Consider the following 57,671-nt stretch of genomic DNA (forward strand, 5'->3'; position numbering starts at 1 on the left):
CGTCGTATCTGATCCTAAGGTCTGATGGCATAAAGAAGCCTCCCATTTCTCGTGTCCAAGAAATGGGAGGCAGTACACTTATAGCCCGCGGGGTCCTTCTGCGCCGCTCCCTCTGTGTGTCGTTTCGCCACTGCTTTCAGCCGCTACTCTCGCCACTTTCCGCTGAGGCCCATGTACAAGCGCATAACCACCATGGCCAGCCACAACAGTCCTAGCAGACAGACGGTAGTGCGCACGTCCTCGGGGCTGCCGGGCACCAACCCGAAGAATCGCAGCAGGCAGATGATCGCAAATCCCACCACAACGCCCGCCGTGGCCGACCCCACGCCCTTAAGGACGTAGCCCGCCGTTTCATGCTCTTTGAAGAAGTCGTTCATGCTTGCCGCCGTTTCTTGAGTAAGAAGCCGTCGCGTTTGCTCTTTGCTTGGTTGCGCCCCACGCATTCATGCGTTCGGAAAGCACGCCTCGCCTTCGCTCTTAACGCGAAGCTTGAAAGTGGTGATACCCTGCGCAAGGCCCCGGGAAATTTTCTCTGCGAAGAACAACGGTGCACCTTTAAGGCGCAGGTCGAGCGTAATATTGATATGGGGCTGCCGGTTGCGCTTTGCTGAACCATCCATGAAGATTCCTCGTTTCCCCAAGAGTGCGTGCTATTATAAATGATGTGAAATCCCCCGGGCCTCTGCTGTGCATGCAAACTTCGGGGGATATTCTTTTGCCTTGTGAGAATGTGCCGACAGAGTCTTCGCCGTGGTTTCTGGTAGAAGCGTTCCGTAGCATGCGCTCCGTTCGCAACGGCGTTTTTCGCATGTGGCGACAGCTGGTAAAGGCATCGTTCGATGTAAGGCTGTAGCAGACGTTATTTGTGCAAAAGAAAGCTTCCGATATGAGATTTGCGGGGAAGGCTTTCCGCATAATGAAAAAGCCCCCAAACCTGGGGGGCTTTCGAGTTCGTGGTGGTCGGAGGGGGACTTGAACCCTCGGCACGCGGATTTTCAGTCCGCTGCTCTACCAACTGAGCTACCCGACCATTCAGGCACCCGCGCAAGAAGCACGTTTGCGTCCGTATAGGTTATCGGAACCCCCGAAAGCTGTCAAGAGAAAACTATCAGACCGTTGCCCCTTGTCGGGCGGGATGCCCTCCATCGGGCACGTTGGTCGCGTCCCCTCTTCCGCGCCCTGCTCCTTCCTGTCACCGCCGTGCCCGCCCCGCCCCCGCCCCCGCTCCCTCGCCCCTCCCTTCGCCCCCGCCCCGCCCCTGTCCCTCGGCCTGCCTCTCACCCCCTCGGCCTGCGCATGTAACCGATGACATTTATGGCAGCCGAAACCTGCCATAAACGTCGTTCGTTACAGAAAATCGTGCATAACCGTCACTCGTTACAGTGCTTTTTGACATAAACGTCTTTCGTTACATCGGGGTGGGCGCAGGGGTGGGCGAGTGGGCGGGCGAGTGGGACGGGCGCGAGGCGGTCTGCGTTTTCGTTTTGAGGCGCTGCTTAAGTTCAGCAGGTGGGCGCATAGGCCGGCACCGGTGGGCGCGCCGGTCGGCAGGCGGGCGCGTTAGCCGGCACCGGTGGGCGCATAGGTCGGTACCGGTGGGCGCATTGGCCGGCGGCGCTGGGCGCGTTGGCTGCCTGCCGCGTTAGGCGCGGAGGTGCTCCGGGAGCGCCGGTACGTTTCAGGACGAACTTGCCGGCGGGCTCCGGCCTTCAGGGCGCATAGGCCGACACCGCTGGGCGCGTTGGCTGCCTGCCGCGTTGGGCGCGGAGGTGCTCCGGGGGCTTCGAGGTGCTCCGAGTGCGCCGATGTGTTCTATGGCGAGCTCGCTGCGGAGCGTTAGCTCTCGACCACTACGAATTGCCTGTCGCAAAGGTGCGTCTTTCGGTGGAAAAGTACCGCTGCTTGATTGGCAAAGGTGGAGATGCTGTGATTGTTGGACGGCCCTTCGGCCCACAGAACGGGAAACGGTGCGGCTCTGCTTTGCACAACCGCTTCCGAATTCCGCAGACCCTTTCGGAAGCGTTATGAATTTCATCAGCGACGATAGATTCTTGCAACATCTCTGACGGAAACGATGTCCGGTCATGCAAGAAGCTCGCACGATTCGGCAGAGCGTACATGAGGATTGGTGCAACAAACTATAGTATTCCCAGCTCAGACGTACCAATATCCCCATTATTCACCTGTGGTATAGTTCTGACCCCCTTCAAAGGGCAGCAGCTCCCCCAGGCTTGTTTTCGCCAGGAGGAGGGTGTCCGAACCTGCAAGACCGTTGGGTCAAAGCCTTCGGCTCCGAGGCCCTTCGATGTGATTGAGGACAACCGGCGTTTGTCGGTCGGTCCGCGGTGGAGAGGAGGGCCCATGGCTTTGGTGGTTTCGCATCAATCAGCCCTTGAGTTTTGGCGCCGCGCGCCTGAGTCGGTTGTTGCAGCAGCCCTCGCCGAGTTGCGACAATGCGGGACGCCGCAGCTTCGTGTCTGCGACTTGCAGGGCGGAAGCAAGCCGTCACCCGTCGAAGCGCAGGAGGTTGCGGACCTGTTTCCCTGTGTTTTCACGGGCAGCCTGCATGTACTTGTCGGAACGAGCGCTGCGCGTGTCCGTAGGGCGTGCATTGTGCCCCATGTCGGAGCTGCCTCATATCCTCCAGGGTCATTCGTGCGCATCGCAAGTGGCGCTTGGGTCGCATCCCCGGAGCTATGCTTTGTGCAGCTATCTCAGAAGTTGTCGCTTGCTAGGGCTGTCGAGCTGGGAACGGAGCTCTGCGGTCGTTACCGGAAGGATTCGCGCCAGGAGAAAGGAATGGCGGCTGCCTGGCCGCTTGCTACGCCGGAGTCGCTGGCATGCTATGGAGAGCGGGCGAAGGGCGTCTACGGGCGAAAGGTTGCGCTGAAGGCATGCCGCTACACGGTTCCGTCTTCGCGTTCACCCATGGAGACGGCGGCGTACATGCTTTTCGCTCTTCCGCGGACCTACGGCGGTCGGAATACGAGCGTCCCTCAGCTTAACGAACGAATCGATATTCCGGCCGAGGTCCGGCCCGTGACGAACAGCCGCTACTTCGAAGCCGACCTGCTCTGGCCGCAGCAGCGCTTGATCGTGGAATACGACAGCAAGCAGGAGCATGTGGGATCCGAGCGGATTGCCAGAGATGCTATGCGAAAGAACGTTCTGACGTCTATGGGCTATACCGTGCTGACCCTGACAACGCGGCAGCTATTCGACTACGGGGAGTTCTGCCGATTTGCGCGAATGCTCGAATCGCATTTGGGGACGGCTCCGAGTCGTGGAGCGAAGAACTTCGCCCCTGAACAGCGCGCTCTGTGGGAGACGTTGGTTGCACGCAGCTCTCTTTCCACCCAGCGAGAGAGGGCCATGAGATAGGGGCGATCGGGTGTGCGCAGCCGCCCTCTGTGCAACGAAAGAGCCGCTCGTGTAACGAAAGACGTTTGTGGCAAAAATCGGTGTAACGAAGAACGGTTATGTGCGATTTTCTGTAACGGAAGACGGTTATGGCAGGTTTCGATTGCCATAACCGTCTTCCGTTACATGGGGCGAAGCCGGCTTGCCATAAACGTCTTCCGTTACACCGAGGCTGGAAGAGGATGGCGCTGGGACGGCAAGACGGCGGCGGGGGGCGGAGAGGTTGGCATCGAATAGGGAAGAGAGTGGCGGTGGGGCAGGAAGAGGGCGGCGCCCGGAGGGGGAGGAGGATGGCAGTGGGGCAGGAAGAGGGCGGTCTCGAAGCGGGGGAGGGCTTGCTTGCACGCATGCCCTCCCCGTCCAATCGCCGCTGCCCCGCGCGCGACGTTAGGCGATGGTTCTCGGCGACGGCGACTGGAGGATACCAGCCGCCGCCTCGCGCCGCAGGTTTCTCGCACCTGCGGCTCCCCGCGCCTGGGCACCCGGCCGCTTGCGGGCTCTTGCTTGGCGGCCGGGCGGGGGCGGCCCCGGCGCTAGCTTCGGGCCATGGAGCGGCTCATAGCGTAGGTGAGCAGCATGTACAGGCCGTAGACCACAACTACCAGGCCTGCTGCCAGGGCGATGGGCCCGGCAACCGGCAGCCCCAGCGGCTCGAAGAACGTGTGGTTCAGCACGCTCACCGCGCAGGCGGAATGGCATGCCGCCAGCCCCAGCGGCACCAGGAAGTACACCAGCGTCTGCGCCAGCACCGACCGGCTCACCATACGCTGGTCGCATCCCAGCTGCGAAAGCGTGCGGTAGCTCGGCAGCGAGTCGGCCGTGTCGGACAGGCGCTGGATGGCCAGGATGGTGGCCGTAGCCATGAGGAACACGAAGCCGATGTACAGCGCCAGGTAGATGATGGCCATACGCAAACCGTTGTTTGCGGCCACCGTGGTAGACTGGCTGACAAACGAGGTGACCGGCCACCCGTCGTCCGTTTCGGACCCGGAGTTGTTGGCGTCGTGGGAAACCTCCAGGCTGTCGTCGCTGGTCTCGGCCTGGGAGAACGCGTCCATCACCCCGGCGCGCTTGATCATGCTGTCGAATCGCTCGTCGCCGTCCTCCAGGTCCGGCACGTAGTCGGCGTTCATGTAGCAGCGGTTGGGAATAGCACCCTGAGCTTGGAAATCGTCGATTACGAAGTCGGGCACCACGATCCACAGGATGGTGCCGGCCATGGAAGTGTCGAACAGCTGCGCGTCCACCACCGGGCCCGTAGCCGCAAGCGTCGTGTCGCCGAAGATCAGCTCAAGGCCGTTATCGACGATGGCCTGGGCGCAATCCTGGGTGCCGGCGAAGTTGTTCACGATGGCGAAGCTGCCCTCGTCAAGCGCAATCGGGTCCTTCCCCAACAGGGCCAGCACGTCGTTGGTCTGGCTGAGCCCCGAAACCAGTACGTTGGTGTCGCCGCTGGGGAAGCCGTCCATGTTCGCCAAGTCCCCCAGGTCGGGCCGCACGCTCAGCAGCTGGTTGTACAGCTCGCTGTAGGGGGTGCCAACGGCTTCCCACTCGTTGATGTCGGCCGACGCCGCCACTACCTCGTCCCATTCCGCGCCGCAGCGCTCGCGCAGATCGGAGGAGATGTTCCAATCGTGGGCCATGCCCGACTCGTAAGCGGCGGGGTACTGCTCGGCCATGGCCACCGCGCGCTCGTCGTGGGTGGCGGAATGCGGCGACACCAGCTCCTTGTAGCTGGCGTAGTACACGTCGGCGGTGGCGGTTACGCTGAACGGCGCCGAGCGCTCCACGTCGTCGGCGAACACCTGCACCAGCCCCATGCCGCAGGAAAACGTGGTGATGGAGAAGAACAGCAGCACGCACACGGCCCACAGCGACAGAAACGCCGTGTTGATGCGCGAAGCCACCTGGCGCACGGAGAACACCGTAAGTCCCCGCAGGTACACGCCGCGCATCCGCGTGATGACCGCGATGATGAACCCGGCCAGCGACCAGAAGAACAGCAGCGACCCCACCAGCATGAACACCGTCGCCCGCGCGAACTGCGGATCGTCCAGCATCACCAGCCCGTTCTCGGCCAGCTGCTGGTAGGCGTACACCAAACAGCCGATGGAAACCACGAAGGCCAAAAGACACACCACCGGGTTGCGCACGCCGCCGCGCTCGTTGCGCTTCTCGGCATTGAGCAGGTCAATCAGCTTGTAGCGGTTCACCGAGAACGTGTTGAACAGCGCCACGATCGCGAAGATAATGGCGAAGCACCCCAGCGTCAGCAGGCAGGCGTCGGGCGAGAATACGAACTGGTAGTCCGCGATTTGCACCTGAAACAGCAGCGCCGTCACGAAGGAAAGCGCCTGGGACAGCAGGAACCCCAGCAGCAGGCCCAGTGCCAGCGCCCCCACGCCCACCAGCAGCGTCTCCATGAGCACGATGCCCGACACGCCGACAGAGCGCATGCCCAGCAACAGGTAGGTGCCGAACTCCTTCTTCCGCCGTTTGATGAGGAAACGGTTCGCGTAGATGACCAGGAATCCCAGCACGCAGGCGATTACCCCGGAGAACATGCTGATGATCTGCTGACAGAACTCGAACATCTGCTCGTCGGCTGAGGAGTGCAGGTCGAAGATCACCTGCTGGCTTTCGATGGAGTTGAACGCGTAGAAGATAGCCACGCCTATGGTGAGCGTGACGAAGTAGATGGAATAGTCGCGCAACGACCGGCGGATGTTGCGCAGCGCCAGCTTAACCAGCATGGTTCGCCTCCCCACCCAGGAAGGCCACCACTTCCAGAATGCGTGCGAAGAACTGCTCGCGGGTGTCGGTTCCCTTATGCAGCTCGCTGAAGATGCGCCCGTTCTGCAAGAACAGGATGCGATTGGTGAACGAGGCGGCGAAGGCGTCGTGGGTGACCATGAGGATAGTGGCCCCCAGCTGGGAGTTCATCATCTCCATGACCTCCAGCATGACGGCGGCGCTGCGGGAATCCAAGGCGCCGGTGGGCTCGTCGGCCAGCACCAGGCGCGGGTCGGCCACCATGGCGCGAGCGGCGGCGATGCGCTGGCGCTGTCCGCCGGACATCTGGTAGGGGTACTTGCCAAGCACCTCCCCAACCCCCAGCGTGCGGGCCATCTCCTCCACGCGGGCGGGAATCTGGCGCGGCGAGTCGTGCTTGATGGTAAGGGCCAGCGCTATGTTCTCGAAGCCGGTGAGCGTGTTCAGCAGGTTGGAGTCCTGGAAGATGAAGCCCAAATCGTCGCGGCGGAACTTCGCCAAGGCGCGGTTGCTCATGGCGGAGACCTCTTTGCCGCCCACCAGCACCTGGCCGCTGGTGGGCCGGTCGATGGTGGCGATGCAGTTCAGCAGCGTGCTCTTGCCCGACCCCGACGCGCCCATGATGCCCACGAACTCGCCGTCGTCAACGGAGAAGCTCACGCCGTCCAGGGCCTTGGTGGTGAAGTCCTTGCGCCCGTATACCTTGGTGATCTGGCGGACGGAAAGGGCGCAATGGCCGTCGCCGCGCACGCGCCCCAAGTCGGCCGAGCTGGCATGGGCGGCAACGGGGGCGCCGGCGGGCGGGGCGGCATGGACGGGCGACCCGGTAGGCGCAGCGGGTTGCGAGGCAGCTGCGACCGCGGGTTTCGCGCTGTCGGGTGCGGCCGTCTCGTGGGCAGCCGGCTTTTCAACGTGCGCGGCTGCGCATGCTGTCGTATGCACCGCTCGCCCGGTGCCCGCAAGGGGGGCGACGCGGGGTACAGGGGGTATGACCTGGCCTAAATCGAAGGCGTGGAAGGCGAGAGCGTCGGCCATGGTGATCCTTTCGGTTGGGTTTCCGTTACCCAACGCATACTATGGAAGGCAGTGCTGGCCATCCATCGATTCCGCTTACAGTTATCTTACGTAAGTGTCACGCGCTTCGCCACTGCTTCGCCGCCGCGCTGCTTCGCCACCGCGCTCGGCGTGCCACCGCTTCGCACTTGACGCACCGCCGTTTCGCCGCTTCTCGCTCGACGCACCGCCACTTCGCTACCGACGAGCCCGCACAATCGGCATGTTCGTGAGTTTTTCTGCACGAACATGCCGATTGTGCGGGCTTTGCGTGCCGTGGGTCGCGCGTGCCGCGGGCTTTGCGTGCTCGCTATCCCTTATCCGCAGGTTGTCGGTTGCCCTTCTCCTGCAAGCCGTTGCCTTTCGCAGCTTTCGGTCAGCTGAAGTTTCCGCAGGTAAATGCGGCGGTCGTGGGGGAAGGTGAGGGTTGCGCGGGTCCCTTGGCCCTCGGTGCTGAACAGGTCCACCGTAACGCCCAGCTTGTGGGCCAGAAGCGCCACGAAGTACAGCCCCATGCCCGTGGCGGCCGATTGCGACCGGCCGTTCTCGCCTACGAAGGCCCGCTCGAACACGCGGGGCATGTCCTTGGCGGGAATGCCGCGGCCGTTGTCGTCCATGATCAGCAGCGTGCGGCCGCGGGGCGTGTTCGCGTCAAGCTCCTGGCAGGTGAACGCGAGCGTGGTTGCCCCGTACTTCGCTGAGTTGGAGATGAGCTGGCCCAGGATGAACGTCAGCCACGACGCGTCGGCCACCACCATGACGGCCGGGTCGATGTCCACGGTGGGCGCCACGCCGCATTCCATGAGCAGGTTGGCGTTCTTGCGCACCGCGGTTTTCGCCAGGGAGGCCAGCGACACCTCCTTCAGCTCGTAATCGATGGTGGGCGACGTGGCCCGGGCGTAGTAGAGCGACCTCTCCACGGCCGACTCGATGCGCTCCAGCTCGCGGCGCAGCATGTCCGATTCGGCGCCGTGCACCTTGCTGGCGGTGAGACGCGCCGCCGCCAGCGGGGTCTTCACCTCGTGTATCCACAGCTCCACGAACTGCCGGTGATTCTCCAGGTCGTCCCGGTAGACGGCCGCTTCACGGTCGGCAAGGGAGATGGCCCGCCGCAGCGCCTCATGGGCCAGCTGCCCTTCCAGAAAGCGGGGCTCCTCCACCATCTCGGGCAGAAACGACGGGTTCTCAAGGCCCGCGAAAGTGTCGGAGAGCTCCTGGTAGAAAATGCGCCGCTGCCGGTATTGCAGGAACAGCGCCGCACCAAGGGCAGCGGCCAGCACCAGTTCGAAGGCGAAGCACCCCCAGGCGTTCACCCCCAGGGCGCCCAGCATGGCGGCGCAGCACAGCATGGTCACCGCCGCGATGGCCAGCACCCGCGCGCGGTCTTTGAGGAAGGAGCCCAGCGTGAAGGACGCGCCCAGCTCGAAGGACCGCGGGCCGGCGGCTTCGTCGACGAGGTCGCAGCTGTCCGCCGGTGCGTCTAGTGCATCCGCGCAGGTCACGCCATCATCGTCCATGTTGCATCATCTCCCAACCAGCCTAGCCTTTTCGCCGCCAACGCGATGGCACCCCGCTGCCCGCACAGCTGGCATGCTGCCATGCTCCCCGCGGCAGCGCATCCCTTGCGCCCGCTGCCCGCCTACACCGAATAGCCCTGGCCGCGCTTGGTGCGCACGTAATCGGACGGAACGCCCAGCTCCTCCAGCTTCGTGCGCAGGCGGTTCACATTGACGGTGAGGGTGTTGTCGTCGATGAACGAGTCCGACTCCCATAGCTCCAGCATCAGTTCTTGGCGGCTGATGATGCAACCGGGGTTGGACATGAGCAGGGCCAAGATGCGTAGCTCGTTTTTCGTGAGCTCCGCCGAGGTGTCTTCAAAGGTGACCGTCGAGCGGGCCAGGTCCACCGAAAGCCCGTCGTGGGCCAGAGTCCGCGACGGGGCGCTGCTGACGCGCCGCAGCACCGACTGGATGTGGGCGATCAGCACGGCGGGGGAGTACGGCTTGGTCAGGTAACCGTCGGCGCCCAGGTTCATGCAGGTCACCTCGTCGAACTCGCTCTCCGACGAGGTGAGCACGATGATGGGCACGTTGCTGCGGGCGCGCAGACTGCGGCAGATGGCCTGCCCCGAGGTGCCGGGAAGCTTCAGGTCCAGCAGCACGCATTCCGCTTCGCTGGCCAGGGCCTCCTCCGCGGCGGACGGGAAATGCTGGCAGCAGGTTACCCGGAAACCCTGGATTTCAAGGATCTCCTGCACTTCGTGGCGCAATGATGTGTCGTCCTCAACAAGAAAGATGTTCGCCATGGTGGTCCTACCTGGTACGTCTGCGGAATCGGGCGGGTTGGCGGTTGCGGCGCGGGGCAGGGCGGCTCGGCAGTTTTGAGCCGGCGGCTGCCTTGCTCGTCGTCGCAAAAGCCTACCAACATACTACCTAAACGGACGGGCTGCGGGCAATCGAAAGCAGCGGGAATCAAGAAGCCTTAAGAAGCTTTAATGGCGAAACACGCAAGACGCGGGGATGCAGCAGGGGCGGGGCAGGGGGACGCGTGCCAAAAGTGCGCGCCCCCCTATCACGCGTCCCCCTGCCCCGCCCCTGCAAGCACGCTGGCGGTGGCCCTCCAGGTGAAGTGCTCGCGAACCCGCTTCGCAGCGTTCCGGCCTACGACGGCGAGGGCTTCGGGCTGGGAGAGCGCCTTTTCAAGGGCTTTCGCGATGGTTTCGGGGCGATTGTCGGGGATTACGATGCCGAATTCGGGAGAGGGGATAAGCTCGTCGGTGCCGCCCACCGGCGTCGCCAGTGCGGGTGTTCCCACGGCGGCGGCCTCCAGGAGCACGGTAGCGAATCCTTCGGAGCGGGAGGGCAGGCAGAGCAGATCGGCCTGGGCCAGCAGCGCTGCAACTTGGCGGCGTTCCATGGCTCCCAGCAGCACGATGCGACTTGAGCCGGGGGAGCTATCGAGCGGAAGGACGCCGCCAAGCTTCGCGGTGCACGCACCATGCGCTTTCGTTTCGCCCTGAAGTTTGCTTTGCCGCGCCTCCTGCATGCCGCCCTGCGCGCCCTCCGCGTTCGATGCGTCCGCCGCCAGCGGCGACAGACTGTGCTGGGCCAGCTGCTGGGCAAGCGGTCCGTCGCCTGCGACCAGCAGTGCTACGGGGCGATCGGTCTTGAGGCGCTGCACGGCTTCTACCAGGGAAGCGATGCCCTTTTCGGGAACGAGGCGTCCCACGAAAGCGAGTACGACAGCGTTGCCGGGCAAGCCCAGCTCCTGGCGGAAATTGCGCGGGCAGGTGCGCGCAAGGGTGGCGAATTCGTCGGCGTCGATAGCGTTGGGCAGCACGCCGCTTGCCGTGATGCCGAAGTGGTGCAGCCAGGCGCAGGCTCGTTGCGACACGCCGTAGAAGCTGGCGGGGTAGCTGGCCACCTTGCGGGTAAGGCTGTGCTCGACGGCCTGCACCGCGCCATCGAGCAGCGGACTTCCCATGGTAAGGTGGGCCGACCCGTGTTCGATGACTACGGGCTGAATGCCCTTGCTTTGGGCAAGCTCCATTCCCATCTGGGACAACAGGTAGAATCTCGTATTCACAACTACGTAGTTAATGCGTTGTGATTCGAGCCAGCGCCAAAGGGCACGGAATTCGGCGTTTTTGCGCGGCACCGGGTAGCGACCGCCCAGCAACGGTTTGCACGGCAGCCGCACCACCTCCACCAACGGCTGCGCCGCGCGCGCTGCTCGTGGCGTCGGACGGACGGAGACATGCTGTGTGCCCGTTGGGGGTTCCGCGCCCGTTCGGCCGGAGGCATGCTGCACGTCTGTTGGCGATTCCGCGATGCTGTCGTGTGCGACCGGGCGCGGCGTATCGCAGGCGATGTCTTTCGGGCTGTCTTTGACCTGCGGCTCCCGATTACCTTCCTGCTGCAGACCTTTCGCGCCGCTTGCCTGCGGTTGGTGCGCGTCGTCCGTTTGTTCTTGCGTGTCGCTGTCCGCTTCGTGGACATACCCTTCGCGGCCGTGGGTGTTCATGGCCACCACGATAACCCGCCAGCCCATGCGCGCCAGGGCATGGGCGAGGTGGCGCGTGTACCCTTCCACGCCTCCGGTGCTTGGAGCGTAGAGGGCCGAGAACAGGCAGACGCAGGGCTGCCCAGCGCTCGGTTGGCTTTCGCGCGTGTTGCCGTTGTTCTCGTTCGGAATCTGTTTCACGGGAAGCACCATGATGCAATTATAGCATGGACAAAAATGTGGGATTTACCTGGCTGTTTGCTCCGTTTTCGCTTGGACGTTCGTGCAACTTACGCATGGGTGATTTCTGCTTGCTCAACTGCTGCGGGCTGAGAAGTACTCGCTTACCAGAATGCCTGCGAAGATGAGGGCGAAGCCCAGGCCCAGCGATGCCGTAAGCTGCTCTCCCAGGAACAGCATGCTGAAGGCCACGCCGAAGACCGATTCGGTGGACAGAAACAGCGATGCCGGAGCCGGCGGCACGTGCGCGAGCGAGACGTTCTGCAGGAACAGCGCAATGGCCGAAGCGAACAGCGCCAGGTAGCCAACGCTGATCCACGTATCAATCGTAAGGTTTGCGAAATCGGGCGTGTTTCCGCTGGCCAGGCCGAACAGTACGCCCAGCACGCCGGCAACCAGAAACTGGATTACCGTGAGTGCGGTCATGTTGCGGTGCGGCGCCAGCTTCGACGTGTACAGCACGTGCAGGGCCAGGAACAGGGCCGATGCCATGGTCGCCAGATCGCCGAAGCGAAGGCTGAGCCCGGCGGCGCCGTTGTAGGCCACGCACCCCACGCCAGCGATGCACAGCAGGGCTGCGCCCACGTTTGCGAAGGTGGGGCGCTTGTGCAGCACGGGCAGCGCTAGAAACGGCACGATCACCACGTACAGCGTGGTCAGAAACGAGCTGTTCGACGCGGTAGTGTCGGTAAGCCCCAGCGAGTTGGTCCAGTAGGAGAGGAACAGCAGCACGCCCAACACGACGCCGCAGCGCGCGTGGTCGCTGTTCAGGTAGGCGCGGATGCGACCGAACGTGACGGCGCCAAGCACCAGTCCCGCGCAGCCGAACCGTACGCCCACCAGCCACAACGGCGGAAACACGTCCACAGTTGACTTGATGACCACGGTACCCAGCCCCCAAATAGCCGCCGCAAGCAGCAGCAGGCCCTTGTAGAGCCAAAGCGGTTTAGAGGAGTGTGAGCGCTGCATGTTCATAGGTTGATTCTAGCGCATTGCGACAGGCAGGGTAGGGGCGGCGAGTCTGTTTGTCTGCCAGCCTACGGAAAGGCGCAGTTCGGCAGGCGGGAATGTGTCCGTGCTACCGGAAGGGCTCGCTGTGGGATCCGGTGCGCTGGAAGTAGGCTATATCGCCGTGCACCTGCCAAATGATCAGCCAATCGCCAGCATTGGCAACATGGCACTCGTTGCTTCCGGCCCATTGTCCGGAAAGGCGATGCATGTTATGCCGCTGCTTGAGCGTTGCAATTGATTCCGGAGAGTTCTCCAGAACAAGGTTGATGACGGCTTCGAGCTCGTCCAGATTCCACTTGCGTCGTTCGGCCTTCTTCTTCAAATCGCGGCTGAAGGATGGGGTGAACTTGGCTTCCAGGCGCTTCGTCATGCGAGGGCTGCTTCGATAAGCTCGCGGCCGCTCGCATAGCTTTTGCCCTTTCCGGTGCGAATCATTTCTTCGGTTTCTCGGATAGATTCGAGACTTTCGCTATTGGGCTGCTCGTAGTCGAACGAAAGTGGGATCGCGTTCGTGTTAACGATTTGGGTGAAGAACGCCCGAATCGCCGAGGAAAGATCCAGCCCATAATGTCCCACAACCTGAGCTGCCTCTTCTTTGAGGTCGCTGTCGAGTCGGATGGTAAGAGTGCTTGCTGCCATTGTCTGCTCCCTAGTCACATTGTATGTGCATATACTATAACTTGTTTATGCAAATGTCCAGTGCGGGTGATTGCTCATCTGCCGGTTTGCGGGCTACAGAAGGCTCGACCGAGTGGGTGCATTGGACGATGCTTCTGCTTCCCGGTCGGCGTCGACCATGTCGATGAGCTGCTGCTTCGAATGGATGTGCAGCTTCTTGTAGATGCTCTTCACGTGCTCGCGGACGGTGTTCTCGGAAACGAACAGGCGCTTGGCGATGCTGGCCCGCGTGTGGCCCTGGGCCAGGTAGCGGAAGACCTCGGCCTCGCGCGCCGACAGCTTGTAGCGGTCGCTCAGTTGCTGGCAGCGCTGGTCGAGGGGGCTGACCGGCGGTTGCGCGCTGGCTTGCAGAGGGCTATCGGCTGGCAAGGGGCTGTTGACTGGCGGCCGTGGACCATCGACGAGCTGGGCGGAGGTTGGCGGATGCATGCTGCTGGCAGAGCCGGCGCCGTTTGCGGACGCGGCGTCTCCGGCAAGGCTGCCGTCGGGAAGGTCGGCGCCAGCTACGTCCTTCGCGCCGTCTGCGTTGACGGAACTGCGGGCGGTTGAGCTGTCGCCGCTGCTGGAGGCCCAGGTTGCGGCGGCATCCATGACCACCCGGCTGCTCAGCAGCAGGATGGCGGCCACGGCCACCAGAAACGCCACCAACACCACACTGTTCATGAGCGGCTGCAAACCCGCGCCTCCCAGGGGAATAAGGGTCTGGCCAGCGAAAACCCCCAGACCGTGCCCCACCTTCAGCACCGCCCATGCTGCCGGGAACGCAATGGACAAGCTGATAATCCCTCGGCGCTGCACGCCGGCCAGCACCAGCATGGCGAACAGCTTCAGCAGCTGCCAGGCGAACAGGGTGAGGGAAAGCCAGACCGAGGCAAGGTCGAGCCACACGATGTTCAGCAGAATCACCGCTAGCAGCGCCGCCGCGAATCCGCGCAGCAGCGAGAACGTGTCCACGTGGGAGCGCCCTGCGGCCAGCACCGCCATGATCACAGCGGTAGCTCCCATCCCCGCCAACGTCACGCTTTCGTTAATGATGCGCATGGAGTCTTCAGTGCAGTCGTTGGCGGTAGTGCCTGCCACAATGCCCAAGGCAACGGCGAACAATCCCACGCCCACGGCCAGCTTCCAGAATTCCCGGGGATGCTTCGGCCGGATGAGCACGGGCGATTGGTCGAGGGGGCGGTTTCGCGTGCCCATGGCGAAGCATGCGAGCGAGCCTGCACCGCACAGCGACACGAGCACCGGAATGCCCAGTTCCAGTCCGTTCATGAGCAGCAAATCTATGACCGTGCCGCCGAAGGCCCCCGCGCTGACACACCAGAGCGCGTGGCGGGCGTTCATGCGGGCGAGTACTGTAGCCCATATATAGGCAAGGCCGGCGGCCGCGAACCCTACGACGCCGGCGGCCAGGTAGTTTCCCCACAGCGGCAGCAACGATCGGGACAGCAGCACGATGGCCACCGTGGCGGCCACTACCGCCAGCACGCCAAGGCCCAGCATCCATGCCGGCGAAAAGGCGGATCGGTCCTTCCGATAGGAAACCAGGCACAGGACAAGCAGGAAGCAAGCGCTTAAATCGCCTACGCAAAGCGGCGACACGGCAAGTCCCGCCGAGCTGGGAAACAGGAAGGAGAAGGAGGCGCTCTGCCATGCGAAGAACAGCGCGAAGCCCGTGACGGCGACGGCAAAGCCTGCGCGATGCATGGATTCCCCTTTCTTCCCCGAAATGTGGTATATGCCACGGTACACCCTAAAAGACCAGATGACAAGCGAGATTCCAAAAACCACCCGTTTGTGGTTACCCGTTTGCAGGTAGGCTTTTCCGTGCCGTAAGCGGTTGGCGGGCGGCTTGGGCGCCAACGATGCGCAGCCGTTCAATCGCCACCGTTTCGGTAGCGCCCGGGAAGCCGGGCGGGGCGGCCGGATGAGAGCCGGCAGCTTACAGGAGAAGCTTGAGGAGGGTACATGAAAGAAAAGACGCAAGGAGTCTCGCGCCGCTCGTTCCTGCGAGGTGCCGCGTTGGCCGGCGTTGGCGCGGCCGCGGCCACTGTGTTCGCAGGCTGCTCGCCGGCGAAGGGATCCACGGAAGCTGATGCCGACAGCCTGCCTGCCGACAGCGGCTCTGCCCAGGGCGGCACGGATGGATCGTCGGGCAACCCGGCGTGGCTGGGCGAGAAGCCCACGGTGGACGAGTCCGACGTGGTGTGCACCATCGACACGCAGTTGCTGGTCATCGGCGGCGGCGAGTCCGGCGTGCCGGCGGCCCGTCGCGCGGCGGAGCTGGGCATGAAGGTAGTGGTCATGGAGAAGCAGCCCGAGGATACCTGGGCGCCCATCGGCTGCGACGTGGGAACCGTGAACTCCCAGACCTACCTGGGCACCGGTGCCGAGCCGGTGGACGAGATGCAGGTGCTCAACGAATGGCAGCTGCGCAGCTACTGCCGCACCATGCCGTCGGTGGCCAAGATGTACGCCACCCGTTCCGGCGAGGCCTACGACTGGATCTGCGAGCTGGCGCCGAAGGAGGAGCTTGAGGAGTACCAGGTGCTCTACAGTTTCCCGAACGGCCGCAACACGGTGGCGGTGAACCACAGCGGCTACACGTCGTTCCCGGGCACCGTTTCGCACCGCGACTTCAACAACAAGCTGGGCAACGGCGAGAACCAGCCGGCCTGGGGCCCCATCATGCGCTACAGCATCCAGAAGTCCCAGGAGCTGGGGGCGGAATGGCTGTTCAGCACCACCGCGGTCGTGCTCATCCAGGACGACGAGGGCAGCGTGACCGGCGCTTACGGCAAGAACGCCGACGGCTACGTGCGCATCAACGCCGATGCGGTGCTGCTGGCCTGCGGTGACTTCTCCGGCAACGGCGAGATGGTGCTGGCGCTCAACGACGAGGTTCGCCAGCTGGCCGAGACCTCCGGTATCGACACCTCCGACCCCTCTGGCTTCATGGGCATGGGTCAGGACGGCATGGGCCACAAGCTGGCTTGCTGGGCGGGCGGCGTCATGGAGCCCGGTCCCCGCGCAGCCATGAACTTCGGCAACGGCATGGGCGCTCCGGGGCTTACTGCCATCGGCAACTACCCGGTGTTCGGCGCCGACGGCAAGCGCTTCTACAACGACGCGCAGCTGCAGTTCGGCGGTCAGGGCTTCTTCGCCCGTCGTCCCCGTGGCGAGCTCATGTGCACCATCGCCGACGGCAAGTGGGAAGAGAACATCCTGAACCAGGGCTACGAGCACAACATGTCCTCCACCACCTGCGCTCGCGAGTGGGACCTGGTCAAGCAGGACCTTGCGAACTACGTGACCGGCCCCGACGGCTTTGAGGTGTACGGCTTTACCGGCTACGGTATGAACAAGTCGCGCATGTACGCTGCCGAGACGCTGGACGAGCTGGCCGACATCCTGGGCTACACCGGCGAGGCGAAGCAGGGGCTGCTGGACGAGATCGCCCACTACAACGAGATGTGCGCAGCGGGCAAGGACACCGACTGGGGCCGCGACGCCGACCTGATGAACCCGCTGGACACGCCGCCGTTCTTCGGCATGGCCGGTCAGGCTGACAAGGGGCGCTGCATGAGCGGCATGGTGCAGATGTCCGGCGTGCTGGTGACCGACAACCTGCAGGTGCGCCGCGTGGACGACAGCATCATCAAGGGCCTCTACGCCTGCGGAAACACGGCTGGCGGCCGCTACGCCATCCAGTACCACACGGCGCTTGCCGGCAACTCGGTGGGCTTGGCCATCACCCAGGGCTATTGCGTTGGCGAGCACATTGCCCAGCATCTGGACGAGGACAAGGCTGCAGCTGACGCCTACGCCGTGACCCTGGCCGAGCTGGCCGAGGCACGCGCCAACCAGCCGGCCGGCGGCCCTCCCATGTAAGACTCGGCTTCGTTTAGGAAGCGTTCCGCCCTCCCTTGAGAAGCGGCTGCCCAGCGCGGGCGGCCGCTTCCTGCTTGTCGGGTTGGCAGGGGCGGGCAGCTGTTGCTTCGGGATGCGCGGGCGTGCGCCGGGACGCAGCGGGGGCGCGTGGCCGGACTGCGCGTTCAGCCTGTTGGCGCGGCCGTGCTCAGGCCGCCTCGTTTACGCGGTGTGAGCGGCGATTATGGCTTGGATGTCCGTTTCGAAGTTCGCACCCCAAGCTGGCGAGCCGGCGCCTTCGCCTTGGCAGCGGTAGGCGCGGTCGAGTTCGGCCTGCAGGACGCGGGCGGCTTCGTCAAGCTCCACGGCCTGTTCGGTGATCGCCTGCGGGTCGGAGGAGTGCTGGATGTAGCGGTTCACGTCGCCGGTGTTCGACCACAGCATGCCTCCCATGGCGGAAAGCGTGCCGCTGCCGAACGCCACGCGTCCGCATGAACCGGGGTCTGCCGGGTCAGCCGCAGCAGCGCCGTACCAGTTGCTTACCAGGGGATTCTGCTGGCCTCGGGAGAACGCGTGCACGGTGTCGCGCCGGTAGCCGTGGTCGGCAAGCCACGCGCAGGCGGCGGCGAACAGGCGCTCCCGCTGGGCAGCTTGCTGCGGGTCGGCCGCTGTGTCGGCTGCGGGGGCGCAGGACTGTTCGGGCGCTGCCGGGCGCACCATCGTCAGCTCCATGCGCTGGGTGACGGCGCGATTGGCCAGCCGCAAGGTTCGCAGCAGCGTCTCCTCCGTCTGCCCCGGAATGCCCACGGCCACTTTCATGCCGATGCTTTCCAGGCCCAGATTGTCCAGCAAGATGTCGGTCTTCCCCATTTCCGCTTCGGAGGACGGAAAACCCAGCAGATCGCCTTCGCGCAGGTCGGCGGTGAAGTAGCGCAAGGTCAGATGGGGCGCCCCGAACGCTCGCACCTCGTTGGCGTGGGCTGTGGAAATGCGGCCCGGATCGAAGGTGGCGAACACCGGGGTGGTGCGGCTCACCGGCAACCGTCGGCTCATCCCCTGCAGCAGGTCGCGTAGGTTCTCCGCCGACAGCGAGCTGACCGTGCCGCCGCCCAAGGTGACGCTGCGCACGTTCCAGTCGGAGGCTTCGTCGGCGAACCCCTCCATTTCGCGCAGCAAGGCGTTCACGTAGGCAGCTTTCACGGTGGGCGACGTGCGGGCGTAGGCGTTGTCGTCGATGCCGGCAGCCGGGTTCACGACGAAGGGGATGCTCACGAACAGGTCGCAGGTTTGCATGGTGGTCCTTTCGGTGGTCGGCTGGCGCGGCCTTGGCGTGGCGGCGCTGCGCTCGGTTGGACAGCGTGTCGAACATAGCAGAGATTCGTGCGTTCATCAGGTATTGTAAGGCTTAGTAACCGCTTTGTAACTGCCTTTTCCATGCGAAAGGATGCGAGGTTTGGTCATGGTAGAGTAAAAACTTGCAGAAGCGAATGACGAGGCGGCCCGACGGGAGGTGCCATGGCTACGTTGAAGGAAGTCGTGCAGGTTGTGCGCGAGGTGCGCGGCGACAAAGACGAGCAGGTGGGGCGCCGGCTTCGGGAAATAGAGCACATCGTGCGCAAGTACCACGTGCTTTCCGGGCTCACGCCGCAATCGGCCACGCAGCTGCTGGAAGAGCTGGGCCCTACGTTCGTGAAGTTGGGGCAGATCGCCTCGTCCCGCTCCGACGTCATTCCGCCGGAATACGCCCAGGCCTTCAAGAAGCTGCAGACCGACGTTGAGCCCATGCCGTTTCCCACCATGGAGCAGACGCTGAACGCGGCGCTGGGCCATCCGTGGCAAGAGACCTTCGACGTGCTGGTGGAAAAGCCGCTGGGGTCGGCTTCCATTGCTCAGGTTCACAAGGCCCGTATTGCCGAGCATCCCCGCGGTGTAGCGCGGAAGGCCGTTGGCGCATGCGATTCCGCTGCCTCGCCTGCGCCTGCCGCTGCTGCCGCTCCCGTCGCCGCAGCTTCTGCCGTCGCACCTGCCTCCGCGTCTGTTGCCTCTTCCGCCTCGCCTGCGCCCGCCCCTGCTGCTACTTCCTACCCTGCGCCCGCCGCTTCTTCCGCCGACGCTGCAACCGCTTCCGCCCCCATCCTTTCCCCCGAAGCTGCGCCGCCGGGCACATGGGTGGCCGTGAAGGTGCGCCGCCCCCAGGTGGCCGAGGATACGCTGCAGGACCTGGCGCTGCTGCGTCGCGTGGTGGCGCTCGTGGGGCTCACCCATACCGAGCAGGGCATGAAGCTGACGCTGAACGACCTGGTAGACGAGCTGGAGCGCACCACCCGCGAGGAGATCGACTTCTGCGTTGAGCTGCGCAACCTGGAGCGTTTCCACAGCTTGCTGTTCGACCAGCCGGGAGTGGAAAGCCCCGTTCCCTACCCGCAGCTTTCCACCGACGACGTGCTGGTCATGGAGTACGTGGAAGGGCCTCTTATCAGCGAAAAGGCTGCCATCCGCGCCCATGGGTGGGACCTGGCGAAGCTGGGCCACGCCATCGCCGAGAGCTACGTAACCCAGGTGGTGGATAACGGGTTTTTCCATGCCGACCCCCATGGCGGCAACATAGTGGTGCGAGACGGCAAGATCGTCTGGATCGACTTGGGCATGGTGGGCACGCTCACCGTGTCGCAGCGGGCGCTTATCACCAAGGCGATGAAGGCGGCGGTGGAGAACGACCCCTTCCTCATGATGGAGGCGCTGCTGGGGGCCACGCGCCAAGGGTCTGAGGTGGATTACGGCGCGCTGCTGGAGAAGCTGTCGCTGCTGTTGGCCCAGTACATGAGCGAGAACCTGAGCGACATCAACATTGGGCAGCTGCTCACGGACATCCTTGAGATTCTGCGCAAGCAGGACCTGTCGTTGCCGCCGGAGTACACGTTGCTCGCTCGCAGCATGCTGGCTATCGAGGGCGTGCTCAGCGACGTGGCGCCCAACGAGTCCATCGTGAAGATCATCCAGACGCACATTCAGCGCCGCGAGTTCACCTGGGCGTCTGTGGAGACGAAGGCGCGCGAGTTCGGCGCCGCAGTGCTTTCCTCCACCGAATCGGCCGCGCACCTGCCCACGCAGATGTCCCACACGCTGCAGATGCTCAACCGCGGGCAGCTGAAGGTGAACGCCGACGTGGAGGTGGAGGACCGCATCATCGCGGCTCTGTACTCCGTATGCGGAACGCTGGGGATGGCGCTGATTTCGGCCGGCCTGTTCATCGGCTCGTCCATGCTGTGCTGGACGAACATGGAGCCGAAGCTTTTGGGCGTGCCGCTGCTGGGGGCACTCGGCTACATCGGCGCGTTCGTGCTGGGCAGCTACGTGGTGTGGCGCAACATTAAGATCCGCCACAAGCAGAAGAACCTAGAGCTGTAACCCCGTGTGGGCGCCGGCTTGCAGCTGCCAGATGACTGCCGGCGTCCTTCGCTTCTTTCGAAATTCTTGGCATTTCTTGTGTTCGGCGGGGGTAGCTTGCGTGCGGGAAGAAGCCACGGCAAAATGGCTTCATGGACTTTAAACACACTCACAATCGCAGCAGGTCCACGTCTCGCGCCGCGTCCGGCTGCTCCGGACGGTCTGCGCGCGATTCTTTCGACGCCCCCTATGACTCCTACGGCGCCTACGATGCCGCCTTCGAGCCTTCTGGCTTCTACGATGCTGCCGATTATTCCGAACAGCGCGACCCCTTCCAACCGCGCGCTTCCGCCCGCAGCTCCCGTAGGGCCGAAGCCGCTTGCGACCCCTTCGAGCCGCAGACGGCGCCTCGCTCCCATGGCTCGTCGCGCAGCGGGTCCGGCAGCGGGTCGGGAACTACGGCGCGCCGGTTCTCTCGCGACCGCTATGAGACGAAGATGCAGGTTATGCGCAAGAAACGCCAACGCAAGCGCATCGCGATGGGTGCGGTGGCGGCGGTGCTGGCAGTGCTGGTGGTAGGGGCCGTGGGCTATGCGGGCAACCTGGTGGGGAAGCTGGGTGCCGGCATCGACGACAATCTTCGCGCTGCGCTCGTGCATACCGACATGGCCAAGGAGCCGTTCTACGTGCTGCTCATGGGCACCGACCGTTCCGCTGACCGTGCCGAAGGGGGCGACTACGGCGAGTCGTTCCGCAGCGACAGCATCATGCTTGCTCGCATCGACGCGCCCAACAAGAAGGTCACGCTGGTTTCCATTCATCGCGATTCCATGGTTGACATGGGAGAATACGGTCAGCAGAAGCTCAACGCCGCCCATGCGCTGGGCGGTCCTGCCCTCAGCGTGGAAACGGTGTCGAAGATGGCGGGCGTACCTATTTCGCATTATGCGGAGATTGACTTCGACGGGTTCCGCAGCGTGGTGGACGCGCTGGGCGGCATCGAAGTGGACGTGCCCATGGCCATCGATGACTGGGAAGCGGGCGGCTCGCTCGAACGCGGGCTGCAGACGCTCAACGGCGAGCAGGCGCTCATTCTGTGCCGCAGCCGTCACGCTTACGACGACTGGGGAGATGGCGATTCCTACCGTGCGGCCAACCAGCGCCTGGTGCTGTCGGCTATCGCGAAGAAACTGCTGTCCAGCGACGTGGGCACCATCGCGAGCACGGTGCAGTCCATGGCCGACTACGTGAGCACCGACCTGTCCGTGACCGACATCATCGGCCTGGCCCAGGCGCTGCACGGTCTGGATGCCGGCAGCGACATCTACACAGCTATGGAGCCTACCGAGTCGGCCTACATCGACGACATCTGGTACGAGATTACCGACCAGGAGGCGTGGCAGGAGATGATGCGGCGCGTGGATGCTGGCTTGCCGCCTACGGAAGAGGATGTGGTTGACGGCGTGTCGGGCACCATTCTGGCGTCGGCGGGCACAGGTGATTTGGACGGGCGCGATTCCAGCAAGAACGCCGACGGCAGCGATCGGCGCGATGGGGAAGTGGCCATTCGCAACGGCAACGGCATCGCGGGAGCCGGCGAAGTGGCGGCCGAGCGGGTGAAGGCGCTGGGCTATACCGTGAACACCGATAACGCCGATGCTTTCGACTACCCGCAGACGCTGGTGGTCTACGGCACGAGCTCTCAGGAGGAAGCGGCCGTGGAACTGGCCGAGGCGCTGGGCTTCGGGGCCGACGCCATCTTCAAGAACGACGGAACCTACGGTTTCACCGCCGACTTCCTGGTAGTGTTGGGCGCCGACTGGGCGTAAGAGACGATCGGCCGCGGTCGATTTGGCGGCCCGAATGCGTCGCGGTAACGGGTTAGAAGGCCACGGTCCAGTCGCCGAATATCAGGCCTTTCACCAGGCCCAACACTGCGATATGCGCGGGGTAGTACGCGTAGAAGAACCACTTCATCGAATGCCCGCGCTGGCCGTTGTAGGATAGCAGCAAGGGGATGTCGGCGCCGCTTCCCAGAAACGCGTACAGCGCGAAGGGCAGCGCGATGGTGGATGCGGCGGCGATGGCGTACATGAGGTTCGGCAGGCCGATTGCAGCCATGATCAGCAGAATGGGGAAGACGACGCGCTTGCGGCGGTCGGGGATGGCACGCATCATCACAACCATGATGGGCCCGATGACGCCCCAGTCGCAGAAATCGCTGGCGAACACGATGACGACGAACACCAGCCAGAACTTCGCGCTGCCCGGGCCCCAATCGTCATAGAGCCGGAGCGCGATCAGTCCCAGCAGCAGCGTGAACAGCACGTTGAGCTCTTGGGCGAGGAACAGGTAGAACGGCACTTCCGAAACCAGCGCGAACACGAGCAGCCGCGTGGCGTACCGGCGGAAATCCGAGGTGTGGTTGTATCCCTCTACCAGCAGAAACGCCATGATGGGGAAGGTGAGTCCCCCCACGGTGAAGAACACCCCCAGCACTTCTGCCGGCAGATGGAAGTAGAAGATGTAGGCAGCATGGTTCGCGGTCATGGCCACGATGGCCAGTACCTTCAGCGCGAAGGAATCCAGCCGCCCGCGGGGGTTGGAGGTGGTGAAAGCGGGCGTGGACGGCCTGTCGCTTTCGGTAGGAAGCAGCGGCTTTTCGAGATTCCATGCGGTGTTGCGATTCTTGCTTTGCATGGCGTCTATTGTAGTGGTCTTTGCACTGGCCGTCGCCGGCGGTTTTGAGTGCGGTTGCTCTACAATGGTGGGGAAGATCAAGGGCTTGCAGCGCGGCAGCGTGGCGCCCTGGGTGGGCGGTGGCGTTGGCGGATGATAGTGGCCAGGGCAACGGCAACGGAGAGGGGGCGAAGATGACGCACCACGAACAAAGGCAGAGAGATGCGGGCCGTGCGGAAGACACCGACTTCGCTGGTCGCCGTTGTTTGGCGGCGTTCCTGGTTCTGCTCGTGCTTTCGTCGGTCGCGTTCGCGGTCGAACCGGGGTCGGTGGGCGTTGTTGCCGATGCGGCCGATGGGCTGTCTGCTGAAGGTGGCGATCTGGCGCCCTTGGCCAGGGACGGCGTGCTGGCAGCCACCGGTTTGGTGGCCGTGGCGTTCGCGCTCCACGGATCGCTGCGAGCTTCGAGCCGTTTGCAAAGTGTATCGAGTGCAGAGAACCGGGGCGCGATGCGGCGCCCTGCCCGGCGCATGATGGTTGCGCTGATGACGCTTGCGGTGTTGGGCGTGGCAGCGGGATGGTTCACCATGGTCTTCGAAGTGGGCCTACCTGCAGGGGGTGCTGGCTTTTGCCTTCGTTGGGGTGACGGGGGCGCCACTGTGGCCGGCGTGCTGACGCTGCTGCTGTTGTGCCTGTTCACGGGCGTGTACGAGGAAGCTCTTTTCCGCCTGCTGCTCATAGGCGCCCTTATGCAGTCGGGGCCGCGAGTTGCGCGAAGGCCTTGGGTTGCGGCCGCGGTATCGGCCTTGCTGTTTGGCCTTATGCACGTGGCGCCGGCGCTACCGGGCGGCTCGTTTGGGTGTGCGGTTCCCCTTGAAGCGGCGCTGCCTGTCGCTCGATTCGTGCAAACCGCTGCATTCGGCTTCTTGATGGCCGAGCTGTTCATGGCAACGGGCAGTTTCTGGTTGGTGGCGATTGCCCACGGTCTGTTCGACCTGCTGCTGTTCGGACCGACGTTTCTGGCGGGCGGATTCGTGCCCACCTATGCAGCACCAACGCTTGGTATCGTGGCCGTGGTAGTTGCGAGCGCGCTGGTGCTGATAGTGCTGTGCGCCGTCGTTCTGCCGATGCTAAAGGGAGCAAACTATCAGCAGCAATGCCAGCGCGATTAGATTGAGCCCCAGGAAGAGCTTCCAGAACCGGCTAACGCTGAGTTCTTGCCGACGCTTGACTCCCAGGCTGCGGCGCAGAGTGAGGAACTGCTGCAACACGATGAGACTGGCCAGCGACCCCACCGGCGTGCCCGCTCCGCCAATGTTCACACCCACGAGCAGCACTTGCCATCCGTCGGTGAAATGAGAGAGCAGCACGGCGGCAGGAACGTTGCTGATGACCTGGGACAAAAGCGCCGACGCCATCAGCCCGCTCTGTGCCATAAGCCCCTCGATGCCCTGAACCACGGCGGGGATGCGAGCCATGTTCCCTGCGAACACGAAGAAGCAGAGAAATGTTAGGAGCAGGGGATAGTCAACTTGTCGCAGGGCCGTGCGGTCCATCGCGAGCAGGAACGCCAGAACGACGGCCGTCATAAGCGCCGTCGGAACCAATCGGAAAACGCCAGCGATAACCAGCAGGAACAGCGCACTATAGATGCCGAGCCGAACGGACGAAAACGCTACGGGGGCGATCGAGAGGGTGCGGGGAGAGCCCTCGGCGTGCGCCGCGTCATCGAGATCGCTGTTGGCGGCACCAGCTTTCTCCCTGCGGCATAGCAGACCGGTCGCCATGGCGATGAACAGACACGACACTGCGAAAGGAAGCGCCATGGCCGAGAGGAACTCCCCCAAGCGCAGATCGTAGTAAGAGTAGAGGTAAAGGTTCTGGGGGTTGCCGAAGGGGATGATCATGCCGCAGAGATTCGCTGCGAGCCCCTGCAGCACAAAGACCGCAGGTACGAGCCGCGCCCACTGAGAGCGAAGCAGCACTGCGGCGGCCAGGGGCAGCATCATGAGCAACGCCACGTCGTTGGTGGCCACCATGGAAAGCAACGCAGTGACGCCCACAAGTGCCCCGGCCGTGAGCAGGCGATTCCCCGAGAATTGCTGAACGGCGAGTCTGGCGACGGTCTCGAAGACTCCCATCCGCCGTAATGCTCCGATGATGGCAAGCATGGAAAACAGGCAGGCGATGGTGTGCCAATCAGCGTAGGAGAGGTAGGCGCCGTCGGGTGGGACGAAGGCTGCGGAAGCAAGCGCAGCTAAAGCCGCCGCAACAAGAACGACATGGCTGGTCAGAAAGGATGTGATGCGGTTGGTCGTAAGATGCTCCTCGGTTGCTGCTCGCGCTGGGGGGCTGCTGTTGTCGTTGGGTTGCGGGGCGGATGGCCGGGGCTTTCGCTGCTTGCTTGCCCGGCCCCGTTGTTGTTGCGCCGTTCGACCTGCGCTTGTGGTAGCTGGCAGGGAGATTCTACCCGAAGCACGGCAGCGGGGAAGGGACGCCTGGGCTGTTGCCGAGCGATTTCGGAGTCGCGCAAAATTTCCTCTTGTGGACCGAAGGGAAATAGGTTACCATAATAAATCGCTTCTTCGGGAGCAACGGATTGCGGGCGTGGCGGAATTGGCAGACGCGTACGGTTCAGGTCCGTATGGGGGCAACCCCATGGAGGTTCAAGTCCTCTCGCCCGCACCACTTGCCACATTGCCCTCTCAGGAGGGCTTTTTTATTGGTTTGGCGCTGGGACGAGGAGCCTTCCATGAGAATCAACCGCGACCAGATGCAGGTTATGAAAGCGGCGCCGAACTCCGCGTACGAAGTGATCATGCCAGAGTTTCTTTTCCATTCGAACAAGCTTGAGGGCTCGACGTTTTCGGAGGAAGAGCTTTCGAAGCTAGTCGAAGAAGGTCTGGTCGAAGGCTCCCATGAGATAGACGATGTGTTCGAGACCAAGAACTCCGTCGATGTATTCAACTACGTGGTCGATACGCTGGGATGTCCCATCGACGACGAGTTCCTGTGCGCGCTGAACGAGATGCTGTTTCGGGAGACGTCCGATGCGAAAGCGGGATTTACCGGGCATTACAAGGAGATTCCCAATCGCATCCACGGATCGTCGGTGCAGGTGGCTCTGCCGTCGGACTTACCGCGTGCAATGCCGGAGCTTTTCGCGCAGTGGAACGATTCGGCCCGCGATTTCGACGCTATCGTCGATTTCCATGTGCGTTTCGAGCACATTCATCCGTTCCAGAACGGCAACGGACGCATTGGGCGTTTCCTCATGATGAAGCAGTGTTTGGAAAACGATGTGGACATTATCGTGGTCGACGAGGCTTTGGAGGCGCCGTACAAAAGCTGGCTTGAGATTGCGCAGACCAGCGGCGAATCTCGCTTCCTGAAAGAGATCATGGCCGATTGCCAGCGGCGTTTCGACCGGAAGATGGAGCTGAAAGGCGTCGACAAGCTCATCCCCGACGAGCAAACCGCCGCACGGCTAAACGGGCGGTAGGGGGACAGGGCCGCTCGCCTAGTGCGCCGCTATCGTGGGGCTTGAGGTTTTTTCCTTCAGCTTATCTTAAGAAAACCGGTCTGCTATACAATCGCTGCGAGAGAAAAGGTCGCGTACTTTCCCGGCTTCGGCGTCTGTCCCGGTTTCGGTTTCTGCCCAGGATAGCGAATCGAGGGCGCAACGGTTGCGCCTGGGGTCGGTGTGCGCGTGCAGAGGAAAGCGGACGTGATGCTCAGTCGTTTCAGCGTGAAGTACCCTTACATTGTTGTGGTCGCGGTTATCGTGAGCCTGATTCTGGGCGGCGTGTCCCTTTCGCAGATGAAGTCAGACCTGCTTCCTGAAATGGACATTCCCTACTTGGCGGTCATCGCCACCGACCCCGGTGCGTCGGCTGAGAAGGTGCAGTCCGAGCTGACCGAGCCGCTGGAGGGCGCGCTGTCCACCGTGAACGGCGTGGCGAACGTGACTAGCCAAAGCGCCAACAACTACGCGGTGGTCTTCCTGGAATTCGAAGACGGCACCAACATGGACTCGGCCATGGTGAAGGTGTCGTCGGCCATCAACGAGGTGCAGGCCAGCTTGCCGGAAACCGCCGGCGCGCCCAACATCGTGGAGATCTCCATGGACATGATGGCCACCTCCTACGTGGCGGCTATCTGCGATGGGAAGAACATTTACGAGCTGTCCGATATGGCCGAGAACGACCTGGTCCCGCGCCTGGAGCGCATCGACGGCGTGGCGGATGTGTCGGTGACGGGGCTGGTGCAGCAGACGGTGGAGGTGCGCCTGTCCGACTCCAAGATCGAGGACGTGAACAACCGCATTCTGGCCAGCGTGAACAGCGAGCTGGAAGACGCCAAGCGCGAGATCGACGAAGGCGAGGAGAAGCTTGCCGAAGCCGAAGCCGAGATCAAGGCCCAGCAGGAAGAGCTGGAGGGGGCGCAGCAGGAGACCACCGACCAGCTGGGGCAGGCGGTGTCGGGGCTGACGCTGGCGGTGTCGTCGAGTACCAGCAAGGTGACGGCGCTGGGGGCGCAGCTGCAGGCGCTGCAGACCCAAGGCGAGGCGCTGGGTACTGCCCTGGAAGCTGCTGGTCAGCGGGCTGCCGAAGCCCAGGCCAAGCTTGAGGCGGCTACCACCATGGAAGAGGCGGCCGAGGCTCAGGCCGAGCTGGCAGCCGTCGCCGAGGAGGCGCAGACGATTCAAGACCAGCTGGCCGAGGTGCAGAAGCAGGCCGAGGAGCTGGCGCCGCAGCTGCAGCAGGCCTCGGACGAGCTGACCACTTACCAAGGCCAGCTTGCCGAAGCCGAGGCGGGGACCATTTCGGCGGCGTCGGGCTTCGGCAGCGGACAGGCGCAGCTGGCCAGCGCTCTGACCACCATCGAGGCCAACAAGGAATCGCTCACCCAGGCTCGCGATCAGTACGAAGACGCGCGCGAGCAGGCCATCGAGCAGGCGAACGTGGATGCCCTGGTAGACAAGAACACGCTCGCGCAGCTCATCAAGGCGCAGGATTTCTCGATGCCGGCCGGGTACCTGGGCAACAGCGACGAGGATAACCAGTGGCTGCTCCACGTGGGCGACAACATCACGTCGGTGGAGCAGCTGGAAGGGCTTCTGCTGCTTTCCATGGACGAGGTGGGGGACATCCGCCTGTCCGACGTGGCCGACATCACCGTAGTGGACAACGCCGGCGCGTCGTTCATGAAGCTCAACGGGCAAGAAGGCGTGATGCTTGCGGTGTTCAAATCGTCGACGGCGTCCACCAACGAGGTGTCGTCTGCGGTGAATCGGGCGCTTCCCGGCATCATGGACGAGTTCCCGGGCCTGCGGCTGGAAGTAGTGAGCGACCAGGGCTCCTACATCGACCTGTTCATTTCGTCGCTGCTGCAGTCGCTGCTTTTGGGCGCGCTGCTGGCCGTGGTGGTGCTGGCGTTGTTCCTGCGAGACTGGAAGCCCACGGTGCTGGTGGCGGTGTCTATTCCGTTCTCGGTGCTGCTGGCGCTGCTGGTCATGTACTTCGCGGGCATTTCTTTGAACGTCATGTCGCTGGGCGGCCTGTCTTTGGGCATCGGCATGCTGGTGGACAACTCCGTGGTAGTGCTGGAGAACATCTACCGCCTGCGGGGCCGCGGCATCTCCCCGGCTCGTGCGGCGGTTCAGGGCGCCAAGCAGATATCCGGCGCCGTGATCGCGTCCACGCTCACCACGTTGTGCGTGTTCGTGCCCATCGCCTTCACCACGGGCATGGTCAACCAGATGCTCATGCCCTTCGCCATGACGCTCACCTATGTGCTGACGGCGTCGCTGGTGGTGGCGCTCACGCTGGTGCCGGCGCTGTCGCGGTTCGTGTTCCGCTCCCACAAGGAACGCAAGGAGGGGCTGTTCGGCAAGGTGAAGGACGCCTACGGCCGCTCGCTGCAGTTCTGTCTGCGCCATAAGGTGCTGCCCGTGCTGGTGGCCGTGGGGCTGGTGGTGGTTTCCGTGGCCGGCGTGCTGAACATGGGCATCTCCATGATCCCCACCATGAGCAGCAAAACGGTGGAAGCAAGCATGACGCTGCCCGAGGACACGCCGAAGGAAGAGGCGTTCGCCCTGGCCGACCAGGTGATGGGCATCGCGCAGTCTATCGAGGGCGTGGAGTCTGTGTCGGGAATCGACGGCACGGCCACGCTGTCCATGGTGTCGTCGGCGGCTTCCGACACCGGCGAGGAAGTGTTCGACATGTTCGCCTTCTACATTAGCGTGGACGATTCGGTGACCACGGACGCGCAGGTGATGGCCATCATGGACCAGCTGGTGGAGCAGACGAGCGACCTTCCCTGCGAGATAGCCACCATGGCTTCGTCGAACTCGTCCATGGAGTCGCTGGCGGGCGGCGGTTTGAGCCTGACCATCACCGGCGACGACCGCGACGAGCTGCTGCGCCTGAGCGAGCAGGTGATGGAAGCCGTGGGCCGTGTGGAGGGCTACACCGAAATCGGCAACGGCATGGAAGATGCGGAAGCGGAATTGAGCCTGGTCATCGACGAGGACGCGCTTACCCGCGAAGGCTGGACCGTGGCGCAGCTGTACCAGAACCTGGCCGATGCGCTGTCCCACGAGGCTGCTTCGGCCACTATCTGGATGGACGGTGCCCAGGCCGGCGTGACCATCGTGGATGAGACCCAGGTGCTCACCCGCGAGAACATCCTGGACTACCAGGTGTCCATCACCGACGGTCAGGGCGAGGCCCACGAGGTGGCGCTGGGCGAGTTCGCCACGCTGGAAGAGGGCGTGGCCGCCAGCACCATCGTGCGCGAGAACTCCCGCAACACCATCACGGTGACGGCGGAGGTAGAGGACGGCTACAACAACGCGCTGCTGTCCCGCGAGCTGGAAAAGCAGCTGGACGCCCTGGACATTCCCGACGGCTATCTGCTCAGCTTCGGCGGCGAGCTGGAGAACATCAACACCATGATGGAGCAGATGATGCTGTTGCTGGTGGCCGGCTTCGCGCTCATCTACCTGGTGATGGTGGCGCAGTTCCAGAGCCTGCTGTCGCCGTTCATCGTGATCCTCACCATTCCGCTTGCCTTCACCGGCGGTTTCCTGGCGCTGTGGGCGGCCGGCGAGCAGCTGACCATGATGTCGCTCATGGGATTCGCGGTGCTCATGGGCACCGTGGTGAACAACGGCATCGTGCTGGTGGATTACGTGAACCAGCTGCGGCGCGGCGGCCTTGAGAAGCGCGATGCCCTGGAAGCGGCCGGGCGCACCCGCATGCGGCCCATCCTCATGACGGCGCTCACCACCATCTTGGCCATGGTGCCGCTAGCGTTCGGCCAGGACATCGGCGCGTCCATGCAGCGGGGCATGGCGCTGGTGGTCATGGGCGGTCTGGTTTACGCCACGTTCATGACGCTCTACATCGTGCCCATCTTCTACGACCTGCTGTACCGCCGCACGCCCACCGAGGTCGACTTGGGCGACGAGTCCATCGACGACGACCCCGGCGACGCCCAAGCCTACCTAGAGCAACTGCGAGAACGCCAAGCAGCGGTCGCTAGCGCGTAAGAGCCGCAAAGGCGAGCGGGCTGCGGGCGCGAGCGGGCCATGGCGTCCGGCCATCCTGGGTCGGCCTGAGCTGGTGCTGGCGGTGGTGCTGGCTGTTTCAGTCCAGGTCGGCGTCGGCTATTTTGATGCCGCGAATGAGTGCGTCGATGTCAGCGGCGCAGTGGGCGTCCAGCTTCGTGTACAGGTTGCGTACGTGGGTGCGGGTGGTGGCGATGGAAATGCCCAGGTCTCCGGTGATCTGCTCGACGCGCCGCCCGCGAGCAAGCAGCTCCAGCACTTCGGTCTCGCGGGCCGTCAGCAGATGTTGTTCGCGCAGTAGCTCGCACTTCTTATGCACTACCTGGTCGAAATGGTAGCGGGGCGTGCTCTCGCGCCGCAGCCCCCATATCTTCGAGATGGTCTTTGCATTTCCCACCCAAAAAGCTCCAGCAGTAAGAGCCAGGAAAGCTGCCGTGGAGGCGAACGAGAAAGCTGACGACAACGAAGTGAGCACGCCCGACAGAAGGAAGCCGGCTGTCGAGCCTGCAACCATGCCCAGGTTCTTCCAGAATAGCCCCCATGCGCACACCTCGGTGCCGACAAGGTCGGTGTTCTTGATAACCACAATGCAACCGAGGGCGAACAGCATGTTGTAGTAGGCCAGCGCGCATTCCGTAAGCGACAGCGGTATCGCGGAAATCTCCCGCATAACGGGCAGCAGCAGAAAACCGGTGATAGCCAGCGGGTAGGCGACAGCTCGGATTTTCGGCCACACATCGTCGGTGCTCCGCTTCCGCAGGTAAGAGATGGCGAAGGCCACCACGGCTAGGAGCAGCCCTGCGAGGATAGGCAGCTCAGCGCTGGCTCCGTGGGAGAAGCCGGCTGTGAGCGCATGGGTCATGCCGAGCACGATGCCGAACAGCATCAGGTGCGCGATGAGGGGAGCCGGTCCCTTCTGGTCGGAGACAGTGGGAGCGCCGCGCGGCGTCGATTCCAACGGGTCGTGCAGGCGCTCGCTTCGGCGCAGGAGCAAAACGGCCGAGGCGAAGAAGACTGCTTGCACCGATCCGTATACAAAGGGGGAGGCAAGGCTCAACCCGCAGGAGAACACGAGTCCGGAGAACACGGCGTAGGAGCCGAAGCAGAGCAAAAGCGCCAGGTAGACGTGGCGGATGGGATAGCGGCTGAGGCGAACGAGCCACAAAGTGGCGGCGGGGGCGACGGTGGCCGACGCGAGCAGGTGCAACCCGACGGCAGCGTAAGGGGAGCGCAGTCCGACGATGCTGTACCAGAACGCAACGGTAATCAGCAGCTGGGCTCCCAGGAACCAAGGTAGCGCTCGGCGGAGTTTCGCGGCGTCGCGCGGGGTTCGGAAGAGCAGGTAGGCGAGGGCGGCTCCCAGGCAGAGGCCGGCGGTGCGTGCAAGGCAGCTCGCTTGCCCGGAGTAGGGGATGGCGGACGAGAGCAGGTGAAGGTACAGGCGCCCGGCTTCGTGGAAGGCGCCCCACCAGGTGAGGTACAGGCCCGCCGCGAGTGAAAGGGCGGCAAGACCGTGCGCCCCCTCGCATGCTTTCGCGAGAGCCTTGGGCCAAGGCGCTGTCTGCGTTGCGGCCTGCGATGAGCTGTCCTGATTTTTCCCCATAGCGCGATGGTAGCACGAAGGGATTGCGGGTCTCTCGTCAAATATTAGGTAGATGAAAGTGCGGCCCGCGCGGAAATACCAACGAATTGGCGAGACGCATTTTTGCGGCTGCTGGCAAGCTTGAAGGGTGCTTTCGGGCGACAGCGCGCGGCGAAGAGTGGGAGTGCGGCGTGGCAGCCCGAACGTTTAGGGAGGCCTTCGGGCAAGGGAGAGAAGAGAGGGTGAGAATGATGAGAGCAGCTACTGCGAAGACGATGAGCGTGATCATGGGCGTCGGCATGGTTGCCAGCAGCGTCGCGGTCGTAGCGGCGCCCGGGTCCCAGGCCCTGGCGGCTGCCGATCCCGATCAGGCGGCAACTCGCAACGCCGAGGGTGTGGTCGCATCGCCGAGTGCTGTTCGCGTGGCCGACGTGGCCGGCGCGTTCGCGTTCAATCAGGAGGCGGTGACGGGCAACCGCGACATCGCCACTACGTTCCGTACGGCTGCAGCGACGCTGTGCGCCTCGCTGCCGAAGTATGCCGTGGACGAGGTGGCCACCGTGTGCGTGAACGGTCCGGCTGGTTCGTCGTTCGCCATGATCGCTGGCGCGGATGGCGCTTCTGACGTGGAGAACGTCATGATCGGATGTGTGTGCGCCACCAACGCTGCTGGTGGCGGCGCTGCGGCGAATGCTCGTGTGTCCGGTACCAGCCTGCAGTCCCTGGCCGCTCGTGCGGGCGCCTAGGCGATAGATAAGAGAAGAGGTGTGACGATGAGACAAGCACGGATTGAGCAGAAACTGGCTTCCCGCAAGGTGCGTCTGCTGGGAGCTACGGCTTGCGTGGTAGCTCTGGCGCTTTCGCTGGTTGCCTGCGCACCGCAGGCGCCTACGAGCGGGGCTTCCCAAAGCGAACCGGTGACCGCAAGCGCTGCCGCTGATGATGCAACGGCTGGCGACGCGGCGGCCGACGATGCGAGCACCGATACGCTGGGTGCCGCGGCCTTCGGCTATGCGGACTTCCGAGACAAGAGCTCGGGCGATTACCCGGATTCGTACTTCACCGAGAACTTCGTGAACGCCGGCAACCGCGGCTGCAACGCATGCCATGAGGACCTGTGGACGCTGATCGAGGACCTGAACCCGCTGCAGCACCTGGCCTCTTCGGCTCCGGGCTACGGGAAGAACGCCACCTACATGGACTGCTACCTGTGCCATGACGGCACCCCGCTGCACGGCGTGATGCTGAAGGAGCCCGTGCATTCGGTGCACTATGCCAGCACGATGTTCACTGACGAGCTGGGCGGCAACTGCTTCAGCTGCCACGCGCTCGACCAGAACAGCGATTACGTGATGTTCGACGCCTACAAGCACACCGACGAGTTCGGCGGCTTCAAGGACTCCGGCTCCGACAAGCAGTGGGCGTGGGTGCAGGGCCGCGAGTGGCCCAACGGTCACGTGACGGGCATCTCCATGGCGCGCGATATGGACGTGTCGCTGGTGAGCATGGACCAGGATCCGTCGGCCCAGGAGGATATGTACAGCGCTTCGAACTACGTCATCCCCCAGATCGACGCGAAGGACTGGACGCTGAAGGTGACCGGCGTGCAGAACGAGCGCACCTTCACCTACGAGGACCTGAAGGCGCTGCCGCAGACCGACGTCACCATGCTTGAGGCGTGCGTGGTCAACACCATCGGCAGCTACCAGCTGGGCAACGTGCCTGCTCGCGGCGTGCTGATCAAGGACCTGGTCGAGGCGTGCGGCGGCGTGCCCGAGGGCACCAACGCCGTGTCGGCCATCGGCGAGGACGGCTGGAACTCCGTGGCTCCCAGCCTGGACTTCCTGCTGGAGAACGACGGCTTCATCATGCTGGAGGCCTGGGGCGAGCCGCTGAGCGTGGAGATGGGCTACCCGGCGGTGTTCGCCATGCCTACCGCTCCTGCGGGCCTTTGGAACAAATGGCTCGTCGAGCTGGACTTCCTGCCTACCGACGGCTTGGGCGACTTCCACTTCATCTCCGGCACGGACTACGTCGAGGAGACGGGCGTGATAAGCGCGAACGGCCGCGTCGCGTCGGTGAACTCGGGCTGGCTGTCGCCGGTGAACGACGGCGAGACGGTGAGCGCTTCCGGTCCGGTGCAGCTGGAGGGCTACGCGTACAACTGGGGCCACAACGGCAGCCGCATCGAGCAGATTGCCTTCAGCTCCGACTACGGCAACACCTGGACCTACATCGACGTGCCCGCCGACTACGACATGAAGAAGTGGACCCACTGGGTGGTCGAGTGGAATCCGCCGGCGCCCGGCACCTACGAGCTGTACCTGTGCGCGATCGACTCCACGTACGGCTGGCAGCAGTACCCCTCCGCCATCACGGTGATTGCGGAATAGGGACGAGCTGATTCGCTGCGAATCGGCATGCGAAATGCGGCGGCCCTCGGGTCGCCGCATTTTTTTGTGGGGGCGCGGACGCTGGCGCGGGTCGGAGGGCGGCGGCTCGCGTGCTGGGAGCCGCGAGCGGGCTGCGGGCGCGGGTGCCAGAAGCTGCGAGAGCGAGCAGGCTACGGGCGCGGGCGGGGCGAGTGTGCCACGGGCAGCAAGCAATCTATTGAAAATCGGATTTTTTTGGGCGCCGCAAATGTGAAATTATACCCCATATGAACTGGGATTTTATCAATTATCCTAGGTCGCAGGCTCAGCCAAATAATCCGGTTTTCAATAGATTTTCCGCGCCGAATCCGTCTTGAGCCTTCGAGGCGAACTGTTGCGCGCCTTGGGCGGCTGTCGCCCCTGCGCCCCTGCCGCCTCACCGCCTGCCGCTTCGCGCCGTCGCCCCTGCACCCGGCCGGGTGCCCCCCGATCGCTTCGCCCCGGCGTCTCCCACCGCTGCCCCGCATCGTCGCCTCTACACAGCTCCTTTGCCGGCGATGCCTCGATGCAGTACGTCCATGAGATCTTGGCGGTCGCAGACGCCGATCTTGCGGTAGATGCTGCTGATGTGGTGCTTCGTCGTGCTCTCGGCTATGCACAGCTCGTTGCTGATGTAGGGGGCGCTGCGCCCGGCCGACAGCAGCGCTAGCACTTCGGTTTCGCGCGGGGTCAGCCCGCAGGCCTCGGCAATGCGTGCGCAATTGGAAGTTGAAGCGGAGTCGGGCTCGCCGGTTTGACGCGGCTGGTAGAGCTTCGCCAGGTCGGTTGGGGTGAACACCACGCTTCCCACCAGCACTACGATGATTGCACCCACCAGAAACGCCGCCGGGCGCGTGGAAGGTGCCAGTGCGCCGTCGGTGAGCAGCACGTATACGCTGGCCGAGGCGATGGTGGTTCCCAGTCGCATGCAGAACAGCGCCAGCCCGAAGCAGATGGCCACGGGGCGTCGCGTGCGGAAGGCGATGTCGGTCGAGACAATCATGACCAGAATATCAGTGCTGAAAATGGCCAGCAACACCAGCCCGTTTCCCGCGAAGGCCAGCGACGCGGGCAGCTGCGAGAGCAGCACCAATCCAATGACGAACGCCGGCACGATGGGCACATACAGCGAGAGCACCTCTACGGCCGGCTGCCGCACGATCAGGTAGAGCACCAAAACCACCAGCATGGCCCCGGCGATGAGCAGCGAGTACGACATGGTCTCGGCCGGAACGGTGCCCGATACGTTCAGATAGCGCTGGGTGAATCCGTGCACCGCCCCCAGCGCCACCAGGGCAACCACGATGCGGGCTGGCGAGAGCGACTCGATCTCGAAGTCTATCTGGGAGGGGCTGCGCTTCTCCTCGGTGCGGCACGAGCGCAGGATGAGCACCGAGATGACCGGAAACGCCGACATGACCAGGCCTCCTACGAGCTGCGGCAGCGCGGTCACCAGGAAGTACAGCACGAATGCGAAAGCGTAGGAGGCGTACAGGTACCGGCCCACGCGCCCGGTGGCCAAGGTTGACCACAGCTCGCCCCACATAATCAGCAGCAGGGCGTTTCCGGCGGAGAACAGCACGGCACCCAGGAAGAATAATGCGTCAAGGCTGCCGGAATAGACGAAGGCGGTGAACAGCACCAGACATAGCGCGCCGGCGCTTCCCAAGCCGCCAGCCAAAGCGAAGCAGCGAGGATTGGCGCTGAACGGCCCGAACTTGCGGCCGGCAAGCACCACAGCCAAGTAGCCCATCGTGGTCAGGATGGTGATGCAGAAAAACGCGTTGAACAGCGTGCCCGAATGCGAGCGCTGGGGAAGCGCGATGTCGGAGCACATGGCCAGAATCCACCATGCCTGCCAGAAGCTGAACCCGAACAGGTTCAGCGAGATGCCCCCGCGGGCGTTCGCCGATCCTGCGCGACCCGTCATAGTGCCCTCCCTCACGTCGCTGATCCTTGCCAGGAAACGAGCGCGCTGGAAGCTTTGGGCGCCGCGGCTTGCCTCCATTTCGCGCTGTTGCAGCATAGCAAATTCGCGGCTCGCAACCGCGGCTAGCCTATGGCACCTTTCGTACCATTTTGGGGTTTTCCCAGGGAAATAGAACGAATCGGTCGTCGCTGGCGGCGCTGCGGGTCCGCTAGGCTGCATCCGATGCCGCGGAGGGTGCGGCAGGAGAGGGAACTCGAGAGGCGAAGGGCGTCTGCGGCGGAAGAGTCGCGGCCCCAAGCAAGCAAGGAGGAATCGCATGAGCAAGGATCTTTCGCGTCGCGGCTTTCTGACCGGTGCTGCCGCAACGGGCGCGCTGGCGGCTTTCGGGGCCATGGTGGGTTGTTCCCCGGCCCAGCCGAGCGGTGCGGCGGACGCTTCGAAGGACGCTGCCCCTACCCAGGCCGATGCCGCTCCGGCGAAGGCGTCGGATTCGGCACAGGCTGGCTCCCAGGGCGGCTGGTCGTGGGAAACTGCTCCGGCACCCATCGCCGATGCCGACATCGTGGAAACCGTCGAGTCCGACATCGTAATCGTGGGCGCGGGCATCGCCGGCGTGACGGCGGCTCTGCGCGCTTCGCAGCTGGGCGCTTCGGTGACCGTGGTGGAGAAGATGCCCTTCCCCAGCAGCCGCGGCGGCCATTACGCAGCCTACCAGAGCAAGGCCATGACCAACGCCGGCATCATGAACGACCCGAAGGACGAGGTCGTGTCCGACTGGCTGCGTTTTTCCGCGAACCGCACCAAGGAGGAGCTGGCGTGGCTGTTCATGGACCGTTCTAGCGAGGTGATGGACTGGCTTGACGACCTGTCCGGCGACCAGCTGAACATCATCCCCATCTACACGCGCTACGCGGGCAAGCAGTACTACGAGCACCTGGGCACCCACGTGATCCGCGGCGACTTCCCCGACAACGAGAACAAGGTGAGCGCGCCGGTGTACTTCATGTGGAAGCAGGCTGAGGAAGGCGGCGTGCGGTTCGTTTTCGACACCGCCGGCGAGCAGCTGGTGAAGGAGGGCGACCGCGTGAGCGCCGTGGTGGCCAAGGGCGCCGACGGTTACAAGAAGTTCGTGGGCACGAAGGCCGTGATCCTGGCCACGGGCGACATCTCCGGCGACGAGGAGATGATCGAAGCCTACGGTGACAAGCTGGGCCTGAAGCCTGCGGTGAACGCTTACACGCCCCAGGGTGCCAATACCGGTGACGGTCAGAAGATGGGCATGTGGGTAGGCGGTCGCATGCAGGAGTACCCGGTGCCCACCATGATCCACCTCATCCGCTACTGCGGCCTGAGCTTCGGATTCATGTACGTGAACCAGGAAGGCTCGCGCTTCATGAACGAGGATACCTGGATCCAGGCGAAGTCCGTTCGCATCATGGAGCAGCCCGGCGGCGAGTTCGCTTGGAGCGTGTTTGACGCCAACTGGGCTGACGACGTGGCCCGCTCCATTCCGCTGGCCGGCGGTCAGTTCTGGGACGACATGTCTCGCACGAGCGTGGAATGGACGCCGGAATCGGCCACCAAGGTGATCGATGGTGCCATCGAGGCGGGCAACGGCTTCAAGTGCGACACGCTGGAAGAGCTGGCCGACGCCATGGGTGTTGACAAGCAGACCTTCCTGGCCGAGGTGGAGAACTACAACAAGCTCTACGAGGCCGGCGAGGACACCCAGTTCCACAAGCGTGCCGAGCTGCTGAGCGCCATCAAGGAGCCGCCGTTCTACGCGCTGAAGTTCGGTCCGTCGCTTCTGGCTATGCCGGGCGGTCTGGAGATCAACGAGAAGCTGCAGGTGCTGGACCAGAACGACGAGCCCATCGAGGGCCTGTACGCCATCGGCAATGCGTCGGGCGGCCGTTACGCGGTGGACTATCCGGTGTTCATCAACGGCAACAGCCACGGCTCTGCCATGACCTGGGGATACGTTGCCGCCGAGAACATCATGGGCAAGTAGGCCCATCGGCGCCGAGGCTGCGGCGGAGTGCCGCAAGCGACTGGGATGCCCTGGGCCAGCGAGCGGATAAAAACCGGCAGCGCAAAAGTGCTGCCGGTTTTTTTTGTTGCTGCTGGCTTTTTGGCCAGGGAAGATTCGAAATTACACCCTATATGACCTGGCCTTTCCCCTATCACACCAGGTTAGAAGGTCAGCCAAATAATCCAGTTTTCAACAGGTCGCCCTTCAAGAAAGCCCTCGAATCTCTGCCAGAAAAAGCGGTGATGCGCGCATTACCTTGCTCTCTATGTCGCTCTCTATCTGCTCTCGAAATTGCTCTCTATATCGAGAGTAATATCGAGAGCAGATAGAGAGCGTATCGAGAGCGGGTAGAGAGCATATCGAGAGTAGAAATCAAGGGCGGCGGGTGTAACTCGGTGCTTGTCCGTCTACCGTGCGATAGAATGGGCCAAACACGCGACAAGCCGAGGAGAGCGCTGTGGGGAGCTTCAGCTACGGGTACGCAAAAATCAACGAGGAGTTCTACGAGGAAGTTCTCGTCGAGCACATGGTCAACGAGCTCGGTTGGACCCACCTTTACGGCCCCGATGTCGACCGAACCGACGATTCGTATCGTGACGTGTTCCTTCCCGAAGTGCTGCCGTCGGCGCTTCGTCGCATCAATCCCTCTTTGCCGCAGCAGGCAATTCGCGAGGCTGTGGCGAAGATAAGCAGCAACGAGGCGGGCGACCTCGCCAAGCGGAACGAGCTCTTTAGCGATTACTTGCAAAACGGCGTTGAAGTGCACTTTTTCGACGGCAAGGAAGAGCGAGACGACATTGTTTACCTACTGGATTTCGACAATCCTGCCAATAACGACTTCCATGTGGTCAACCAGTGGACCTTCGTCGAGTACTCGGAAAAGCGTCCTGACGTCATTGCGTTCGTCAACGGGATGCCTTTGGTGCTTTTCGAGCTGAAGAGTCCTTCCCGCGAAGAAACCGACGCGTCGGATGCTTACTTGCAGCTGCGGAATTACATGCAGCAGATACCCTCGCTCTTCGTGCCGAACGCGTTTTGCGTCATGAGCGATATGAGCGAGACGAAGGTCGGCACCATTACGGCCGATGAGGATCGTTTCATTGCGTGGAAATCGTCGGATGGAGACTACTCGCAGACCAGCATCGCCAACTGGATGACCATGCTTGACGGCATGATGCGGAAAGACCGCCTGTTGGACATCGTTCGGAATTTCATTTGCTTCAACAACACTTCCGAAAAGACAATCAAGATCTTGGCCGGCTACCACCAGTACTTCGCCGTGAGGAAAGCCGTTGCTCGTGCGGAGGAGGCTATAGCCGGAGATGGGAAGATCGGCGTCTTTTGGCACACGCAGGGCTCGGGTAAGTCGCTTTCCATGGTGTTCTTTGCGCATTTGCTGCAGGAGAAAATCGATAGTCCAACCATTGTTGTCATCACCGACCGAAACGACTTAGACGACCAGCTGTATGGCCAGTTCGGCCGTTGCTCTAGTTTTCTGCGTCAAGAACCCGTGCAGGCCGATAGCCGCAAGAATCTTAAAGAGCTTCTGGTGGGACGTCAGGCGAACGGGATTATTTTCACGACGATGCAGAAGTTCATGGACGGAGACGAGCCTCTGTGCGACCGAAGCAACGTGGTGGTGATGGTGGACGAGGCCCATCGAGGGCAGTACGGGCTGACGGAGAAGATGGATGCCGAGGGAAACGTTACCATCGGCGCGGCTCGCATAGTGCGCAAGGCGCTGCCTAACGCATCCTACATCGGGTTTACCGGCACGCCCATCTCGACTGATGATAAGAACACGCGCGAGATATTCGGCGACTACATCGATGTGTACGACATGACCCAGTCGGTGGAGGACGAATCCACCAAGCCGGTCTATTACGAAAGCCGAGTCGTAGCGCTGAAGCTTGATCCCGAAACGCTGGGGGCTCTGGACGAGGCCTATGCGGAATTCTCGGAAGAAGCCGACGAGGCAACACTGTCGAAAAGCAAGCGCGACTTGGGAGGACTTGATGCGCTTTTCGGCGCTCCGGAGACTATCGATGCGTTATGCCAAGACATAATCAGCCATTACGAAAACAACAGGGCCGACATTCTGGCGGGAAAAGCGCTCATCGTTGCTTATAGCCGACCCGTGGCCATGAAGATTTACGAACGCATGCTTGAGCTGCGTCCCCAGTGGCAGGAAAAGCTGGGCGTGGTTATGACTATGGGAAACCAGGACCCCGAAGAGTGGTTCAAGGTTTGCGGAGGCACCACCCATAAGAAGGAGATGGAGCGCAAGTTCAAGGATGATAGCGACCCGCTTAAGATCGCCATCGTGGTGGACATGTGGCTTACAGGCTTCGACGTCCCCAGTTTGGCAACCATGTACGTGTTTAAGCCGATGAAGGGCCACAACCTCATGCAGGCTATCGCTCGCGTCAATCGTGTATGCCGAGGCAAGGAAGGCGGCTTGGTCGTTGATTACATCGGCATCGCCAGGGCGCTCAAGCAAGCCATGAAAGACTACACGAACCGCGACCAGAGCAACTACGGGAACATGGACATTGCCGCCACGGCCTATCCGCGGTTCCTGGAGAAGCTGTCGGTGTGCCGCGATCTGTTGTACGGCTTCGACTACAAAGAAGCCATCTTCTCGAAGAGCAAGACCCAGCTTGCTTTGGCGATTGCCGGGGGAACCGATTGGCTGCTTGATCCGCAACATGCCGAAGACATGGAGGATTTCCTGAAGCAGTGTCAGCTCATGAACCAGGCCGAATCGCTGTGCCGGAGTTTGGTATCCCCGGAGGACCAGCACGAAGCGGCCTTCTTCAGCGTGCTTCGAGTGCAGGTTCTTCGTCTGACCGGCCGCAGCTCGTCTGGCGGCAAGGGCATGACCTACAAGGAGTTCAACCAGCGGGTGAGCGCCATTTTGGAGCAGGCTGTGCATGCGGAAGGCGTTATCGACCTGTTCGAGAAGGACAGCGTGGAAATCTCTCTGTTCGACGAGGCGTTCTTGCAAGAGCTTGCCAACATGCCGCAGAAGAACATAGCCCTCGAAAGCTTGAAGCGCCTGATAAAGGAGCAGATACGGGCGTATCAGAAAACCAGCGTGGTGCAGGCGGAACGCTTCAGCGATCTGCTGCAGAAGACCCTCAACGCCTATCTGAACGGCATGCTCACCAACGCACAGGTCATCCAAGAGATGGTCAAGATGGCCCACGAGATGATGGCGAACAGGGACGAGGCTGCTGCGCTGGGGCTGACTGACGAGGAGCTGGCGTTCTACGACGCCATAACCAAACCGCGGGCGGTCAAGGATTTCTACAGCAACGATCAGCTGGTGGCTATTACTCGAGAGCTTACCGAGGCTATGCGCAAAAGTGCTACTATCGACTGGCAGCGCAAGGAGAGTGCGCGAGCTGGGATGAGAAGGACTATCAAGCGCTTGCTTAAGCGGTACAACTATCCGCCGGAAGGCGTTGACGGCGCTATGGATACCGTCATGAAGCAGTGCGAGTTGTGGGCCGACACGAAGATCTACGAATAGGAACGAGCTATGGCGAGAACGAAGAAGGACAACACCCAGGAGATCGGCTTCGAGGAGCAGATATGGCAGGCCGCCGACAAGTTGCGCGGCAACCTGGATGCCTCCGAGTACAAAAGCGTCGTGCTGGGGCTCATCTTCTTGAAGTACATTTCCGACAAGTTCGAGGAACGCTACCAAGAGCTGGTCGACGAAGGCGAGGGATTCGAAGAGGACCGCGACGAATACACGTGCGAAGGTGTGTTCTTCGTGCCGCAGAAGGCCCGCTGGTCCGTTATAGCATCGGCGGCCCATACGCCGGAAATTGGCAAGATGATCGATGACGCCATGCGGGCGATCGAGGATGAGAACACGAAGCTTAAAGGAGTGCTTCCCAAGAATTTTGCTCGGCAGGAGCTGGACAAGCGCCGGCTGGGGGACGTGGTGGATCTTTTCACGAACGTGCAGATGGCCGAAAAGGGCGACACGCGCGACATCCTTGGGCGAACCTACGAGTACTGCCTTTCGAGGTTTGCCGAGAAAGAGGGGAAGAACGCCGGCGAGTTCTACACGCCAACCTGTATTGTGCGGACGCTCGTCGAGGTGATTCAGCCGTTCCATGGGCGAGTGTACGATCCTTGCTGTGGGTCGGGCGGCATGTTCGTGCAGTCGACGGATTTCGTGAAGCACCATGCCGGCAAGATTGACGACCTTTCTATCTACGGGCAGGAGAGCAACCCCACCACGTGGAAGATGGCCACGATGAACCTTGCCATCCGGGGCATCGATGCCGATCTGGGCGAATTCCAGGCAGATACATTCTTCAAGGACCTCCATAAGGACAAGCGGTTCGACTTTGTTCTGGCAAACCCGCCGTTCAATCTGAGCGATTGGGGCGGAGACCAGCTGAAAGACGACCCTCGTTGGAAGTACGGCATCCCTCCCGAGGGGAATGCTAACTTCGCATGGCTGCAGCACATGATTCATCACCTGTACGACGATCACGGGCGCATCGGCATGGTGCTGGCAAACGGGTCTCTATCGTCCCAGCAGAGCGGGGAGGGCAACATCCGCCGGGCTATCGTTGACGCCGACCTGGTGGAGGGCATCATCGCCATGCCGGCCCAGCTGTTTTACAGTACCGGCATCCCCGTGTCGCTGTGGATTTTAGACAAGGCGAAGAAGCAGCCAGGCAAAACGCTCTTCATCGACGCGCGAGAGATGGGCACCATGGTGACGCGCAAGCTTCGCGAGTTCACCGATGGGGATATTGCCAAGGTGACAGAAGCGTTCAATGCGTTTCGGGATGGGACGCTGGAAGACGAAAAGGGCTTCTGCGCGGCCGTGCCTACCGAAGAGATTGCCAAGCAGGACTACATCCTCACGCCGGGCAGGTATGTCGGCATTGCCGAAGTCGAGGAAGATGGGGAGCCCTTCGAGGAGAAGATGGCTCGTTTGACCGGCGAACTGGCGAAATGCTTCGAAGAGTCCAATCGCCTGCAAGAGCAAATCAAGAAGAACCTGGAGGCGATCGGGTATGGAATGTAGAGTGCGCCTCGGAGATGTCGTTAAAGTTGTAAAGCGGGGCGTAAAGCCAGAACCCGGCATTGTGTATCGACACTACAGTTTGCCTGCCTTTGATAATGGGATGCGCCCCGAAAAAGTAGATGGCGATACTATTCGAAGCAGTAAGCTCGTCGTTTTTCCGAATACTATATTGATGAACAAGTTGAACGTTAGATTTAAGAGAGTGTGGCCGGTTCTTGAATGCAATGATAGGTCAATAGCATCAACCGAGTTCATGCCGTTAAAGGTTGAGGGCGCGGACTACTGGTACATCTACTACTATCTCATTTCTCCGGCTTTGACATCTTTGATCGAGGGAATGCGTACCGGAACATCAGGAAGCCATCAGAGAATCGACGCTTCGTCCTTTTTGGGTATTCAGATTGATTTGCCTAGTTTGAAAAACCAGGAAGCGATAGGTCGCATTCTTCGTGCGTTTGATGAGAAGATTGAACTCAACAATCGGATAAACGATTATTTAGCTGCGGTATGCGACAGTGTCGCAGAGTCTTTGGGTGTCGATGGCTCATCGGTATTATCGGATATGTGTTCGCAGACAAGCGCAAAAATCGCGTGCAGTGCAGCGTCGCCTGAGAGCTACGTCTCTACCGAGTCTTTGCTACCCAACAAAGGCGGCCGGCAGCTCGCCTCGTCTCTTCCGACAACAGGGAAAGTTACATCCTACCAGGCTGGAGACACGCTAGTTTCCAACATCCGCCCGTATTTCAAGAAGATTTGGTATGCGGACCGAGAAGGAACTTGCTCTGGTGATGTCATTGTCTTTCGGGCCAACGAGCCTGATTTTGCGCCATACTTGTATTCAATTCTTCGCAGCGATAGCTTTTTCGAACACGTTATGGCTGGATCAAAAGGGACAAAGATGCCTCGTGGCGACAAAGGCCAGATGATGCGGTATCCAGTTTCATGCAACTGCGGTGAAGAGATTCTCAAAACGCTAGCATCAATACTTGATCAAATTAGCCTAAACAATAGAGAGAGCGCCCGAATGACGGCACTGAGGGACTCGTTGCTCCCCAAGCTCATGTCGGGCGAAATCGACGTCTCGCAGATCGACCTTACGCAGCTAAATAATCGTTTATCCGATTGTTGAGCTCGGTTTTAGAGTCAAGAGAGCCGAGGAGGAACTCGATTCTCTCCTGGGTAGGCAAAGGCGGAATGCAAAGTTCGATTTCGTTTAGGACTTCTGTTGAGAGGCTCGGAACGGCGGTCCCTATGTTTAGGCTAGCGAGGTCCTTTGTTAGGAGCTGATAGTAGAGAAACTTGGGCCTGATTGCCGTATCGTCTATTATGGTCCAGAAGAGAGTGTCAACCGTCCAGAAGGGAGATTCGGAATAGAATAGGTTGCCAAGCGTCCCTTTTCGCGGGATTAGGACGGATGGGCCAGAGTAAAGAGGTCTGTCGATATGTCGCATAATTCCGCCAGATCCATAAACAGGATATGGTCCGTCACCTAGCGTTTTGTGGTCCTTTCCGTATTTGATCACGCAGACGTCCGATAATTTGACATGCTTCACTCCAAATACCTCCTGTGCGAGGCCTTTACGTTGCTTTGGTTCACCATGGCGTAGTGCATGGTGGTGTCTATTTTCGCATGACCGAGTAGCCTTTGCACCTGTTCGATGGGCATCCCTTTGTCGATGGCGTGTGTGGCAAGCGTACGGCGGAACTTGTGGGGGTGTACTCGTCGGATACCGGCTCTTTTTCCCAGCGTTCTAACACGGTGCTCAACGCCGCATATACTGATTCTTTCGGGGGCTTCTCCTCGAAGGCTGACGAATAGGGCCGGGTTGGTGTCTTGTCGACTCTCGATGTATAGCTGCAAGTGACGTTTGGTTCTGGCGTCGAAGTAGACGGGCCGCTGCTTGTTTCCCTTTCCGGTGACGATGCATTCCCGCTCTTGTAGGTCAACGTCTTCGATGTTCAGTCTTACCAGTTCGCCTACGCGCATGCCCGTTGATGCGAGCATGTCCACAAGGGCGAGGTCGCGGGGAGAGGTGCAGAAATCGCGGAGCGCTTCCAGCTCTTCGTCGGTCAGCACCTCTTTGGCGATGACGGCGGTTTTAACGCGGCGAATGCGCCTGACGGGGCTTTTGACGATGTAGTCTTCGTCCTCGAGCCAGGAAAAGAAGCTGGACAGGATTCGTCGAATATTGTCGATGGTAACCTTGCTCGCCTTGCGGGCGATTTCGTAGTCGGCAAGGTATCGCCTTAGGTCGTCGCTTCCGATTGTCGTGTAGGGCTTGCCAATGGCGCGATTCATATGGCGTATGGTGCTTTCGTAGTAGGCGATTGTTTTCGGCGAGCAGCCCTCTACTTCTTTGGCGGTAAGGAAAAGGGATAGCAGGTTCATGCCTTCGCTGCGGGTTTCGCTTTCGGGTGCAAGGGCGTGGCTTAGTACTTCGCTAAGTTGTTTTAGCTGATCGCAAGATAAAATGGGTTGCATTTGCGCAATGACGGTGTGGATAACAGTCTCCATAGGGCGTCCTTTCGTTGGGGCAGTGGAGACATTCTGCCAGCTTGACGAACGCGCTGGAGCCTCCAGAGCGGCAATCAGCCAACCAAGGTGTCGCGACAAACGATTATTTAGCTGCGTAAGGTCGATTTGCGAGACATCGATTTCGCCTGACATGAGCTTGGGGAGAAGCGCGTCTCTTAGCATCCTCAACTTTCGTCCTTCGATTCTCAGTCCTATCATCTCATCAACCATTGGCTGCATGGTAGCCGTCAGCTCAGCCAGTGTATTGCCAGGTGGAATCATAACCTCGGATTCTTGAAGCGCACTGCGCTTTATGTGACCCATTGTCGTAGCCCTGTCTTTGGCCATGGCGATAAAACGACGCAAGTGGTGTTTAGTCCACATGTAATAAAACCAAGACGGATAATCCTTTGATGTGACCTTAAATAAGTGCTGGTTGAGTCCAGCATCCCCAGCAGCCCAAAAATCAAGGAGAAGCGTCCCCGACCACGAGAATATGAGATCACCGTCGTGGATTACGACGCTTTCATCTATGTCGCTTCTGCACCTCTCGGCATCCGCTCCGCAATAGCCCTGTCCGAGTTCGCGAATTTTGAGAACTGGCAGCCCCCTATCGTTGCCCCCTGGCCTGAATTTCTGCATTGCAAGTCCATTTTTATAGTTGGCAATATCAAGTAATGTCGCTCGCTTCCAGCTAATGTCAGCATCGATAAGAACTTGTTTGAATTGAGCATCAAGCAACTCGACTAAATAATCGTTTGTAGGGCTTGTTGATGCAGCGTCGGCCTTCCTCTTGTGGATAGCGACTTCCGTTTGCTGCGAGAGGAATATTGCATCTCGCTCTTGATTGACGGCGGGGGGGGGGGTGCTTTAATTGCTCTGGAGAGAGGGGTACCGGTTGTCGTTGCATCGTGCTGGTAGCCTGTTGCTTAGGACGGAGCAGTCATGCAGGTAAACAAGAACAACGTTGCGCAGTTTCTTGCGGCCAATAACACTACGTTCGTTATTCCGGTCTATCAGCGTAACTATGACTGGACAGAGGAGAACTGCAAGCAGCTCTGGAGTGACATCTGGTATGTTGCCCAAGGGGAAGACGGCCGCACTCATTTCCTGGGGACGATCTGCTCGAAAGGCATCACGAGTCGAGAGAAAACAATTATCGATGGCCAGCAGCGCATTACCACTATCACTCTGCTGTTGAAAGCGATGCATGACTACGTTGAAAACGACGACTTCAAGCGCGACATTGAGGCCACGTTTCTGCGTAACATGGGATATGGCGTGTCTGAAAATCACAAAGTGAAATTGCACCTTAACAGGCGAGACGATGTGATTTATCGCAAGCTGCTGGAGTCATTTTCGTTCTGCGGCGCGGATGGCCTCACCAAGCAGGAAAAGGAATCGAGCGTATATCAGAACTACGCCTTCTTCTACAACCAAATGAAGGGGCTGGAAGAGGGGCAGATTGCCAGTATTCGTGCCGCGCTCGACAGAATCGTTATCGTCGACCTGGATGTAGAAGGCGAAGATCCTCAGGAGATTTTCGAGAGCCTGAACTCAACCGGGCTCGATCTTACCGATGTCGACTTGCTGCGGAACTATCTGCTCATGAGTCTGGATTACGAGAACCAGCTTCGGCTGTACAACGAGTACTGGTACAAGATAGAGGAAAACGTCAATCCGCGGAACATGGTTCGTTTCTTCATCGACTATCTCATCTATGTGAAGCGGTCGGATGCGATTATGATTCGCGGACGCAGGGCTCATATCAATGAGGGCAACCTCTATACAGCGTTTAAGAATTACTACGCCTCCTTGGCGGGCGAAAGAGAGCGGTACTCCAATTCTCCCGAGGTAACGGAGCAGATCCTGAAAAAAATGCTCAATTGCTCGGAGGTGTACAGAAGGCTTGTGTTCGATAGCGGTATCGACATGAATAGTCTCGGCGACATCGATCGGATTATATACTCTCTGGTCTACCTTAACGAATCTGTTGCATCTCGTCCGGTTCTCCTCTATGTAATGGGGCTCTTGGCTGCTGGCGAGATTGCCGAGGGGCAGGCAAGCGAAATGCTTCGGGCATGCCTTACCCTCGTTGTTCGGGCAAAGGTGACAAGGTCTACGGGAATCAACGGACAGTTCGCGGGCAACGTTTTGCAGAGGCTGCCGGAGCATGGCACCGAGGATATAGTTGATGCTTTCTGGCGCGCCCTGACTTCGGGAGGCGGGAAGTTTGCCTATCCTTCCGACGAAGAGTTCCGCGAGGCGTTGCTCAACAGGCCGATTTTCGAGGTCATTCGAGCTAAGGGCGTTAAGTATCTCTTGTATGCGTTAGAGCAGAGCTCTGTTTCGGCAAAGGGCTTGCCTCGTTACGACGATGCCAACATCACCATTGAGCATATTATGCCGAAAACGCTGAGCGAGGCGTGGGAGGCGGAGCTGGGAGCTGAGGCATCGCTGCACGACGATTATCTGAACAAACTGGGTAACCTGGCGCTGACGTCGTATAACTCCGAGATGTCGAACCGGGAATTCGGGGAAAAGAGGACCTGGTATTCAGAGGCGAGCTTTGCGTTGACTCGAGATATTTGTCTTGAAGAGAGCTGGTCGATTGACGCAATTCGGAGAAGAGCGAACGCAATTGCAGAGGAGTGCCTGCGGGTATGGTCAATGCCAGCTAGATACCAAACGGAGGAGTCGGCCGAGGAGGTTTCAAGGAAGCGCGTCCCGTTCCAATTCAGCATGATCGGTCTTGTTCCGGGAGACGAGGTGTCTTTCGTGAAGAATCCATCGCTGATCGCGACCGTCGTCGACGACTCGCATGTCGAGTACCAAGGCGAAGTCTGCTCTCTCTCGGCACTTGCCGCCAGGTTCCTCGGTAAAGAAACTTCGAGGGGCGTGCAAGGGCCGCTGCATTTTGCTTACGAGGGGGAGACGTTGTCGCAACTTCGCAACGAAGTGGATGCGAACGTGTTCTAGATGCCTCCCTTTTAGAAAAGCATATCCCCTAAAGAGTACATACCTGCTATGCGATAGAGGATATACTGCCTCGAATGAATTGCAAGATGTCGTGAGGCAGGAGAAGAGATGGGCTCTGACTATGTGGCTATTTGGGGAGATGTTCTCGCAAGGGAGAAGAAGGGGTTCTGGTCTTTGGCTGTGAGAGAGCCTAAGCTCTTTGCCTGGGTTATTCTTCTGGCGGTTGTTATGGCGTTTTCTCCTCTGGCGTGTGTCTGGGGAGTGCTCAATTCTCAGGTTGAAGTTCTGTTTGCGGGCCTTGTCGCGCTTTTCCCCTCCGCTGCGGCGTACACGAGTATTATTGAGGATTTTTCACCCAGAAACAGGGGCCCGCTCGATCGTTATGGACGTTTGCAAAAGGAGGCACCATCGCTGGCCAGCGGATTTCTGGCGTCCGCGCATTTGTCAGAGAGGTGCATCTGCGATGTTCTCGAGAGCGTTCGCAGCTTCCGGGACGAAAAGGTGCAGAGGACGAGAGAGCTGAGGAGCTATGTGTTCGTCGTCTGCGTGGGATGTCTTATGACAAGCCTTTTTCAGGGGCAGTTGACGGCCCTCGCTAATGGCAATAAAGAACTGGCCGTGCCTCTCGGGACTCTCTGTCTTGTGTCCCTTGCTCTTGTCGCGTTTATTTTTGCTGTTCGAGATATCTGGGACACTATCTCCAAAACGTCGACATGGAATGCTGACTACCTAATCAAGGTTCTTGAGCTCTATAAGGTTCAGTTGATTGATTCGGAGGAAGATTCGACGGCCTTGGCGGCGTCCTCGTAGCCTGCGCAAGCGACTATCTCGCAGTTGCTGTCTTGATCGGGCGTAATGTTGGTTCTTTGTGTGCCCTTCGCAGCAAACCGCCCTGGTACAATCGCGGACAAGAGTGAGAGAGGCACACCACCACGGACGACATGCTGTCCGTGATGGTGTGCGTGCCGCGCGCAGCCCCCTCGACCCAAAATCCAGGCTTGATAATTCCTAGCAAACAACTAGACTATGCATCTAGCCCAAGAAATGCGCTCGCAAGGAGCCGCTCAACCTAAGGAGCAAGCAATGACCGTGTACCAGAACGTGACCGAGCTTGTCGGGAACACCCCGCTTGTGGAGCTCACCAACTACGAGCGCAATCATGGCCTGGAGGCCACGCTGGTGGGGAAGGTGGAGTCCTTCAACCCCGCCGGTTCCATCAAGGACCGCGCTGCCAAGGCCATGATTGACGACGCCGTGGCCTCGGGCAGGCTCAACGACCAGACCGTCATCATCGAGCCCACCTCGGGCAACACCGGTATCGCCCTGGCCGCCATCGCCGCCGCTCGCGGCAACCGCATCATCATTACCATGCCCGAGACCATGTCCGTCGAGCGCCGTAACCTCATGAAGGCCTACGGTGCCGAGCTGGTGCTGACCGAGGGCGCCAAGGGCATGACGGGCGCCATCGCCAAGGCCGAGGAGCTGGCTGTGGAAATCCCCAATTCGTTCATCCCTTCCCAGTTCACAAACCCGGCGAACCCCGCCATCCACCGCGCCACCACCGGTCCCGAGATCTGGCGCGACACCGAAGGCAAAGTGGACATCCTGGTGGGCGGCGTGGGAACCGGCGGCACTATCAGCGGAACCGGCGAGTACCTGAAGTCCCAGAACCCCGACATCAAGGTGGTGGCCGTGGAGCCCGCCGATTCGCCCGTGCTTTCCCAGGGTCGCGCCGGCGCGCACAAGATCCAGGGCATCGGCGCCGGATTCGTGCCGGAAACGCTGAACACTAGCATCTACGACGAGGTCATCACCATCGAAAACGAGGAGGCGTTTGCCGCCGGCCGCGAGCTTGCAGCTCACGACGGTCTGCTGGTGGGCATATCCTCGGGTGCTGCTGTGGCCGCCGCCGCGAAGCTGGCCGCCCGTCCCGAGAACAAGGGCAAGACCATCGTGGTCATCCTCCCCGACACCGGCGAGCGCTACCTCACCACGGCCATGTTCGGCTTCTCCGAGTAGGCGCCGGTAAGGGCCGCTACCGAGCCGCCGCGCGGACGTTCCGAAAGCCTCAAGATGGGGGGCGCGTTGCCGGATGAAGCAGCTCGACGCGGGTTGCGCATCCCGACGAAAAGCGCGTGCCGTGCGTTTTCGGACTGGCGGCGGAATCTTCGCCGGCAAGGCCACCTTGGATCGGTCGCCGCAAGCCCGTTCGGCCTTCGAGCGCCCGCGTTTTCGGCTTCTTACGCCAGAAAGCGCAGGCGCTCGTCGAATACGTTCATGAGCATGTCGCCAGATGTCAAGGCCACGTGGGTTCCGTCGTCGGCGGTGAGCATTTCGAAGGTGTCGCTGCAGCGGGTGAGCACGAGCGCCGGGGTAACGAGCAGCTGCGGCCCAAGGACCGTCTGCAGGTAGGGAGCGTATTTCGCCGCCTGGTCCACTTCCGACTGCGGGGCCGCGTCCTTCATCTTGAACTCCAGAGAGAACGCGTCGGTGGGGGCGATCACCACCACGTCGGCGTAGATGCGCACCCATTTCCCCACTTTGATGCGCAGTTCGAAAACAAGTTCCCACGAATCGCAGCTTACATTGCATCGGCGCAGGTCATCGAAGAGCTGCACCATGGTTTCGCGGGTGTCGGCGAACGAGTGGAAAAGGCCGCGCGTATCGTTGAGGTTGCGGCCGATGCGAGTGCAACCTTGCTTGAGCTCGGCCAGCCACGACTGTTCGGGCTGCGCCAGGAATTCCGCCACCGTGCCGTACCAGCCCGCATAGTCGTAGAGCCCGTCGTGGGGCGTGCGCTGCTGGATGAGCCCGTGCCAGCAGAAGTCGTTGTCGTGGTAGCACAGGTCGCGGATGAACGGGAAGTTGTACAGCTGGCGGTTCACGGTGGTGCGGTCGACGCCCAGCCGCCGCGCGATCTCCCGAGCCGTGATGCCGTCGCTGCCCGCGATAAGCGAGTAGATGCGTTTTCCCAGGTCGTCGCCTGTAGGTGTGGTGGGGCGCGTGCTGCGCGAGGCGATAGCGCGCACTCCCGCCGTCGTGCGAGGGATGGCTGTGCGCGGCGCCGCAGCTGTGCGCGAGGCGGTAGCGCGCGACCCTGCCGCCGTGTGCGAGGTGCTCGGTTTTCTGCGACTGTCGCTCATTCTGGCTCCTTTCGAACGGCAGCGGCTCGGTGCGGATGCGGCTGCGCGCTGGGTGCGGCCAATCGCGTTTCCGCGCGGGTACGGTGCAACCGATTGCGTTCCCGCGCAGGGGCGATGCTCGCTCGTGCGAGGGCAGCGTAACCGACTGTGTTTCTGCATGGGCACGACGTAACCGAATGCGTTTCTGCGCGGGCACGGTGCAACCGATTGCGTTTCGGGGACAAAACCAGTGTAACGGATTGCGTTTCTGCGTGCTCGCATGTAGTCGATTGCGTTTCTGTGCGAAAGAGGCTGTAGCGGACGACGATTCTGAGCGATTTCGTGCAACCGATAACGTTTCTGTGGGACATTCAGCCACAAAACGCGTTTCGCTGCATGCGTTACCGCAGAAACGTACTTCGCTACATGTGACATTACGGAAACGTAACCTATTGCGAGCGCCTCTGCCGGCTGAAGCGCAACTTGCCTTGGATATCGACGACGCCGGCAGTGGTCGTGGTGAATATCGAGGTTACAAGCGCCTCTGCCGACTGGGGTGCTACATATCGACAGTGTTCTTATCAGCCGCGCCAACCCCTCGGCGTCCTTCGCTGCAGAGAACTGCGACTGCAACGGGGAAGAGCTGTAGTTAGCGATTGGTTTGCGGAATCTCGCACGATAAGCGGCGGTCACGGCAAGTCTCGACACCCCCTGCATCCCCGCACCCCGCTACCGCCATGCGATAGCGCACGACGCGATCGGAGGCCGTCCCCGCACCCCCGAGTTCCTAGCGTCCGCTACACCCCGACTCTCGGCGCTCTCCGGCAAGTCCTCCAGCAAGCCCTTCGGCAGCCAGCGATGTAACCGATGACGGTTATGGCAAAAATCGATGTAACGAAGAACGGTTATGTACGATTTTCTGTAACGGAAGACGTTTATGGCAGGTTTCGATTGCCATAAACGTCTTCCGTTACATGGGGGATGCGGTCGGCTTGCCATAATCGTTGTTCGTTGCATCGCGGGCAGGCGGTGGCGATGTGTCGGGCGGGGCGCAGGCGCAGTTCGGACCGAGCGAGAGGGAGGGCGGGGTGTGAGTCGAACGTGTGCCGGCCGCGGGGCGGGGCGCAGGTCGGGCTGAGCGAGGGAGGGGGGCGCAGGTGCAGCGCGGGCCGAGGGGCTGGGCGCAGGCGCAGTTCGGGTCGGGCGAGAGGGAGGGCGGGGTGTGAGTCGAACGTGTGCCGGCCGCGGGGCGGGGCGCAGGCGCAGTTCGGGCTGAGCGAGGGTCGAGCGCGCGGAGGGCCGGCCGCGGGGCGGGGCGGGTCGGGCGCAGGTCGGGCAACCTACCCCATGCGCTCCTCCACGAGGTCTAGCAGCTCTTGGCGCGAATGGACGTCCAGTTTGCGGTAGATGCGATCGCGGTGCGAGCAGACGGTGCCTGACGAGATGAACAGCTTCTCCTGGATGTAGGCGGTGTCGCGCCCTTTGGCCAGCAGCGCGAACACCTCCGTCTCGCGCTTGGACAGGCCGAACTCCTTGGCGATGTCGGCTGCGGCGTCGTCGATGCTGCGCGGCATGGCCGCCGGTTCGCTGTCGGCGCTTTCGGCGATACCGAAGGAGGAGGCGATCTTCTCGGGAAGCACGAACAGGTACACCACCATGGAAAGCAAGGCCATGACCAGGGTGATCGTGGTCATGGCGCCGGCGTTTTCGGCAATGCCGTCCGGGAAGGCAACCCCTTGGGCCGACCAGAGCATCAGCCCGACGAAGGTGCTCAGCCAGAAAGCTATGCGTCCGGTGCCCCATACCGTCGTTGCGGGCAGATGCAGCCGGCTTCCCGCATGGCTGAACAGGATCCAGAACACGGTCTCAAGCCACGCGCCGGCCGAGAACGCAATGGCGTAGGTGACGAATGGGATGCCCCAGTTCTCGAACAGCAGAAACAGGCACGAGCTGACCAGCAGCACGGGCACGAGCATGTAAAGCGTTTTGAGCGGCATCGAAGACAGGCGCATGACCAGCAGCAACAGGACGGAAGCTAGGGCTGTTCCCGCCAGGCGCGCCAGCTCGAACGAGTAGGAGGGGTAGGCCAGCACGCCGGTAAAGTACTCGCCGGAAAGCATCAGGGAGCTTCGGGCGACAAGCTCCATGAGAAACATCGCCAGGGCCAGGCGCAGCAGCGCGCCGCCATGACCAGCCGGTCTCTTGGGGTCGCATTCGCGGGCGGCTGCGGCGTCGGAAGCCCCGCGCGCGCTTGCGACAGCGAACACGATGGGCGCCCGTTTGCTCGCGGAGTTGCCCGCATCGCGACTTTTCGCCGCAGCCGAGCCGGATCCCGCCGAGAGCTCGCCTGCTTGGACGGGCACATGGCGGGCGGTCGCTATCAGCCCTGCGGCCGATGCAGGCACGAACAGGACGAACATGATGTGCGCGAACAGCGGTGGCAGCAGGCACAGCGCAAAGCACAGCAGCGCCGCCGTCACCAGCCCCAGCCCGAGCGCCAGCATGAGGCGGTCGACGGGGATGCGGCTGCTCGCAATACCCCACTGCATGAGGAAGCAGCCGAAGCCCACGGCGCATATGGCTTCGGGCACAACGGAACCCGGCATCGGGTTGGCCACCAGCAGCAGCGACCCCGCGCTCAGCACCGCGGCTGCAGCCCCGATGCCGCGGGGGGACAGGAAACGCATCTCGCCCCACCTTTTCGGCACCACAGCCATGACCAGCGCCATGGCAAGCACCATGAGCGGTGCGAACACGTAGAACATGTTGCTGGACAGCTGCAGCGACATTGGCGGGGTGACGCCGCTGTCGCCCAGGAACGTGAGCGCCCATGCGCGCATGCAGCCGAAGCCGAGCGTGAACGTGTAGAGCACGCGCCGTTCGCTGACGCCCATGGCACCCCTCTCGAACCCCCAACAATCTTGCGTGACCATTATACGGATTTCGCCGCGCTCACCCTCCCTCAAACGCGAGCCTGATGCGATTTACGGCGTTGTAGTTACACGTTCGCCTGCGGTTTCGGGCGCCGTAGTGATATCGCCGAAGCGCTCGGCAGCGTATCGTTTGGTCGTGGCAAGGCGTCCGGCTGCGGCTGGCGCCACCGCGCCCGAGAGGGCCGGCTTCGGCCGGTGGGCGCACGCAAGCAAGAGGGAAAACAGAGGAGAAAGGAACGCTATGGCGAGCACAGTTGACAACACGGCGCGCCCCGCGCTCGACCGACGTCGGTTCCTGCAGGCGGCCGCTGCGCTGAGCGCGGTATCGGCCGTGGGCCTTGCGGGCTGCGACAACACGTTGAAAGAGGTGGACGACCCCGCCGACGACGCCACGCAGGCGGAAGGCGACGAGCCCAAGCGCGAGGTGCCCACGGCCAAGGCCCTGGAAGGCGGCGAGTGGATTACCTTCAACTGCACCACGGGCACCTGCGCCTATCGCTGCCACAACCAGGCTTACGTGGTGGACGGCATCATCGTGCGCCAGGGTACGGGCAACACCCATCCCGACAGCGTGGACTACCCGCAGCTGCGTCCCTGCATCAAGGGCATGAGCACGCGCCGCTTCGTCACGGGGGTGGAGCGCTTGAAGTACCCCATGAAGCGCAAGAACTGGCAGCCGGGCGGCGGCGAGGGCGTGAACGCGCACCTGCGCGGCGCCGACGAATGGGAGCGCATCAGCTGGGACGACGCTATCGACATGATCGCGTCGGAGTTCACGCGCATCCGCGACGCTTACGGCAACCGCTCGTTCCTGGCTCTGGGCGAGCTGGAGCCGAAGATCAACGGCGGCCTGGTAGGCAGCCCCATCCTGAACGCGCTGGGCGGCTGCTTGACCACGTGGGGCCAGGCGTCCCAGGGTGGCTTTCCCGTGGTGGCGCGCCAGATGCGCGGCGCGTGGTCGTCGGGCGTGGCCGATTCCCAGGACCGTATCGCCCTGCGCCATGCCAAGCTCATCGTGTTCTGGGGCACCAACCCCGCCTGGACCGCTTCGGGCGGCAACATGTGGCATTTCCTGAACGCGAAGAAGGCCGGCGGCGCCAAGGTGATCTTCGTTGACCCCTACTTCCATCAGTCCGCCCAGGCCATCGCCGACGAGTGGATTCCCTGCCGCCCCGGCACCGACGGCGCGCTGCTGGAGGCCCTGGCCTACGAGATGATCGTGAACGACCTGCAGGACCAGGAGTTCCTGGACGCCCACTGCCTGGGCTTCGACGCCGACCACATGCCGGAGGACGCGCGTTCCGAAGAGAACTTCAAGGACTACATCCTGGGTACCTACGATGGCGTGCCGAAGACGCCGGAATATGCAAGCGCCATCTGCGGAACCCCCGTTGAGACCATCAAGTCCTTCGCCCGCGAGATAGCCACCACCAAGCCCATGGCCTGGAAGTCCTCCGGGGCGCCTGCCCGCACCTACTACGGCAACCGCTACGCGCAGCTGTTCTTCACCGTGGGCTGGATGACCGGAAACGTGGGCGTGCTGGGCGCTGAAATCTCCGCCGGCGCCTCGAACCCCAACAGCCAGCTGGGCACCCCCGGCGGCACCCCCATGGTGTCGTTCGGCAGCACCGGCTACAAGTACGCTCCCAACCCCATCTGCACCGAGCCCCGCGGCGGCAGCAAGGTGCAGAACGGCGCGTTCAATCCGGAAGAGGAGTACGGCATCCCCTTCAGCGAAACCTTCAAGGCCATCGTGGAGGGCGAGTACTCCGTGCCCGGCCCCAACGGCGAGAAGAAGCCCTGCGATATCCGCTGCATCGTGCGCGACACCATCCATCAGCCGGCGAACCAGCAAAGCGGCGGCATCTGGGTGGAGCCGGCGTTCCGCAAGGAGACCGTGGAGTTCGTGCTGATCCAGGACCGCTACCTGGTGCCCGACGCGCAGTACGCCGACATCCTGCTGCCGGTGACCACCACGCTGGAAGAGGAGCTGTGCTGCTGCGGCTTCTTGGCTCCGGCCGAGATCTGCCTGGCCGGCCGCCGCGTCATCGAGCCGTACTTCGAGTCGAAGTCCGACCCCGAGGTGTACTTCATGCTGTGCGACAAGCTGGGCATCGGCGAGGACGTGGCGCCCCGCATCACCGTGAAGCAGGCGGAGTTCAAGAAGATCGCCGGCGCCACCATCCTGCAGGAGGACGGCTCGCGCGCGCCGCTGGTCACCATCACCCAGGCCGATCTGGACGAGTACGGCGTGGAGGGCGAGCCGCACGAGGGTATCGTGGCGCTGGACGAGTTCCTGAAAAACGGCGGCTATCAGCTGGAGCGCAAGGACGGCGACCACTTCATGAACATCTTCGACAAGGCCTTCGTGGAAGATCCCGAAGCGAATCCCGTGGCCACCACCTCGGGCAAGTACGAGATCT

At 61.9% G+C, this 57,671-nt stretch carries 37 protein-coding genes and 2 tRNA genes (1 of these 39 running past the window's edge); 18 read left to right on the forward strand and 21 right to left on the reverse strand.

Annotated features, from left to right (window positions below; genetic code table 11):
* Window positions 1-143: 143 nt before the first annotated feature.
* The 3 genes from NFR41_RS00005 to NFR41_RS00015 form a co-directional block, all read right to left on the reverse strand.
* Entirely contained in the window at window positions 144-377 is a 234-nt protein-coding gene (locus NFR41_RS00005) for a hypothetical protein (RefSeq protein WP_160213422.1), read from the reverse strand.
* A gap of 66 nt (window positions 378-443) precedes the next feature.
* Window positions 444-620, reverse strand: coding sequence for a hypothetical protein (locus tag NFR41_RS00010; RefSeq protein ID WP_251230177.1), 177 nt, complete (start codon window positions 618-620; stop codon window positions 444-446).
* Window positions 621-954: 334 nt separating this feature from the next.
* Window positions 955-1,030: transfer RNA gene (locus NFR41_RS00015), tRNA-Phe, on the reverse strand.
* Between the two features lie 1,769 nt (window positions 1,031-2,799).
* On the opposite strand from NFR41_RS00015, the gene NFR41_RS00020 reads away from it, so the two are divergent.
* Window positions 2,800-3,381: a DUF559 domain-containing protein gene (locus NFR41_RS00020; protein ID WP_251230178.1), complete on the forward strand. Its 582-nt coding sequence runs from the start codon at window positions 2,800-2,802 to the stop codon at window positions 3,379-3,381.
* Window positions 3,382-3,953: 572 nt separating this feature from the next.
* Here NFR41_RS00020 and NFR41_RS00025 read toward each other — a convergent pair.
* From NFR41_RS00025 to NFR41_RS00065, 9 genes are all read right to left on the reverse strand, one after another.
* Complete coding sequence (locus NFR41_RS00025) at window positions 3,954-6,173, reverse strand: FtsX-like permease family protein (protein ID WP_251230179.1); 2,220 nt, start codon at window positions 6,171-6,173, stop codon at window positions 3,954-3,956.
* Window positions 6,163-7,227: an ABC transporter ATP-binding protein gene (locus tag NFR41_RS00030; protein ID WP_432762674.1), complete on the reverse strand. Its 1,065-nt coding sequence runs from the start codon at window positions 7,225-7,227 to the stop codon at window positions 6,163-6,165. The genes NFR41_RS00025 and NFR41_RS00030 overlap by 11 nt, the downstream gene beginning before the upstream one ends.
* Window positions 7,228-7,562: 335 nt before the next feature.
* A complete protein-coding gene (locus NFR41_RS00035; RefSeq protein ID WP_251230180.1) occupies window positions 7,563-8,762 on the reverse strand; it encodes a sensor histidine kinase in 1,200 nt (399 codons plus the stop codon).
* Between the two features lie 122 nt (window positions 8,763-8,884).
* Entirely contained in the window at window positions 8,885-9,550 is a 666-nt protein-coding gene (locus NFR41_RS00040) for a response regulator transcription factor (RefSeq protein WP_251230181.1), read from the reverse strand.
* A 266-nt stretch (window positions 9,551-9,816) separates the two neighbouring features.
* A complete protein-coding gene (locus NFR41_RS00045; protein ID WP_251230182.1) occupies window positions 9,817-11,460 on the reverse strand; it encodes a glycosyltransferase in 1,644 nt (547 codons plus the stop codon).
* Window positions 11,461-11,562: 102 nt separating this feature from the next.
* Window positions 11,563-12,462: a DMT family transporter gene (locus NFR41_RS00050; RefSeq protein ID WP_251230183.1), complete on the reverse strand. Its 900-nt coding sequence runs from the start codon at window positions 12,460-12,462 to the stop codon at window positions 11,563-11,565.
* A 103-nt stretch (window positions 12,463-12,565) separates the two neighbouring features.
* A complete protein-coding gene (locus NFR41_RS00055; RefSeq protein ID WP_251230184.1) occupies window positions 12,566-12,868 on the reverse strand; it encodes a type II toxin-antitoxin system YafQ family toxin in 303 nt (100 codons plus the stop codon).
* Entirely contained in the window at window positions 12,865-13,137 is a 273-nt protein-coding gene (locus tag NFR41_RS00060; protein WP_251230186.1) for a type II toxin-antitoxin system RelB/DinJ family antitoxin, read from the reverse strand. The genes NFR41_RS00055 and NFR41_RS00060 overlap by 4 nt, the downstream gene beginning before the upstream one ends.
* Window positions 13,138-13,230: 93 nt before the next feature.
* The gene (locus NFR41_RS00065) at window positions 13,231-14,880 is read right to left on the reverse strand and encodes a helix-turn-helix transcriptional regulator (RefSeq protein WP_251230187.1); all 1,650 of its coding nucleotides are present in this window, start codon (window positions 14,878-14,880) and stop codon (window positions 13,231-13,233) included.
* Window positions 14,881-15,141: 261 nt separating this feature from the next.
* Here NFR41_RS00065 and NFR41_RS00070 point away from each other — a divergent pair, with 261 nt between their 5' ends.
* A complete protein-coding gene (locus NFR41_RS00070) occupies window positions 15,142-17,064 on the forward strand; it encodes an FAD-binding protein (RefSeq protein ID WP_251230188.1) in 1,923 nt (640 codons plus the stop codon).
* 201 nt (window positions 17,065-17,265) lie between these two features.
* Here the strand turns inward: NFR41_RS00070 and NFR41_RS00075 are convergent, their stop codons facing one another.
* Window positions 17,266-18,336 (reverse strand): hypothetical protein, encoded by a 1,071-nt coding sequence (locus NFR41_RS00075; RefSeq protein WP_251230189.1) that lies wholly within the window; start codon window positions 18,334-18,336, stop codon window positions 17,266-17,268.
* 222 nt (window positions 18,337-18,558) lie between these two features.
* Between NFR41_RS00075 and NFR41_RS00080 the strand changes: the two genes are divergently transcribed.
* Both NFR41_RS00080 and NFR41_RS00085 read left to right on the forward strand, forming a co-directional pair.
* On the forward strand, window positions 18,559-20,451 hold the full coding sequence (locus NFR41_RS00080; RefSeq protein ID WP_251230190.1) for an ABC1 kinase family protein: 1,893 nt from the start codon (window positions 18,559-18,561) through the stop codon (window positions 20,449-20,451).
* A gap of 131 nt (window positions 20,452-20,582) precedes the next feature.
* A complete protein-coding gene (locus tag NFR41_RS00085; protein ID WP_251230192.1) occupies window positions 20,583-22,259 on the forward strand; it encodes an LCP family protein in 1,677 nt (558 codons plus the stop codon).
* Window positions 22,260-22,311: 52 nt separating this feature from the next.
* On the opposite strand, the gene NFR41_RS00090 is transcribed toward NFR41_RS00085, so the two are convergent.
* On the reverse strand, window positions 22,312-23,130 hold the full coding sequence (locus NFR41_RS00090) for a TraX family protein (RefSeq protein WP_251230193.1): 819 nt from the start codon (window positions 23,128-23,130) through the stop codon (window positions 22,312-22,314).
* Window positions 23,131-23,303: 173 nt separating this feature from the next.
* Between NFR41_RS00090 and NFR41_RS00095 the strand changes: the two genes are divergently transcribed.
* Window positions 23,304-24,281 (forward strand): CPBP family intramembrane glutamic endopeptidase, encoded by a 978-nt coding sequence (locus tag NFR41_RS00095; RefSeq protein ID WP_251230194.1) that lies wholly within the window; start codon window positions 23,304-23,306, stop codon window positions 24,279-24,281.
* Here NFR41_RS00095 and NFR41_RS00100 read toward each other — a convergent pair.
* The gene (locus NFR41_RS00100) at window positions 24,240-25,415 is read right to left on the reverse strand and encodes an SLC13 family permease (RefSeq protein WP_432762677.1); all 1,176 of its coding nucleotides are present in this window, start codon (window positions 25,413-25,415) and stop codon (window positions 24,240-24,242) included. The two genes, NFR41_RS00095 and NFR41_RS00100, sit on opposite strands and share 42 nt — an antisense overlap.
* Before the next feature lie 295 nt (window positions 25,416-25,710).
* Here NFR41_RS00100 and NFR41_RS00105 point away from each other — a divergent pair.
* The 3 genes from NFR41_RS00105 to NFR41_RS00115 all read left to right on the forward strand — a co-directional run bounded on the left by NFR41_RS00105 (window position 25,711) and on the right by NFR41_RS00115 (window position 30,667).
* A tRNA-Leu gene (locus tag NFR41_RS00105) sits at window positions 25,711-25,797 on the forward strand.
* 64 nt (window positions 25,798-25,861) lie between these two features.
* Window positions 25,862-26,611, forward strand: coding sequence for a Fic family protein (locus NFR41_RS00110; RefSeq protein WP_251230195.1), 750 nt, complete (start codon window positions 25,862-25,864; stop codon window positions 26,609-26,611).
* 228 nt (window positions 26,612-26,839) lie between these two features.
* Window positions 26,840-30,667, forward strand: coding sequence for an efflux RND transporter permease subunit (locus NFR41_RS00115; protein WP_251230376.1), 3,828 nt, complete (start codon window positions 26,840-26,842; stop codon window positions 30,665-30,667).
* A 97-nt stretch (window positions 30,668-30,764) separates the two neighbouring features.
* Here the strand turns inward: NFR41_RS00115 and NFR41_RS00120 are convergent, their stop codons facing one another.
* The gene (locus tag NFR41_RS00120; RefSeq protein ID WP_251230196.1) at window positions 30,765-32,288 is read right to left on the reverse strand and encodes a response regulator transcription factor; all 1,524 of its coding nucleotides are present in this window, start codon (window positions 32,286-32,288) and stop codon (window positions 30,765-30,767) included.
* A 227-nt stretch (window positions 32,289-32,515) separates the two neighbouring features.
* On the opposite strand from NFR41_RS00120, the gene NFR41_RS00125 reads away from it, so the two are divergent.
* Both NFR41_RS00125 and NFR41_RS00130 read left to right on the forward strand, forming a co-directional pair.
* Window positions 32,516-33,013, forward strand: a complete 498-nt coding sequence (locus NFR41_RS00125; RefSeq protein WP_251230197.1) for a hypothetical protein — start codon at window positions 32,516-32,518, stop codon at window positions 33,011-33,013.
* Window positions 33,014-33,040: 27 nt separating this feature from the next.
* A complete protein-coding gene (locus NFR41_RS00130) occupies window positions 33,041-34,660 on the forward strand; it encodes a molybdopterin-dependent oxidoreductase (protein WP_251230198.1) in 1,620 nt (539 codons plus the stop codon).
* 514 nt (window positions 34,661-35,174) lie between these two features.
* On the opposite strand, the gene NFR41_RS00135 is transcribed toward NFR41_RS00130, so the two are convergent.
* Window positions 35,175-36,623, reverse strand: coding sequence for a helix-turn-helix transcriptional regulator (locus NFR41_RS00135; RefSeq protein ID WP_251230199.1), 1,449 nt, complete (start codon window positions 36,621-36,623; stop codon window positions 35,175-35,177).
* Window positions 36,624-36,924: 301 nt separating this feature from the next.
* Here NFR41_RS00135 and NFR41_RS00140 point away from each other — a divergent pair, with 301 nt between their 5' ends.
* The 4 genes from NFR41_RS00140 to NFR41_RS00155 all read left to right on the forward strand — a co-directional run bounded on the left by NFR41_RS00140 (window position 36,925) and on the right by NFR41_RS00155 (window position 44,828).
* Complete coding sequence (locus tag NFR41_RS00140) at window positions 36,925-38,619, forward strand: FAD-dependent oxidoreductase (RefSeq protein ID WP_251230200.1); 1,695 nt, start codon at window positions 36,925-36,927, stop codon at window positions 38,617-38,619.
* Window positions 38,620-39,097: 478 nt separating this feature from the next.
* Window positions 39,098-42,175, forward strand: a complete 3,078-nt coding sequence (locus NFR41_RS00145; protein ID WP_251230201.1) for a type I restriction endonuclease subunit R — start codon at window positions 39,098-39,100, stop codon at window positions 42,173-42,175.
* A 9-nt stretch (window positions 42,176-42,184) separates the two neighbouring features.
* Window positions 42,185-43,699 carry a type I restriction-modification system subunit M gene (locus NFR41_RS00150; RefSeq protein ID WP_251230202.1) on the forward strand — a complete coding sequence of 505 codons (1,515 nt, stop codon included), beginning with the start codon at window positions 42,185-42,187 and terminating at the stop codon, window positions 43,697-43,699.
* Window positions 43,689-44,828, forward strand: coding sequence for a restriction endonuclease subunit S (locus NFR41_RS00155; RefSeq protein WP_251230203.1), 1,140 nt, complete (start codon window positions 43,689-43,691; stop codon window positions 44,826-44,828). The genes NFR41_RS00150 and NFR41_RS00155 overlap by 11 nt, the downstream gene beginning before the upstream one ends.
* Here NFR41_RS00155 and NFR41_RS10555 read toward each other — a convergent pair.
* On the reverse strand, window positions 44,794-45,252 hold the full coding sequence (locus NFR41_RS10555; protein WP_432762675.1) for a restriction endonuclease subunit S: 459 nt from the start codon (window positions 45,250-45,252) through the stop codon (window positions 44,794-44,796). The genes NFR41_RS00155 and NFR41_RS10555 overlap by 35 nt on opposite strands.
* Entirely contained in the window at window positions 45,249-46,955 is a 1,707-nt protein-coding gene (gene xerA, locus NFR41_RS00160) for a site-specific tyrosine recombinase/integron integrase (protein ID WP_251230204.1), read from the reverse strand. Before xerA ends, NFR41_RS10555 begins: the two co-directional genes overlap by 4 nt.
* Before the next feature lie 204 nt (window positions 46,956-47,159).
* Here xerA and NFR41_RS00165 point away from each other — a divergent pair, with 204 nt between their 5' ends.
* The 3 genes from NFR41_RS00165 to cysK all read left to right on the forward strand — a co-directional run bounded on the left by NFR41_RS00165 (window position 47,160) and on the right by cysK (window position 51,212).
* Complete coding sequence (locus NFR41_RS00165) at window positions 47,160-49,193, forward strand: DUF262 domain-containing protein (protein WP_251230206.1); 2,034 nt, start codon at window positions 47,160-47,162, stop codon at window positions 49,191-49,193.
* 108 nt (window positions 49,194-49,301) lie between these two features.
* Window positions 49,302-50,003: a hypothetical protein gene (locus NFR41_RS00170; RefSeq protein ID WP_251230207.1), complete on the forward strand. Its 702-nt coding sequence runs from the start codon at window positions 49,302-49,304 to the stop codon at window positions 50,001-50,003.
* A 273-nt stretch (window positions 50,004-50,276) separates the two neighbouring features.
* Complete coding sequence (cysK, locus tag NFR41_RS00175) at window positions 50,277-51,212, forward strand: cysteine synthase A (protein WP_251230209.1); 936 nt, start codon at window positions 50,277-50,279, stop codon at window positions 51,210-51,212.
* A 221-nt stretch (window positions 51,213-51,433) separates the two neighbouring features.
* On the opposite strand, the gene NFR41_RS00180 is transcribed toward cysK, so the two are convergent.
* Together NFR41_RS00180 and NFR41_RS00185 are read right to left on the reverse strand one after the other, a co-directional pair.
* Window positions 51,434-52,336, reverse strand: a complete 903-nt coding sequence (locus NFR41_RS00180) for a winged helix-turn-helix domain-containing protein (protein ID WP_251230210.1) — start codon at window positions 52,334-52,336, stop codon at window positions 51,434-51,436.
* A 1,319-nt stretch (window positions 52,337-53,655) separates the two neighbouring features.
* Window positions 53,656-55,209, reverse strand: a complete 1,554-nt coding sequence (locus NFR41_RS00185) for a helix-turn-helix transcriptional regulator (RefSeq protein ID WP_251230211.1) — start codon at window positions 55,207-55,209, stop codon at window positions 53,656-53,658.
* Window positions 55,210-55,489: 280 nt separating this feature from the next.
* Between NFR41_RS00185 and NFR41_RS00190 the strand changes: the two genes are divergently transcribed.
* Window positions 55,490-57,671, forward strand: partial view of a molybdopterin-dependent oxidoreductase gene (locus tag NFR41_RS00190; RefSeq protein WP_251230212.1) — the 5' portion only. 539 nt of this gene lie beyond the right edge of the window; 2,182 of the gene's 2,721 nt are visible here — the first part of the coding sequence; its start codon is at window positions 55,490-55,492; the stop codon falls past the right edge of the window.

Origin of the sequence: Adlercreutzia aquisgranensis (assembly GCF_943193145.1) — a bacterium.
In the GTDB taxonomy this organism is placed as follows: domain Bacteria; phylum Actinomycetota; class Coriobacteriia; order Coriobacteriales; family Eggerthellaceae; genus Xiamenia; species Xiamenia aquisgranensis.

Excerpts from the sequence above, each read along its gene's own strand:
- NFR41_RS00005 (WP_160213422.1), bottom strand. The coding sequence starts at position 377 with ATGAACGACTTCTTCAAAGAGCATGAAACGGCGGGCTACGTCCTTAAG.
- NFR41_RS00010 (WP_251230177.1), bottom strand. The coding sequence starts at position 620 with ATGGATGGTTCAGCAAAGCGCAACCGGCAGCCCCATATCAATATTACG.
- NFR41_RS00020 (WP_251230178.1), top strand. The coding sequence starts at position 2,800 with ATGGCGGCTGCCTGGCCGCTTGCTACGCCGGAGTCGCTGGCATGCTAT.
- NFR41_RS00025 (WP_251230179.1), bottom strand. The coding sequence starts at position 6,173 with ATGCTGGTTAAGCTGGCGCTGCGCAACATCCGCCGGTCGTTGCGCGAC.
- NFR41_RS00030 (WP_432762674.1), bottom strand. The coding sequence starts at position 7,227 with ATGGCCGACGCTCTCGCCTTCCACGCCTTCGATTTAGGCCAGGTCATA.
- NFR41_RS00035 (WP_251230180.1), bottom strand. The coding sequence starts at position 8,762 with ATGGACGATGATGGCGTGACCTGCGCGGATGCACTAGACGCACCGGCG.
- NFR41_RS00040 (WP_251230181.1), bottom strand. The coding sequence starts at position 9,550 with ATGGCGAACATCTTTCTTGTTGAGGACGACACATCATTGCGCCACGAA.
- NFR41_RS00045 (WP_251230182.1), bottom strand. The coding sequence starts at position 11,460 with ATGGTGCTTCCCGTGAAACAGATTCCGAACGAGAACAACGGCAACACG.
- NFR41_RS00050 (WP_251230183.1), bottom strand. The coding sequence starts at position 12,462 with ATGAACATGCAGCGCTCACACTCCTCTAAACCGCTTTGGCTCTACAAG.
- NFR41_RS00055 (WP_251230184.1), bottom strand. The coding sequence starts at position 12,868 with ATGACGAAGCGCCTGGAAGCCAAGTTCACCCCATCCTTCAGCCGCGAT.
- NFR41_RS00060 (WP_251230186.1), bottom strand. The coding sequence starts at position 13,137 with ATGGCAGCAAGCACTCTTACCATCCGACTCGACAGCGACCTCAAAGAA.
- NFR41_RS00065 (WP_251230187.1), bottom strand. The coding sequence starts at position 14,880 with ATGCATCGCGCAGGCTTTGCCGTCGCCGTCACGGGCTTCGCGCTGTTC.
- NFR41_RS00070 (WP_251230188.1), top strand. The coding sequence starts at position 15,142 with ATGAAAGAAAAGACGCAAGGAGTCTCGCGCCGCTCGTTCCTGCGAGGT.
- NFR41_RS00075 (WP_251230189.1), bottom strand. The coding sequence starts at position 18,336 with ATGCAAACCTGCGACCTGTTCGTGAGCATCCCCTTCGTCGTGAACCCG.
- NFR41_RS00080 (WP_251230190.1), top strand. The coding sequence starts at position 18,559 with ATGGCTACGTTGAAGGAAGTCGTGCAGGTTGTGCGCGAGGTGCGCGGC.
- NFR41_RS00085 (WP_251230192.1), top strand. The coding sequence starts at position 20,583 with ATGGACTTTAAACACACTCACAATCGCAGCAGGTCCACGTCTCGCGCC.
- NFR41_RS00090 (WP_251230193.1), bottom strand. The coding sequence starts at position 23,130 with ATGCAAAGCAAGAATCGCAACACCGCATGGAATCTCGAAAAGCCGCTG.
- NFR41_RS00095 (WP_251230194.1), top strand. The coding sequence starts at position 23,304 with ATGACGCACCACGAACAAAGGCAGAGAGATGCGGGCCGTGCGGAAGAC.
- NFR41_RS00110 (WP_251230195.1), top strand. The coding sequence starts at position 25,862 with ATGAGAATCAACCGCGACCAGATGCAGGTTATGAAAGCGGCGCCGAAC.
- NFR41_RS00115 (WP_251230376.1), top strand. The coding sequence starts at position 26,840 with ATGCTCAGTCGTTTCAGCGTGAAGTACCCTTACATTGTTGTGGTCGCG.
- NFR41_RS00120 (WP_251230196.1), bottom strand. The coding sequence starts at position 32,288 with ATGGGGAAAAATCAGGACAGCTCATCGCAGGCCGCAACGCAGACAGCG.
- NFR41_RS00125 (WP_251230197.1), top strand. The coding sequence starts at position 32,516 with ATGATGAGAGCAGCTACTGCGAAGACGATGAGCGTGATCATGGGCGTC.
- NFR41_RS00130 (WP_251230198.1), top strand. The coding sequence starts at position 33,041 with ATGAGACAAGCACGGATTGAGCAGAAACTGGCTTCCCGCAAGGTGCGT.
- NFR41_RS00140 (WP_251230200.1), top strand. The coding sequence starts at position 36,925 with ATGAGCAAGGATCTTTCGCGTCGCGGCTTTCTGACCGGTGCTGCCGCA.
- NFR41_RS00150 (WP_251230202.1), top strand. The coding sequence starts at position 42,185 with ATGGCGAGAACGAAGAAGGACAACACCCAGGAGATCGGCTTCGAGGAG.
- NFR41_RS00155 (WP_251230203.1), top strand. The coding sequence starts at position 43,689 with ATGGAATGTAGAGTGCGCCTCGGAGATGTCGTTAAAGTTGTAAAGCGG.
- NFR41_RS00165 (WP_251230206.1), top strand. The coding sequence starts at position 47,160 with ATGCAGGTAAACAAGAACAACGTTGCGCAGTTTCTTGCGGCCAATAAC.
- NFR41_RS00170 (WP_251230207.1), top strand. The coding sequence starts at position 49,302 with ATGGGCTCTGACTATGTGGCTATTTGGGGAGATGTTCTCGCAAGGGAG.
- cysK (WP_251230209.1), top strand. The coding sequence starts at position 50,277 with ATGACCGTGTACCAGAACGTGACCGAGCTTGTCGGGAACACCCCGCTT.
- NFR41_RS00180 (WP_251230210.1), bottom strand. The coding sequence starts at position 52,336 with ATGAGCGACAGTCGCAGAAAACCGAGCACCTCGCACACGGCGGCAGGG.
- NFR41_RS00185 (WP_251230211.1), bottom strand. The coding sequence starts at position 55,209 with ATGGGCGTCAGCGAACGGCGCGTGCTCTACACGTTCACGCTCGGCTTC.